This window comes from Vibrio sp. 397 (assembly GCF_033339395.1).
Lineage (GTDB): Bacteria > Pseudomonadota > Gammaproteobacteria > Enterobacterales > Vibrionaceae > Vibrio > Vibrio alginolyticus.
Genome location: NZ_JAWOUN010000001.1, coordinates 115,200 through 172,870 on the forward strand (window position 1 = coordinate 115,200; position 57,671 = coordinate 172,870).

Annotated in this window: 56 protein-coding genes (2 of these 56 cut by a window edge); 25 read left to right on the top strand and 31 right to left on the bottom strand. The window is 44.1% G+C overall.

Translation table 11 applies throughout. The annotated features are described in order from the left end of the window. Both R7P36_RS00575 and R7P36_RS00580 read right to left on the bottom strand, forming a co-directional pair. Window positions 1–597: the 5' portion of an FIST signal transduction protein gene (locus R7P36_RS00575; RefSeq protein WP_017634895.1), read on the bottom strand. It extends 585 nt beyond the left edge of the window; the window shows 597 of its 1,182 coding nt (coding positions 1–597); it begins with the start codon at window positions 595–597; the stop codon falls past the left edge of the window. A gap of 113 nt (window positions 598–710) precedes the next feature. Beyond that, entirely contained in the window at window positions 711–1,067 is a 357-nt protein-coding gene (locus R7P36_RS00580) for a hypothetical protein (RefSeq protein WP_005377473.1), read from the bottom strand. A gap of 257 nt (window positions 1,068–1,324) precedes the next feature. Here R7P36_RS00580 and ccoN point away from each other — a divergent pair, with 257 nt between their 5' ends. The 10 genes from ccoN to uspE all read left to right on the top strand — a co-directional run bounded on the left by ccoN (window position 1,325) and on the right by uspE (window position 10,326). After that, window positions 1,325–2,752, top strand: coding sequence for a cytochrome-c oxidase, cbb3-type subunit I (gene ccoN, locus R7P36_RS00585; RefSeq protein WP_005396488.1), 1,428 nt, complete (start codon window positions 1,325–1,327; stop codon window positions 2,750–2,752). Between the two features lie 12 nt (window positions 2,753–2,764). Next, complete coding sequence (ccoO, locus tag R7P36_RS00590; protein ID WP_005377475.1) at window positions 2,765–3,385, top strand: cytochrome-c oxidase, cbb3-type subunit II; 621 nt, start codon at window positions 2,765–2,767, stop codon at window positions 3,383–3,385. Window positions 3,386–3,394: 9 nt separating this feature from the next. Next, complete coding sequence (locus tag R7P36_RS00595) at window positions 3,395–3,568, top strand: cbb3-type cytochrome oxidase subunit 3 (protein WP_005377485.1); 174 nt, start codon at window positions 3,395–3,397, stop codon at window positions 3,566–3,568. Then, window positions 3,568–4,542 (top strand): cytochrome-c oxidase, cbb3-type subunit III, encoded by a 975-nt coding sequence (ccoP, locus tag R7P36_RS00600; protein ID WP_005377487.1) that lies wholly within the window; start codon window positions 3,568–3,570, stop codon window positions 4,540–4,542. The genes R7P36_RS00595 and ccoP overlap by 1 nt, the downstream gene beginning before the upstream one ends. Window positions 4,543–4,647: 105 nt before the next feature. Further along, window positions 4,648–5,124, top strand: a complete 477-nt coding sequence (locus R7P36_RS00605) for a FixH family protein (protein ID WP_005377489.1) — start codon at window positions 4,648–4,650, stop codon at window positions 5,122–5,124. A gap of 4 nt (window positions 5,125–5,128) precedes the next feature. Further along, entirely contained in the window at window positions 5,129–7,492 is a 2,364-nt protein-coding gene (locus R7P36_RS00610) for a heavy metal translocating P-type ATPase (protein ID WP_054702345.1), read from the top strand. A gap of 15 nt (window positions 7,493–7,507) precedes the next feature. Beyond that, complete coding sequence (gene ccoS, locus R7P36_RS00615; protein WP_005377493.1) at window positions 7,508–7,672, top strand: cbb3-type cytochrome oxidase assembly protein CcoS; 165 nt, start codon at window positions 7,508–7,510, stop codon at window positions 7,670–7,672. An 8-nt stretch (window positions 7,673–7,680) separates the two neighbouring features. Next, window positions 7,681–8,361: a sulfite exporter TauE/SafE family protein gene (locus R7P36_RS00620; RefSeq protein ID WP_017634899.1), complete on the top strand. Its 681-nt coding sequence runs from the start codon at window positions 7,681–7,683 to the stop codon at window positions 8,359–8,361. Window positions 8,362–8,451: 90 nt separating this feature from the next. Continuing rightward, the gene (locus tag R7P36_RS00625; protein WP_005377497.1) at window positions 8,452–9,198 is read left to right on the top strand and encodes an FNR family transcription factor; all 747 of its coding nucleotides are present in this window, start codon (window positions 8,452–8,454) and stop codon (window positions 9,196–9,198) included. A gap of 180 nt (window positions 9,199–9,378) precedes the next feature. After that, entirely contained in the window at window positions 9,379–10,326 is a 948-nt protein-coding gene (uspE, locus tag R7P36_RS00630) for a universal stress protein UspE (RefSeq protein WP_005377500.1), read from the top strand. A 128-nt stretch (window positions 10,327–10,454) separates the two neighbouring features. On the opposite strand, the gene ttcA is transcribed toward uspE, so the two are convergent. The 4 genes from ttcA to R7P36_RS00650 form a co-directional block, all read right to left on the bottom strand. Continuing rightward, complete coding sequence (ttcA, locus tag R7P36_RS00635) at window positions 10,455–11,348, bottom strand: tRNA 2-thiocytidine(32) synthetase TtcA (RefSeq protein ID WP_005377502.1); 894 nt, start codon at window positions 11,346–11,348, stop codon at window positions 10,455–10,457. 198 nt (window positions 11,349–11,546) lie between these two features. Then, on the bottom strand, window positions 11,547–12,209 hold the full coding sequence (locus R7P36_RS00640; protein ID WP_005389171.1) for a DUF2987 domain-containing protein: 663 nt from the start codon (window positions 12,207–12,209) through the stop codon (window positions 11,547–11,549). Between the two features lie 13 nt (window positions 12,210–12,222). Further along, a complete protein-coding gene (locus tag R7P36_RS00645) occupies window positions 12,223–13,059 on the bottom strand; it encodes a glucosaminidase domain-containing protein (RefSeq protein WP_213896472.1) in 837 nt (278 codons plus the stop codon). Then, window positions 13,052–13,849: a hypothetical protein gene (locus tag R7P36_RS00650; RefSeq protein ID WP_005389175.1), complete on the bottom strand. Its 798-nt coding sequence runs from the start codon at window positions 13,847–13,849 to the stop codon at window positions 13,052–13,054. Before R7P36_RS00650 ends, R7P36_RS00645 begins: the two co-directional genes overlap by 8 nt. A gap of 400 nt (window positions 13,850–14,249) precedes the next feature. Here R7P36_RS00650 and potA point away from each other — a divergent pair, with 400 nt between their 5' ends. From potA to R7P36_RS00675, 5 genes are all read left to right on the top strand, one after another. After that, window positions 14,250–15,365, top strand: a complete 1,116-nt coding sequence (gene potA, locus R7P36_RS00655) for a spermidine/putrescine ABC transporter ATP-binding protein PotA (protein ID WP_017634901.1) — start codon at window positions 14,250–14,252, stop codon at window positions 15,363–15,365. Next, window positions 15,346–16,206 (top strand): spermidine/putrescine ABC transporter permease PotB, encoded by an 861-nt coding sequence (gene potB / locus R7P36_RS00660; protein ID WP_005377512.1) that lies wholly within the window; start codon window positions 15,346–15,348, stop codon window positions 16,204–16,206. Before potA ends, potB begins: the two co-directional genes overlap by 20 nt. Then, window positions 16,206–16,976 (top strand): spermidine/putrescine ABC transporter permease PotC, encoded by a 771-nt coding sequence (gene potC, locus R7P36_RS00665; protein WP_005389180.1) that lies wholly within the window; start codon window positions 16,206–16,208, stop codon window positions 16,974–16,976. Before potB ends, potC begins: the two co-directional genes overlap by 1 nt. 102 nt (window positions 16,977–17,078) lie before the next feature. Next, window positions 17,079–18,110, top strand: coding sequence for an extracellular solute-binding protein (locus R7P36_RS00670; RefSeq protein WP_017634902.1), 1,032 nt, complete (start codon window positions 17,079–17,081; stop codon window positions 18,108–18,110). Between the two features lie 249 nt (window positions 18,111–18,359). Beyond that, complete coding sequence (locus R7P36_RS00675; RefSeq protein ID WP_025766646.1) at window positions 18,360–19,397, top strand: extracellular solute-binding protein; 1,038 nt, start codon at window positions 18,360–18,362, stop codon at window positions 19,395–19,397. Window positions 19,398–19,485: 88 nt separating this feature from the next. On the opposite strand, the gene cobB is transcribed toward R7P36_RS00675, so the two are convergent. Then, on the bottom strand, window positions 19,486–20,217 hold the full coding sequence (gene cobB / locus R7P36_RS00680; protein ID WP_005377522.1) for a Sir2 family NAD+-dependent deacetylase: 732 nt from the start codon (window positions 20,215–20,217) through the stop codon (window positions 19,486–19,488). 118 nt (window positions 20,218–20,335) lie between these two features. Here cobB and R7P36_RS00685 point away from each other — a divergent pair, with 118 nt between their 5' ends. Further along, entirely contained in the window at window positions 20,336–20,509 is a 174-nt protein-coding gene (locus R7P36_RS00685; RefSeq protein WP_005377524.1) for a hypothetical protein, read from the top strand. 32 nt (window positions 20,510–20,541) lie between these two features. Here R7P36_RS00685 and R7P36_RS00690 read toward each other — a convergent pair whose 3' ends face one another. From R7P36_RS00690 to R7P36_RS00745, 12 genes are all read right to left on the bottom strand, one after another. Further along, window positions 20,542–21,762 (bottom strand): ammonium transporter, encoded by a 1,221-nt coding sequence (locus R7P36_RS00690; protein ID WP_213899364.1) that lies wholly within the window; start codon window positions 21,760–21,762, stop codon window positions 20,542–20,544. A 322-nt stretch (window positions 21,763–22,084) separates the two neighbouring features. Beyond that, a complete protein-coding gene (locus R7P36_RS00695) occupies window positions 22,085–22,966 on the bottom strand; it encodes an immunity 49 family protein (RefSeq protein ID WP_053307099.1) in 882 nt (293 codons plus the stop codon). A 16-nt stretch (window positions 22,967–22,982) separates the two neighbouring features. After that, window positions 22,983–27,362, bottom strand: a complete 4,380-nt coding sequence (locus tag R7P36_RS00700; RefSeq protein WP_318121986.1) for an RHS repeat-associated core domain-containing protein — start codon at window positions 27,360–27,362, stop codon at window positions 22,983–22,985. Window positions 27,363–27,785: 423 nt separating this feature from the next. Next, window positions 27,786–28,202 carry a hypothetical protein gene (locus R7P36_RS00705; protein WP_213899362.1) on the bottom strand — a complete coding sequence of 139 codons (417 nt, stop codon included), beginning with the start codon at window positions 28,200–28,202 and terminating at the stop codon, window positions 27,786–27,788. Then, window positions 28,186–29,238: a formate dehydrogenase subunit gamma gene (locus R7P36_RS00710; protein WP_213899361.1), complete on the bottom strand. Its 1,053-nt coding sequence runs from the start codon at window positions 29,236–29,238 to the stop codon at window positions 28,186–28,188. The genes R7P36_RS00705 and R7P36_RS00710 overlap by 17 nt, the downstream gene beginning before the upstream one ends. 14 nt (window positions 29,239–29,252) lie before the next feature. After that, window positions 29,253–29,861 carry a formate dehydrogenase FDH3 subunit beta gene (fdh3B, locus tag R7P36_RS00715; protein ID WP_005377536.1) on the bottom strand — a complete coding sequence of 203 codons (609 nt, stop codon included), beginning with the start codon at window positions 29,859–29,861 and terminating at the stop codon, window positions 29,253–29,255. A gap of 11 nt (window positions 29,862–29,872) precedes the next feature. After that, a complete protein-coding gene (locus tag R7P36_RS00720; RefSeq protein ID WP_213899360.1) occupies window positions 29,873–32,728 on the bottom strand; it encodes a formate dehydrogenase subunit alpha in 2,856 nt (951 codons plus the stop codon). 10 nt (window positions 32,729–32,738) lie between these two features. Then, window positions 32,739–32,939 (bottom strand): twin-arginine translocation signal domain-containing protein, encoded by a 201-nt coding sequence (locus R7P36_RS00725; RefSeq protein WP_005377542.1) that lies wholly within the window; start codon window positions 32,937–32,939, stop codon window positions 32,739–32,741. A gap of 73 nt (window positions 32,940–33,012) precedes the next feature. Next, window positions 33,013–33,639 carry a molecular chaperone gene (locus tag R7P36_RS00730; RefSeq protein WP_017820684.1) on the bottom strand — a complete coding sequence of 209 codons (627 nt, stop codon included), beginning with the start codon at window positions 33,637–33,639 and terminating at the stop codon, window positions 33,013–33,015. Window positions 33,640–33,648: 9 nt separating this feature from the next. Continuing rightward, the gene (locus R7P36_RS00735) at window positions 33,649–35,310 is read right to left on the bottom strand and encodes a 4Fe-4S dicluster domain-containing protein (protein ID WP_005377546.1); all 1,662 of its coding nucleotides are present in this window, start codon (window positions 35,308–35,310) and stop codon (window positions 33,649–33,651) included. A gap of 311 nt (window positions 35,311–35,621) precedes the next feature. Continuing rightward, window positions 35,622–36,248, bottom strand: coding sequence for a DUF3306 domain-containing protein (locus tag R7P36_RS00740; protein ID WP_171342964.1), 627 nt, complete (start codon window positions 36,246–36,248; stop codon window positions 35,622–35,624). Then, window positions 36,238–36,702: a DUF3305 domain-containing protein gene (locus R7P36_RS00745; RefSeq protein ID WP_005389514.1), complete on the bottom strand. Its 465-nt coding sequence runs from the start codon at window positions 36,700–36,702 to the stop codon at window positions 36,238–36,240. Before R7P36_RS00745 ends, R7P36_RS00740 begins: the two co-directional genes overlap by 11 nt. 323 nt (window positions 36,703–37,025) lie before the next feature. Here R7P36_RS00745 and R7P36_RS00750 point away from each other — a divergent pair, with 323 nt between their 5' ends. After that, window positions 37,026–37,850 (top strand): formate dehydrogenase accessory sulfurtransferase FdhD, encoded by an 825-nt coding sequence (locus R7P36_RS00750; RefSeq protein WP_017820681.1) that lies wholly within the window; start codon window positions 37,026–37,028, stop codon window positions 37,848–37,850. A gap of 240 nt (window positions 37,851–38,090) precedes the next feature. Here R7P36_RS00750 and R7P36_RS00755 read toward each other — a convergent pair whose 3' ends face one another. The 3 genes from R7P36_RS00755 to R7P36_RS00765 form a co-directional block, all read right to left on the bottom strand. Then, a complete protein-coding gene (locus R7P36_RS00755) occupies window positions 38,091–39,683 on the bottom strand; it encodes an ABC-F family ATPase (protein ID WP_064368415.1) in 1,593 nt (530 codons plus the stop codon). 216 nt (window positions 39,684–39,899) lie between these two features. Then, entirely contained in the window at window positions 39,900–41,939 is a 2,040-nt protein-coding gene (locus tag R7P36_RS00760) for a cache domain-containing protein (RefSeq protein ID WP_137281988.1), read from the bottom strand. Next, window positions 41,929–43,380 carry a sigma-54-dependent transcriptional regulator gene (locus R7P36_RS00765; RefSeq protein WP_064353911.1) on the bottom strand — a complete coding sequence of 484 codons (1,452 nt, stop codon included), beginning with the start codon at window positions 43,378–43,380 and terminating at the stop codon, window positions 41,929–41,931. The genes R7P36_RS00760 and R7P36_RS00765 overlap by 11 nt, the downstream gene beginning before the upstream one ends. A 334-nt stretch (window positions 43,381–43,714) precedes the next feature. Here R7P36_RS00765 and R7P36_RS00770 point away from each other — a divergent pair, with 334 nt between their 5' ends. The 6 genes from R7P36_RS00770 (at window position 43,715) to R7P36_RS00795 (ending at window position 48,689) form a co-directional block, all read left to right on the top strand. Continuing rightward, the gene (locus tag R7P36_RS00770) at window positions 43,715–44,533 is read left to right on the top strand and encodes a substrate-binding domain-containing protein (protein ID WP_005389522.1); all 819 of its coding nucleotides are present in this window, start codon (window positions 43,715–43,717) and stop codon (window positions 44,531–44,533) included. Between the two features lie 6 nt (window positions 44,534–44,539). After that, window positions 44,540–45,238, top strand: coding sequence for an ABC transporter permease (locus tag R7P36_RS00775; RefSeq protein ID WP_005389524.1), 699 nt, complete (start codon window positions 44,540–44,542; stop codon window positions 45,236–45,238). A 50-nt stretch (window positions 45,239–45,288) separates the two neighbouring features. After that, entirely contained in the window at window positions 45,289–46,008 is a 720-nt protein-coding gene (locus tag R7P36_RS00780; RefSeq protein WP_017820675.1) for an energy-coupling factor ABC transporter ATP-binding protein, read from the top strand. Continuing rightward, window positions 45,986–46,573 (top strand): molybdenum cofactor guanylyltransferase MobA, encoded by a 588-nt coding sequence (gene mobA, locus R7P36_RS00785; RefSeq protein ID WP_005389527.1) that lies wholly within the window; start codon window positions 45,986–45,988, stop codon window positions 46,571–46,573. The genes R7P36_RS00780 and mobA overlap by 23 nt, the downstream gene beginning before the upstream one ends. Then, complete coding sequence (locus R7P36_RS00790; protein ID WP_053303075.1) at window positions 46,570–48,348, top strand: bifunctional molybdopterin-guanine dinucleotide biosynthesis adaptor protein MobB/molybdopterin molybdotransferase MoeA; 1,779 nt, start codon at window positions 46,570–46,572, stop codon at window positions 48,346–48,348. The genes mobA and R7P36_RS00790 overlap by 4 nt, the downstream gene beginning before the upstream one ends. A 74-nt stretch (window positions 48,349–48,422) precedes the next feature. After that, window positions 48,423–48,689, top strand: coding sequence for a DUF2960 domain-containing protein (locus R7P36_RS00795; protein WP_005377584.1), 267 nt, complete (start codon window positions 48,423–48,425; stop codon window positions 48,687–48,689). A gap of 185 nt (window positions 48,690–48,874) precedes the next feature. On the opposite strand, the gene nagK is transcribed toward R7P36_RS00795, so the two are convergent. Beyond that, entirely contained in the window at window positions 48,875–49,783 is a 909-nt protein-coding gene (gene nagK / locus R7P36_RS00800; RefSeq protein WP_005377586.1) for an N-acetylglucosamine kinase, read from the bottom strand. Between the two features lie 175 nt (window positions 49,784–49,958). Next, window positions 49,959–50,708 (bottom strand): tRNA-uridine aminocarboxypropyltransferase, encoded by a 750-nt coding sequence (locus tag R7P36_RS00805; RefSeq protein WP_054730066.1) that lies wholly within the window; start codon window positions 50,706–50,708, stop codon window positions 49,959–49,961. A 140-nt stretch (window positions 50,709–50,848) separates the two neighbouring features. Here R7P36_RS00805 and R7P36_RS00810 point away from each other — a divergent pair, with 140 nt between their 5' ends. Continuing rightward, window positions 50,849–51,664 carry a sterol desaturase family protein gene (locus R7P36_RS00810; RefSeq protein WP_031781345.1) on the top strand — a complete coding sequence of 272 codons (816 nt, stop codon included), beginning with the start codon at window positions 50,849–50,851 and terminating at the stop codon, window positions 51,662–51,664. A gap of 103 nt (window positions 51,665–51,767) precedes the next feature. Here R7P36_RS00810 and R7P36_RS00815 read toward each other — a convergent pair whose 3' ends face one another. From R7P36_RS00815 to R7P36_RS00830, 4 genes are all read right to left on the bottom strand, one after another. Continuing rightward, complete coding sequence (locus R7P36_RS00815; protein WP_005389537.1) at window positions 51,768–51,986, bottom strand: hypothetical protein; 219 nt, start codon at window positions 51,984–51,986, stop codon at window positions 51,768–51,770. Between the two features lie 48 nt (window positions 51,987–52,034). Continuing rightward, window positions 52,035–52,415, bottom strand: a complete 381-nt coding sequence (locus tag R7P36_RS00820; RefSeq protein ID WP_005377611.1) for a hypothetical protein — start codon at window positions 52,413–52,415, stop codon at window positions 52,035–52,037. Window positions 52,416–52,613: 198 nt separating this feature from the next. Then, window positions 52,614–53,027, bottom strand: coding sequence for an NUDIX hydrolase (locus tag R7P36_RS00825; protein WP_053307087.1), 414 nt, complete (start codon window positions 53,025–53,027; stop codon window positions 52,614–52,616). Window positions 53,028–53,297: 270 nt separating this feature from the next. After that, window positions 53,298–55,316 (bottom strand): methyl-accepting chemotaxis protein, encoded by a 2,019-nt coding sequence (locus R7P36_RS00830; RefSeq protein ID WP_005377618.1) that lies wholly within the window; start codon window positions 55,314–55,316, stop codon window positions 53,298–53,300. Window positions 55,317–55,450: 134 nt separating this feature from the next. Here R7P36_RS00830 and R7P36_RS00835 point away from each other — a divergent pair, with 134 nt between their 5' ends. Next, window positions 55,451–55,945, top strand: coding sequence for an NlpC/P60 family protein (locus R7P36_RS00835; RefSeq protein ID WP_005377619.1), 495 nt, complete (start codon window positions 55,451–55,453; stop codon window positions 55,943–55,945). 44 nt (window positions 55,946–55,989) lie between these two features. Here R7P36_RS00835 and R7P36_RS00840 read toward each other — a convergent pair whose 3' ends face one another. The 3 genes from R7P36_RS00840 to R7P36_RS00850 all read right to left on the bottom strand — a co-directional run. Then, window positions 55,990–56,334 carry a DUF3802 family protein gene (locus tag R7P36_RS00840; protein ID WP_005377620.1) on the bottom strand — a complete coding sequence of 115 codons (345 nt, stop codon included), beginning with the start codon at window positions 56,332–56,334 and terminating at the stop codon, window positions 55,990–55,992. Window positions 56,335–56,524: 190 nt separating this feature from the next. Then, window positions 56,525–57,487 carry a GGDEF domain-containing protein gene (locus R7P36_RS00845; protein ID WP_005377621.1) on the bottom strand — a complete coding sequence of 321 codons (963 nt, stop codon included), beginning with the start codon at window positions 57,485–57,487 and terminating at the stop codon, window positions 56,525–56,527. Further along, window positions 57,487–57,671 carry the final stretch of a response regulator gene (locus R7P36_RS00850; RefSeq protein WP_318121987.1) on the bottom strand. It continues 790 nt past the right edge of the window, so 185 of the gene's 975 nt are visible here — the last part of the coding sequence; its start codon lies off the right edge, out of view; it ends in the stop codon at window positions 57,487–57,489. The genes R7P36_RS00845 and R7P36_RS00850 overlap by 1 nt, the downstream gene beginning before the upstream one ends.

Below are 57,671 nucleotides of genomic sequence, written 5' to 3' on the forward strand. Positions count from 1 at the left end.
TGTATGTCCAGCGCTAAAAGCGATATCAACAGGTTGAGAGGAGTAAAAGAGAGTTAAGCTTAAACCTGAAGTTTGAGAGCCTTGGGCGGTTATCACAGACCATTTCCCAGCGATGTTATTATCAGCGGCCGAACCACCAATAATTGGAATTAGAGTTCCAAATCTTTCATCTATAGACGCAATGATTGATTCCTCTTGCCCTGGTGTAGCATGAAGTAGAATTAAGTTTGGTACCTCTCCTACACGGTTTGCGTTCTCAAGGGCCATATCCAAAGCCTTGGTGACGCTGTCACCTGAGTTGTGATTAGAAATACCAGTACCATAAGCATGAGGACCTGTATCATAAACAGCAAGTGCCGCAATTACTGGTCCTGTATGAAAGCCCTGATCTGTCATTACGGCTTGACATGAACTGGCGCCATGAAAAGGCACACCAGGAAAATGCGCAAGAAACGCTTCTCGAATCAACTCGAAATTGTATTCTTCCGTGTAGTAACACATCACGTAAGACAAGTTCTGTTGTGTCAATTCGGACCTGAGCGTTTTTATCGCTGAGTCTTCATCTTTAATATGAGTAAAAACTGATTGGCAATGCATACGATTTTATAATTGGATATCACTCTGCTGTTATACCATTCCAACCAATTTTCTCTAGGTAAGAAGGTGTTAATTTCATTAATAAGTTACGATTATCTCGTGATAGATCGTATTTATAATTGAACTACAACAATGTTTTCACCTTTTTTAAAGGTGATTTTTTTCGATTCAGGCATGATGTCCCATTCTACTGACTTATGCTTTTCGTTGAGATTGATAAAATTACCAGATTGATTTAGATCAATTTTTAGAGTGCTACTTTCTGTCGTTTCGAGCGAAATTCCCATTGAGTCACGATTAATCGTGATTATTTCTCCTTCAATTGTTACATCGCATCGTTCTTTTTGTGAACAGTCAACGCTATTAACACTCTCGTGTGTAAAGGTACGCCAGAAAAATGCGCCTATTAAAACACTGAGCATGATTAAGATTTGTGCAAGTCGCGCCTTTGTTAACTTTTGTGCAGGCATAATTACTAATATCCTTGTTACAAACTTCAAACTTTTTAAATAAAAAATGATTTCCAGAGGTCCAGTAAGGTTACTACCCTGTCATTGAATTGTTAATTCAAGTATAGTGTCACGCTGAAAATGCCACTTTTTATTAAAGTCAGCAATGGAAATAAGGTGATGATAACACTTGAATTCTAGAGTTTACTTGGGTGGTGTTACGACGCAAGTCGTGTTGGAAGTAAAAGTGTAGTTAATTAGAAATTGGAAGCATGCAAATGAGCCAAGTAAAGCAGCTTGAACAAAACTACAACTATACAGTCGTTCGCCAATTTACCCTTGTGACCATTTTATGGGGCATAGTTGGTATGGCTGTTGGTGTTTTGATTGCCGCTCAATTAGTTTGGCCACAGCTAAACTTTGATACGCCGTGGTTGACGTACAGTCGCTTACGTCCACTGCATACTAATGCGGTAATTTTTGCGTTTGGTACCAGTGCTCTGTTCGCAACGTCTTATTATGTTGTACAGCGCACATGTCAAACACGTCTTTTTGGTGGCCCACTCGTTGCCTTCACCTTTTGGGGTTGGCAAGCAATCATCCTGGCAGCAGCCATTACTTTGCCTCTCGGTTTAACATCGGGTAAAGAGTATGCTGAGCTAGAATGGCCTATTGATATCGCAATTGCGCTAGTATGGGTATCATATGCGGTGGTGTTCTTCGGCACACTAGTGAAGCGAAACACGTCACATATTTATGTGGCAAACTGGTTCTTCGGTGCCTTTATTATCACAGTAGCAGTACTTCACATCGTGAACAGCATGGCTATTCCTGTGTCACTTGGTAAATCTTACTCGATTTACTCGGGCGCAGTGGATGCGATGGTTCAGTGGTGGTATGGACACAATGCGGTAGGTTTCCTACTGACCGCTGGTTTCCTAGGTATGATGTACTACTTCGTTCCTAAACAAGCTGAACGTCCTGTTTATTCTTACCGTCTATCTATCGTTCACTTCTGGGCACTTATTTCTCTATATATTTGGGCAGGCCCTCACCACCTTCATTATACAGCGCTACCAGACTGGACTCAGTCTCTAGGTATGGTTATGTCGCTGGTTCTATTTGCTCCTTCTTGGGGTGGTATGATCAACGGTATTATGACGTTATCTGGTGCATGGCATAAGCTTCGTTATGACCCTATCCTACGTTTCCTAATCGTTTCACTGTCGTTCTACGGTATGTCTACCTTTGAAGGCCCGATGATGTCGATTAAGACGGTTAACGCACTTTCTCACTACACAGACTGGACCATTGGTCACGTTCACTCTGGTGCGTTAGGTTGGGTTGCGATGGTTTCTATCGGCTCTGTATATCACTTGGTACCTCGCCTATTTGGCCAAGAGCGTATGTACTCTGTTGGTCTAGTTAATGTGCATTTCTGGCTAGCAACAATCGGTACCGTTCTTTACATCGTTGCGATGTGGATCTCTGGTGTAATGCAAGGTCTTATGTGGCGCGCGGTTAACTCTGACGGTACGCTAACTTACAGCTTTGTTGAGTCTGTAGAAGCGTCTTATCCGTTCTACTTTGTACGTTTCCTAGGCGGATTTATCTTCCTATCTGGTATGTTCCTAATGGCATACAACACGTACAAAACGGTAAGTGCACCTAAAGAAAGCCTAAAAGCTATCCCACATCCGGCATAAGGAGATTTAAGAATGAGTAATAATTCTAATAATCGCCATGAAATCTTAGAACGTAATGTCGGTTTGTTGGCTATTTTTATCGTGTTTGCTATCAGTTGGGGTGCTCTTGTAGAGATCACTCCTCTGATTTTCCAAAAGCAAACGACTGAACCTGTAGAAAATCTGCGCGCTTACACTCCTTTGGAGATGGAAGGCCGTGATATCTACATCCGTGAAGGTTGTAACGTCTGTCACAGCCAGATGGTTCGTCCTTTCCGCTCAGAGACTGAACGTTACGGTCACTACTCTGTTGCTGGTGAGAGTGTTTGGGAACACCCATTCCTTTGGGGCTCTAAGCGTACAGGCCCGGATTTAGCTCGTGTTGGTGGTCGTTATTCTGACGAATGGCACCGTGTTCACCTGTTAGATCCTCGTGAGCTTGTACCTGAGTCAAACATGCCAGGTTTCCCGTGGCTAGCTGAAAACGTTTTAGACGGTAAGCTAACTCAGAAGAAACTTGAGCTATTTCGTGATCAGTTCGGCGTTCCATACACTGATGAAGAGATCGCGAATTCGGCTAAAGAAGTAGAAGGTAAAACAGAGATGGATGCAATCATCGCTTACCTTCAGTCTCTTGGTCATGCAATGAAGTAAGGGGATCATATGGATTTCGGTACAATTCATAGTATTTATACCGTTGTACTCTTCGCTAGTTTTATTGGCATCGTATGGTGGGCATTTAGTAAAAAGCGTAAAGCACGCTTTGAAGAAGATGCCAACTTGGTGTTTGCTGACGAAGAACAAAAGACCCCTAATAACCAAGGAGTGAAGAAGTAATGACTACATTCTGGAGTCTCTGGATTATCGTGATTACTGTCGGTACGCTAGTAGGCTGTGCGATTCTCCTGACTTGGTGCGCTAAAGATAAAATGGGCGTCGAGGAAGGGGAAGACATGGGCCACGAGTACGATGGTATTCGCGAGCTAAACAACCCTCTACCAAAGTGGTGGACTTACCTGTTTGTAAGCACATTTGTGTTCGCAGCAGTTTACCTTGCCCTATTCCCAGGTCTAGGTAGCTTCAAGGGCTTTTTAAACTGGCAGAGTTCGGCTCAAACCGTTCGCTCACTAGAAGAGTCAAAAGAAGCCATCGCTGCAGCACAAGAGAACAAGCAACTAAACCAATATGCAAAAGAACTGGATGATGCCGACGCTTACTTCGGCGAAGCATTCCGTAAACTTGCGCACAATGACAGTGGTCTACGCCCAATTCCTGAAATTGCGCAAGATCCTGAAGCATTAAAAGTTGGTCAGCGTTTGTTTTTGCAAAACTGTTCTCAATGCCATGGCTCTGATGCACGTGGTCAGAAAGGCTTCCCTAACCTGACTGATGATGCATGGCTATATGGTGGCGAGCCAGCAGCGATCGTTACAACCATCATGCACGGCCGTATTGGTCAAATGCCAGCATGGAAAGATGCCCTTGGTGAGCAAGGTGTTCAAGAAGTTGTAAGTTACACACTTAGTCTATCTGGTCGTAAAGTAAATGCTCGTGAAGCCGCGGCAGGTAAAGCACGCTTCGTAGTGTGTGCAGCTTGTCATGGTACCGATGGTAAGGGTAACCCTGCAGTCGGTGCGCCTGACCTTACAGACCAAGACTGGTTGTTTGGTGACTCTCGTGCAGCTGTAACAGAAACCGTAATGAACGGACGCTCAGGCGTAATGCCTGCGTGGAAAGACATTTTGGGTGAAGATAAAGTTCAGCTCGTTGCCTCATATGTCTGGAGTTTAAGTAACTCAGAGAGTAAGTAACTGAGATATTACGTAACATAGCAATAACAGCCCCTTTCATAGGGGCTGTCTTTCCTTTAAATTTAACGCCTTACATTTTTTCATTTAGCTGTTGAGAACTTTTTTATGGTAAAGCCTTGGTATAAACAATTTTGGCCGTGGTTCCTAATCATCCTTCCTCTTACTGTCGTAGTTTGGACTGTGATTACTGTGGTCGTTTTCTCGAACAACTCTGTTTCTTTAGTCGCCGAGGATTACTATAAAAAAGGCAAAGGCATTAATATCGACATTAGTAAAATGAATGTCGCTCGTGACCTAGGTCTTAACGCTGAGATTTCCTCTGAAAATAACAATGTTGTGATTGTTTTCGCTAAAGGGAAGCTACCTCATTACCCTGCTCTAACGGCCACTTTCACTCATCGTACTCTTCCTGATCGTGACTTCACAAAGCTTGTAACAGCGGATGCATCTGGTAATTACCGACTAAAAGCTGAGGAATCTATTCAAGGACCATGGTTTGTTGAACTACAACCACACGACAAGCAATGGATGATCCAAGGTAAAGTTGAGTTTCCTGCCTCTTCAACACCGTTAATGAAGTAAGCATATGTGTAAATCCTGTTATCACTGCGGTGAAGATGTACCAGCCAACACGGATTTCAAAGTAGAAATATTGGGTGAAATTCGCGACATGTGTTGTCCGGGCTGCGAAACTGTGGCGCAGACTATTGTCGATAGTGGTCTTGTATCATATTACCAATACCGCACTGCGCCTGCAGAAAAGGCAGACCTAGTACCAGAGCAACTCCAAGCTTTAATTCATTATGACAATGCGGATGTACAATCTGAATTCGTACGAAATCGCGAAAATGTTTCTGAAGTAACCCTTTCTTTGGAAGGCGTTTCATGTGCCGCTTGTGCGTGGTTAATCGAAAAGCAAGTTTCTAATACGGCCGGGTTGGTATCTATCCGTGTTAATACAACCACCAATCGAGCGTTACTAGCCTGGGATAAAACTCAGGTACGGTTAAGCGAGCTCCTTTCCGTTATTCATAAACTTGGTTACAAAGCTGCACCTTTTGAAGCAGATAAGCAAGAAGCCTCTTACCATCGAATGATGAAGCAATATCTATATCGGCTAGGTATTGCAGGTTTAGCAACCATGCAGGTCATGATGCTCGCCGTTGCACTGTATCTCGAAGTCTTTGGTGATTTAGAGCCAGAGTTTAAAAGTTACTTTCGTTGGGTAAGTTTGATTTTTGCTACTCCTGTTTTGCTTTATTCCGCTCTTCCATTTTACTTAAACGCATGGCGCAGTATCAAAGGCCGAACCCTTGGTATGGATGTCCCGGTTTCTATCGCGTTGATCTTTGCCTATGTTGCAAGTTTAGTTGCAACAGTAACTGAACAAGGCGAAGTCTTCTTTGAATCTATCTCGATGTTTACCTTCTTTTTGTTAGTAGGTCGATTCTTAGAGATGCGCGCTCGTCGCAAAGCTGCTGCAGCGAGTGGTAACCTTCTTAAGTTGATTCCTGCAATTGCTACAACGCTGGACGGTGATCAGATACCCGTGAAGACTCTAAAAGTTGGCGATCGTATTCGCGTTCTACCTGGTGAACATATCCCCGCTGACGGTAAAGTTATTTCAGGCCGTATTCATATTGATGAATCCATGCTAACGGGCGAGTCAGTGCACGTTGTGAAACGAGAAGGCGATGTCGTCTATGCGGGAACGCTAAACGGAGACGAATCATTTGAACTCGAGGTAGTAAGCTCAAAGGCCGATTCAATGATTTCTAACATCGTGCGTTTACAAGATGAAGCTCAACACTCCAAACCTAAAATTGCGGAAATTGCAGACATTGTCGCCCGTTACTTTGTTGGTGTGATTCTTATTATCTCTGCTGGTACTTGGTTTTACTGGCATCAAACAAAACCAGATGATGCGTTTTGGATCATGCTGTCTGTGTTAGTTGCTACATGCCCATGTGCGCTATCTCTGGCCACTCCGACCGCTCTCACTTGTGCTACCTCTAGAATGGGTAATTTTGGCATTTTGCTTCGTAAAGGCCATGTGTTTGAGACACTATGTAAGATCAACCACTTAGTTGTAGATAAAACAGGCACTCTAACGAAAGGTGATATTGAGATCTGTGAAACAAAGGTACTTAGTGATCTCCCACAGAAAGATTGTCTATCACTAGCTGCAGCTTTAGAGGCTCATGCAAACCACCCTATCGCTCGTTCTTTTGCAACTTACACCAATGATGACTTTATCGTGTCTGACGTGCAAAACGTGATTGGTTTAGGGATTGAGGGTATGTGGAATGGCAAAATCGTTAAGATAGGTAGTGCTGCTTTTGTTCAAGGCAAAGAAAGTGGTGAAAGCCAGGCGGTCTATCTGTCGGTTGATGGCAAGCATGTCGCTAGCTTTTACTACCGCGACCCTATCCGAAAAGAAAGCAAAGCCTTTATTCAACGTTTTGCTGACGCTGGAATTAAGACAACCCTGCTAACTGGTGATTCTCTCTCAAACGCCCAACCAGTGGCGAATGAAATTGGTATCGATCACATCGTCGCGTCAGCAAAGCCAGAAGATAAGCTTGCATACCTTAATAGCTTGGACGAAAACAGTATCACTATGATGGTTGGTGATGGAATCAATGACGCGCCGACTCTCGCCGGAGCTCACCTTTCTGTCGCAATGGGCGGTGGTACAGATGTCGCTAAAGCTTCTGCAGATATGACGTTACTTGGGGATAATCTCGAAAAGCTACTAGAAGCACGTTTGCTTGCACTGCGTACAAGAAAGATTATTCGAGAAAACTTGGCTTGGTCTTTGGGTTACAACCTGTTAATTTTGCCTTTGGCGGTCGCAGGTTTAGTGGCTCCCTACATTGCAGTAGTTGGCATGTCTGCAAGCTCAATTATCGTTGTATCTAACTCTTTGCGCCTGCTCAAAGAGAAATAAGTAGAGAAAGCAAACATGGAAAGTCTTTATATATTGATTCCCATCGCTATCGTTCTCGTTTGTGTTGCTGTCGCCGTTTTTCTTTGGGCGGTAAGAAGCGATCAGTTTGAAGATCTTGAACGGCAAGGGCACAACATTCTTCTCGACGAAGAAGACCAATCTAATAGTGATAAAAAGTAGCGACCTTTATGACTCCTGATTTTATCGGTGCGTTGATGATCGGCTTAGTAGGAGCCGGTCATTGTATGGGTATGTGTGGTGGTATCGCGTCTCTACTTACCATGGGCTCTTCTGCTAAAAATAAGACTACCCCTCTTATCCCCCTCTTCTACAACCTCGGACGATTGATCAGTTATACCTTAATAGGTGCATTAGTGGGTGGTGCTATATCAGGTTTATCTGAGCTTAGTGGGTTAACGCACTCTCTTGCTTGGTTAAGGCTGATTGCTGCGTTATTCATGATCCTGGTCGCGCTGTATATTGCTAAATGGTGGCAAGGCTTACTTTTAATAGAAAAGCTAGGGCAGTATATCTGGCGCTTTATCTCGCCGGCAGGGAAGAATCTGTTGCCACTAAAGCATCCTCTTCACGCGTTGCCATTTGGCTTTATTTGGGGTTGGTTACCATGTGGCTTAGTTTATTCAGCGCTTACTTGGTCGGCGGTTTCTGGTAGTGCGATGAACGGCGGCCTAATTATGCTTGCGTTTGGGCTTGGAACGCTACCTGCAATGCTTATTATTGGATATGGTGCCAATCATTTTCAGAAATTACAAAAATCATTAATATTTAGAAATATTTCAGCATTAATCCTTATTGGGTATGGTACGTATACCGCTGTAGGAGCCTTAGCGTTACTCGGTTTCATATAACGTTAAACTCTATTGAGGTGACATTTTTGCTACCCTTTAGGATTAAGCGATGCTAAAATATTGATGTATATCAAATAGTGAAAGGTTGTTATGATTTCTGAAAAACCTGCAACAAAGCGTATCCAATCAGGCGGTTGCGCCATTCATTGCCAAGATTGTAGCATTAGTCAACTGTGTATCCCGTTCACTCTAAATGAGGCAGAACTTGATCAGCTTGACCAAATCATCGAACGTAAGAAGCCTATTCAAAAAGGACAAGAGCTTTTTAAGGCCGGTGATGAGCTAAAATCGCTATACGCTATCCGCTCTGGTACCATCAAGAGCTATACGATCACAGAGCAAGGTGATGAGCAAATCACAGCGTTTCACTTAGCTGGAGACTTAGTCGGTTTCGATGCTATCACTGGTGACTCCCACCCTAGCTTTGCTCAAGCACTCGAAACGTCGATGGTATGTGAAATCCCATACGAAATTTTAGACGATCTATCGGGTAAGATGCCTAAGCTTCGCCAGCAAATCATGCGTTTGATGAGTAACGAAATTAAAGGTGATCAGGAAATGATTTTGCTTCTTTCTAAAAAGAATGCAGAAGAGCGACTAGCTGCTTTCCTTTACAACCTATCAACGCGTTTTTCTCAGCGTGGCTTCAGCCCTAGAGAGTTTCGTTTAACTATGACTCGTGGTGATATTGGCAACTACCTTGGTCTTACAGTCGAAACGATCAGTCGTTTGTTAGGTCGTTTCCAGAAATCAGAGATCCTAAGCGTAAAAGGTAAATATATCACTATCTTAGACCACGATGCATTGATGGAACTTGCTGGTGTAACTAAAGAATAATACACCCTAATTATTGATGTAGCTCGAAAATGAGCTACATCATATTTCTCATAAATTCCTTTCGAAAGTCCTCAAAAAGTTCTCCAAACTAAGCTACAGTAAAAATGTACGGTGAGTACTCCAAAATACTGATTTAATTTACATTCAGTATCTGGTTTTGCAATAGAAGTGGGCTTAGTTATGAGTATATACAGTAAGATCCTTGTTGTAGCTGACATCAATAATGATGAGCAGCCCGCACTTGCAAGAGCTGTTCAATTAGCTCAGAAAAGTGTATCTAGAAGCCGAATCACTTTCTTTTTATCCATTTACGATTTCTCGTATGACATGACGTCAATGCTGTCAGTGGATGAAAGAGATGCTATGCGTCGAGGTGTCATTCATCAGCGTGAGCAGTGGATGCGTAAAATTGCTCAACCATACCTAAACGATGGCTTCGACTTTGATGTTTGTGTTGTCTGGCACAACCGCCCTTATGAGGCGATTATTGCTGAAGTCTACGCAGGCAATCATGACCTAGTCATCAAAGGCACACGTAAGCATGATGTTTTAGAGTCTGTCATTTTCACACCGACAGATTGGCACTTGTTGCGAAAATGCCCTATTCCAGTGCTTCTTATTAAGAATGCTGCTTGGCCGGAACAAGCAAGTATCCTTGCCTCAGTACATGTGGGCTCAGAAAACCCGACTCATATTGATCTCAACGATACGATGGTCGAGCGATTAAAAGAAATCACCACTCGGCTTGAGGCCAAGCCATATCTTGTTAACGCCTACCCCGTTACACCGGCGAACATTACGATTGAACTTCCTGAATTTGACCCAACGACTTATACCGATGCGGTGCGAGGTCATCATTTAACGGCTATGAAAGCACTACGCCAAAAACATGGTCTTGATGAAGAACAAACGATAGTTGAGCAAGGTTTACCTGAAGATGTCATTCCGGCAGCTGCAGAGCGCTTAAATGCTGCAATGGTTATTTTAGGTACTACAGGGCGAACTGGGCTTTCTGCTGTCTTTATTGGTAATACAGCGGAGCACGTAATTGATAAAATAAATTGCGATGTGTTGGCTCTAAAACCAAAAGGTTACATTAGTCCTCTCGATCCAAATACAGCAACCTAATCTCTCCTTAGTATTGCTATGTATTGAGCGCGCTAATAAATCCCCCGAATACAGGGGGATTTTTGTTTGGGAACAGTTAAAGCGTTGGGTACAAAAAAGGAGGTCTAATTGACCTCATTTTTTACGAGTTAGATGTTCGTAACATCGATGAACATCGATTCATCAATATTCGTCGAAGAAACGACAGCCTCATTAAATTCATACTCTTCGCGGTTACCTTCACGATCTAGCGGTAAGTTAACAAAGTCGAACAATTCGCGGTCTGCTAGTTGGCTTGGGCTTACGTTTTGAATTGATTTAAAAATTGCTTCCACACGCCCTGGCGTCTTCTTATCCCATTCAATCAACATTGCTTTTATAGATTGACGCTGAAGGTTCTCTTGAGAGCCACAAAGGTTACACGGAATTATTGGGAAATCCTTGTGCTCAGCGTATTTGATCAAATCTTTTTCACGACAGTAAGTCAATGGACGAATGACCACGTTACGACCATCATCAGAGCGTAGCTTTGGTGGCATCGCTTTAAGGCGAGAGCCGTGGAACATGTTCAAGAACATTGTTTCGACGATGTCATCCATGTGATGACCTAGCGCAAGCTTAGTTGCACCAATCTTCTCTGCAAATGAATACAGCGTACCACGTCGCAGGCGTGAACATAGACCACAAGTGGTTTTGCCTTCTGGTACCTTCTCTTTTACGACGGAATACGTGTCCTTATCGACAATATAGTAAGGGATATTCAGTGTTTCGAAATACTCTGGCAGAATGTGCTCAGGGAAGCCCGGTTGTTTTTGGTCTAGGTTTACTGCAACCACTTCAAATTTGATTGGCGCAGCTTTTTGAAGATTCAACAGGATATCAAGCATCGCGAATGAATCTTTACCACCGCTAATACATGCCATTACAACATCGCCTTCTTCGATCATGTTGTAATCAGTAATGGCATTTCCAACATGTCTTCTTAGGCGTTTCTGAAGCTTGTTGAATTCTAGGGTTTCTTTTCTTGTATCTATTTGGTTCATTGCGGGCTCTCACATCGCCGATAAATCGACTAGGACTTCCTAACATGGGTTTCTTTGGGGCGTGGATTATACGAGCTTTTTACGCAGGATTAAATGCTTGTCTTATTGAGTCTTTAAGAAAAGAGTGTGAAAGATACTTTAGTTACGGTCAAAATTAAAAAAGAGCTGCGATTGCAGCCCTTTCTAAACGTTCAGTGTTCATTTCTTTGCGTTAGGTAGATAAGGTAACACTCGCATCGTCGGTTCTGGTAGTGTCATTGTGCCACCTTGCCCTATTTCACTTAGTGCGACTTGTATCTTGCCATTGACAATTGGCTTTTCGGTTCCGTTTGAGAAAATCACTTTATCATTCAGTTGATTTGCAAACTCCATCGTCACACCTTGAACCTCCGGTGTAAACCAACCCGCAAACATACCGCCTAAATCTTCCAGCATCGTCTGCATTTGAGGTAGAAGAGGCTTAAGTTGGTCGTAAGAAACGTTACCCTGTAATGGTTCTTTGGTCATCACGACAAGTGAGTAATCGCAACGTGTATCTTTTGGGGTATCGACAAAAACCAACGGATTCGCTGACTTTAAGTTTTTATCAACAGGTAAAGGCAACTCTTGTGAAGCAGGGATAACAAACTCTTCATAGTGCTCTTCTTTTTCCATCCAAGCTTTTTCTATCGTACAAATTTGTTTAGTTTTTGCGTCCACAAAAAAGACACCAACTTTCACATCGTCATGCCCTTCTTTATTGTTGTTTTTTAGTTGAGTGTATAACTTTGAGTACGTGAACATGTACTCTTGAGCTTGGGTTATCGGCGATACAAGAATTAGCGCCGCACTTCCCAATAGACTTAGGCTTAACTTTTTCATTTTATCCGTTATTTTATTGCGTCCAGTAGGCGTTGTTATGACGAATCATAGCGCGAAGATCGTGTACATAGGCGATGCCACGTTCAGAATAGGCTAGCAACCCATGCGTTAACTCTGACGCGGTTGCGACCGTTAACAAGCCCTTGTTCTTTTCAGCCAGAGATGTTCTGATTTCACGCAGGTCTGCATACGCTGGGTTTCGATTAACATTCATAAAGTAGCCATGAACAGACTGTTGTACAGAATCGAATTTTTCAACTTCATGAACTTTGTTAGCGCCACGTTGCGCTGGAACAATTCCACAGCCCTTTTTATAACACCATTGGCCGAACAAGTTGTTTGCTTGAGTAGCAAAACGAGAAGTGCCCCACGCAGATTCATTTGCCGCTTGAGTTAGAACCAACGCTTCTGGTAAGACGTTCACTCTCACAAGCATCTCGTCTAGCCATGCTTGATCAATCTTATCGTTACTCAAGGGCAACGAATACAGAGATGATAACCGCTGAGCATACTCTTGTTGTTCTTGCGTCACTTGTCCCACCTTTAAAGAGGTAAGAAAGGCCCGCTCATGACGAATTCGTTGATTCTCAAGAGCAATTTTAGGCCTTAAAAAATCAAAAAAAGCAGCTTTTTTCTCTTTCGTATCTTTTATTGAATTGAAGTCTGGGATATCACCGATGTATGGCAAGTGTGATAAATCGACATGCTTAATCTTGCCAGAGAGTACGTCAGGATTTTCCACATATTTAAACTGTTTCTCGTAGTGTAAATATGGGCCTATAGAAATGAAAGTGGCGGCTATACAGGTTGCCGCCACTCGTAAACTTATTGATTTCAAATAATTAGGCATCAAACACCTGTGAGTTACCATCGTGATCATTATCGTTTTTTTGTGTTGTAACGATCTTAAGCTTAATTCCAAACATTTCGCGGTAGAGTATGCCTTTCAAATGGAAGAAGAATGGCAGCACAAAAATCAAGCCAATACCGTAGAACATTGCTGCAATAATAAACATTAACATCACGCCTAAGTAAAGCCCCGCGACCACAAAAATCTTCTTGTTGATTGCGCGAAGTGATAACAGCAACGCTTGCATTGGTGGCACCCTTTTCTCACAAATCAACAAAATAGAGTGACTAAATGCCAAGGAAAGATACAGCGACAGTAAAGGAAAAATCATACCAACCACACCTTGTAGCATTAAGCTCATGAGCGTTGCTAGAATAACAGGAATGGTGAACTGCAACCCCTTTCCAACATGGCGCAACTTAGTCTTCAGGCCAGCGACATGGCTCATAGCCATCAAGCTGATCCCCGCATAAATTGGTGCGCTAATCACCTCATAACTGAAATTCGCGACATAAATAGAAGACACAATATCGTTTGTGAACGACTCTGGGTTCTCAAATGCATCAAGAATAACGCTTAAATCGCCCAACTGCAGTTTTAATGCAATATAGAAAATACCTAACTGGACAAAAAGCAATACAATAATGGCAGGAGAAAATGATAAAAAGTGCTGGATGGTTGCTCGCCAAGCTTCGTTAAAAACCGCGCCAGCTTTAAGCTCGTAGTTGCCAGACAAAGCTCGCTCTACACTCCCCCCAAGATTGAAATCTTTCTCAAAATCGTCGTTCATAGTTTATCCAAGACTAACTTGTAAAATTTTGACTGGAATTCCAGTCAATTAATGTAATCGTCATTATAAAGAAATCTTTCCACATCTAACATCACAACTCACCTACAATCCTTGCAATCTCAACTGTATGGTTGATAATTAACCACTTTCAAGGTCATGAAATTGAAACAATTGTTGAACAAAGTTTAGTGCTATCAAACTGTGTCTAGATGCCAATTAATCTCATAAAAACAGTATGGTAAGGAATGATGGCTTTTTCCTGCAAAATTATTTCTGTTTCAAGATAAGAAAATGCTTTAATTTCACACTTTTGGTGATTATGATGCGCGCCTCAAAAGTGAATGGTTAGTGTCACATCAGCTGGGATAATCCCGGCTTGAACGTGGGGGAAATACAGACGTTGAACGCAAAACCGCAAGCAGGAAAGCCAGTTATTCGTTTATCTGGTATTAGTAAAAGTTTCGATGGTAAGGAAATCATCGGTAATTTAAATCTGGATGTTAATCATGGTGAATTTCTGACGATTCTCGGGCCTTCTGGTTGTGGTAAGACAACAGTTTTACGCATGATTGCAGGTTTTGAAACGGCAGATAACGGTCAAATTATTTTGGATGACCAGGATGTAACACAGGTTCCTGCAGAGCAAAGGCACGTCAACACGGTATTTCAAAGTTACGCATTGTTTCCACACATGACCGTATATGAGAATGTCGCTTTTGGTCTTCGTATGCAGAAAACACCTACTGCGGACATTGAACCACGAGTAATGGAAGCGCTACGCATGGTGCGCCTAGAAAAAATGGCACAGCGTAAGCCTCATCAGCTTTCTGGTGGTCAGCAACAACGTATCGCCATTGCGCGTGCGGTTGTTAACAAACCAAAAGTACTGCTGCTAGATGAATCTCTATCTGCACTTGATTACAAACTGCGTAAGCAAATGCAAATCGAGCTTAAACAGCTTCAGCGTCAACTTGGTATTACCTTTATCTTCGTTACGCACGATCAGGAAGAAGCCCTATCGATGTCTGACCGCATTATTGTTATGCGCGACGGTGTTATCGAGCAGGATGGTTCTCCACGTGAGATTTACGAAGAGCCGAAGAACCTATTTGTTGCTCGCTTTATCGGTGAGATCAACGTATTCAACGCAACCATGCTAGAGCGTATCGACGAGAAACGTATCCGTGCAGAAATCGAAGGTGTCGAGTCTGTTGTTTACTACGATCAGGAAGCGCAAGCAGGTGAAAAACTGCAAGTACTACTTCGCCCAGAAGACCTACGTATCGAAGAGATCAAAGAGTCTGAAGAAAAAGGCATCGTAGGTCACGTAACAGAGCGTACCTATAAAGGTATGACGCTTGATTCAGTTATCCAATTGGATTCGGGCATGCGTGTAATGGTTAGCGAATTCTTTAACGAAGATGATCCTGATGTGGACCACTCACTTGGCCAGAAAGTCGCTATCACTTGGGTTGAGAGCTGGGAGGTAGTCCTCAATGATAAGCAAGAAGATTAATCTTCAAAACGCGATCATTACCTTAATCGTCGGTTGGTTAACACTTTTCGTGTTGGTACCAAATGTGATGATTATCGGTACGAGTTTCTTAACGCGTGATGAAGCAAACTTAATCGAAATGACATTTACTTTCGACAACTACTTACGTCTACTCGACCCCTTGTATGCGAAAGTGCTGATGCACTCGTTCTACATGGCGATTGTGGCGACGTTGTTGTGTTTAGTAATTGGTTACCCATTTGCTTACATCATAGCGAAAATGCCAGAGAAATGGCGCCCATTCATGTTGTTCTTAGTTATCGTACCTTTTTGGACAAACTCTCTTATCCGTACTTACGGCCTGAAGATTGTTCTGGGTACACAAGGTATTTTGAACAAATCATTAATGGCGATGGAAATCATCGATAAGCCATTACGTATTATGTACACCGAAACAGCAGTAATGATTGGTCTTGTGTACATCCTGCTTCCATTTATGATTCTGCCGCTTTACTCGGCAATCGAGAAGTTGGACAACACTTATATCGAGGCGGCGAAAGATCTTGGTGCTAACAAGTTCCAAACCATTACGAAAGTGATTCTACCTCTTACAATGCCTGGCATTATCGGTGGTTGTTTGTTGGTTCTGCTACCAGCACTAGGTATGTTCTACATCTCTGACCTTCTTGGTGGTGCGAAGAACCTACTGATTGGTAACGTTATTAAGAGCCAAGTATTGAACGCTCGTGACTGGCCATTTGGTGCTGCGACCAGTATCGCCCTCACCTTCGCAATGGCTGTGATGCTTTACGCTTACTACAGAGCAGGCAAACTATTGAATAAGAAAGTGGAGCTAGACTAATGGGACGCACAGTTAGATTTAGCTTTATGGCGCTGGTGTATGCATTTTTGTATCTGCCAATCATCGTCTTAATTGTTAACTCATTTAATGCCAACAAATTTGGTATGAAATGGGGTGGTTTCACCACGAAATGGTACGAAACCTTAGTAAATAACGACAGCCTAATGCAAGCTGCATGGCATTCATTGAACGTAGCGGTATTCTCAGCGACAGCAGCAACCATCATTGGTAGCTTAACGGCCGTTGCCCTATTCCGTTACTCGTTCAAAGGTAAAGGTGCGGTAAACGGCATGCTGTTTGTCGTGATGATGTCTCCCGATATTGTAATGGCGATTTCATTACTTGCTCTGTTCCTAGTATTAGGCGCACAGCTTGGCTTCTTTACACTATTGATTGCTCACATCACCTTTTGTCTACCATTCGTTGTGGTAACTGTATACAGCCGCTTAAATGGCTTTGATGTGAAAATGTTGGAAGCAGCAAAAGACCTTGGTGCAAGCGAGTGGGTTATCTTGAAACAGATCATCCTTCCTCTCGCTAAACCAGCGGTTGCCGCAGGTTGGCTATTGAGCTTTACCTTGTCTTTGGACGATGTGATCATCAGCTCGTTTGTAACGGGTCCAACATACGAAATCTTGCCATTGAAGATTTACTCAATGGTTAAGGTGGGCATTTCACCGGAAGTTAACGCCCTAGCAACGGTGATGTTGATTGTTTCTTTGGTCTTGGTAGTAATTTCTCAGTTGCTAGCAAGAGAAAAAGTGAAGTAGAATCCGCACCTGTTAACATCACGAAACAGAATGGTTACATGCCATTCTGTTTTTCTATCTATCGTCCAAAATTGGACAACGTTTGGTTTGGAGCTAACGTCAATGAAAAAATGGGCTACTCTATTAGCTGGTAGTGCATGTGCGCTTTCTCTGTTCTCTGGTACAGCGACAGCGGATGATAAAGAACTAGTATTTATGAACTGGGGTCCTTACATCAACAGTAATATCCTAGAGCAATTTACTAAAGAAACTGGCATCAAAGTGATCTACTCGACTTACGAGTCGAACGAAACTTTGTATGCAAAGCTAAAAACTCATAACCAAGGTTATGACCTAGTAGTACCTTCAACGTACTTCGTGGCGAAGATGCGTGACGAAGGCATGCTACAAAAGATCGATAAGACTAAGCTGAAAAACTTCGGCAACCTAGATAAAAACTACCTAGACAAGCCTTACGATCCAAGTAACGACTACTCTATCCCACACGTTGTTGCGATTACAGGCCTAGCGGTTAACGCAGATATGTACGATCCAAACGACTTCCAAAGCTGGGCTGACCTATGGAAGCCTGAGCTTGAAGGTCAAGTAATGTTGATGGACGACACTCGTGAAGTGTTCCATATCGCTCTGCGTAAACTTGGCTACTCAGGTAACTCAAAAGACCCTAAGCAAATCGATGAAGCGTACGCTGAGCTACAAAAGTTGATGCCTAACGTTTTAGTTTTCAACTCTGACAACCCTGGCGCACCTTACATGTCTGGTGAAGTGGGCGTTGGTATGCTTTGGAACGGTAGCGCCGCAGCGGCACAAAGTGAAGGCCTGAACCTTAAACTCGTTTTTCCTAAAGAAGGCGGTATCGGCTGGGTTGATAACTTCGCTATCTCTTCCGGTGCGAAGAACGTAGAAGCCGCTCACAAGATGATTGACTTCCTACTGCGCCCAGAAATCGCAGAGCAAATCTCTCGTGATACTGGCTACCTAACGGCGGTGGAAGAATCGAATGCTAAGTTTAAAGACGTTGCCCCACTGTTCCCTTCTCAAGAAGACCTTGACCGTGTTGAATGGCAAGATGCGGTTGGTGATCTAACCGTTAAGTACGAAGATTATTTCCTCAAGCTGAAAGCGGGACAATAATCTAGCTTGTGTAACAAGTCATCAACCATAGGAAAATAGGCAGCAATACGCTGCCTATTTTTGTCTTAGGCTGATATAATCGCGCGTTGCTAGGTTTATTTGTCTTGGTATCATAGATTTATCGTCTCATAACAAGGAGACAACGATATTCAAGCTAAATGAACATATTTGTGCTTACTGCGATTTGGCTCAACTCGATAACTCCAGCTAGTATTGACTTGTCCAATCGCGAAACAAAACGGAAAACAAATGAAAAGTAAATTCTACGCAAGCGCTCTATGTGCAGCGACGCTCATCGCTACCCCTGCAATGGCTGCTGATCAAGAACTGTATTTCTACAACTGGTCGGAATACATTCCAAACGAAGTTCTTGAAGACTTTACAAAAGAAACCGGAATCAAAGTTATTTACTCTACATACGAATCTAACGAGAGTATGTACGCAAAACTAAAAACTCAAGGTTCTGGTTACGACTTGGTAGTACCGTCTACCTATTTCGTCTCTAAAATGCGTAAAGAAGGCATGCTACAACAGATCGACAAAGAGAAATTATCTCATTTTGCCGATCTTGATACTAACTTCCTAAACAAACCGTTCGATCCGAACAACAACTACTCTATCCCATACATTTGGGGTGCGACCGGTATTGGTATCAATGCTGACATGCTAGACAAATCATCGGTTACTAAGTGGGATGATTTTTGGGATAGTAAGTGGGAAGGTCAACTAATGCTGATGGATGATTCTCGCGAAGTATTCCACATTGCATTGACTAAGCTTGGTTACTCACCAAACACGACTAACCCAGAAGAAATCAAAGCCGCTTACGAAGAACTGAAAAAGCTAATGCCAAACGTATTAGTATTTAACTCAGACTTTCCTGCAAACCCCTACCTTGCGGGTGAAGTTTCACTAGGCATGCTTTGGAACGGTTCTGCATACATGGCTCGTCAAGAAGGTGCGAACATCGACATCATCTGGCCAGAAAAAGGCACTATCTTCTGGATGGACAGCCTAGCAATTCCAGCTGGTGCGAAGAACGTTGACGCAGCTCATAAGATGATCGATTTCCTACTACGTCCTGAGAACGCAGCTAAGATTGCACTAGAGATTGGTTATCCTACGCCAGTTAAAACGGCACACGATCTGCTACCGAAAGAATTTGCTAATGATCCAAGCATCTTCCCACCACAAGAAGTGATGGACAGCGGTACTTGGCAAGATGAAGTTGGCGAAGCGAGCGTAATGTACGATGAGTACTTCCAAAAGCTAAAAGTGAACAACTAATTCGTTAGTTTTAAAGATATGAAAAAGCGGCTCATGAGCCGCTTTTTTGTTCTTAATGACAAGACAAACACTCTTCCTGTTGAAGTTATTACGCTCTTTCTTTTCCTTCTAGAGCCAGTATCTCGTCAACTAATTTTGGAACCTCAACGCTTGCTTTTCCGTAGCGTTTTTCCTCAAATTCACTTTCTACCGCACTAGGTTCTAGGTTAATTTCAATGGTATGTGCGCCGTGCATTTTTGCATCATGAACAAAACCTGCTGCGGGATACACAACGCCAGAAGTCCCAATAGAAATAAACAAATCTGCTTCTTCTAATGACGCGTAGATATCACCCATTCGCAGTGGCATTTCACCAAACCAAACAATATGTGGTCGCATTTGTGAAGGGATCTGACAACAGTGACAAAGTTCGCCTGTCTTAATGTCCTCATTGTGCTCTACTACTTGGTTAGATTCACTACAGCGCGCCTTGAGCAACTCACCATGCATGTGAATCACATTCTGACTGCCGCCTCTTTCGTGAAGGTTGTCTATATTTTGAGTGATGACCGTCACTTTACCTTCTAACTCAGCCTCTAAACGACCTAATGCTTCATGCGCTGCATTAGGCTTTATCGCATTATCTTGAAGTTTCTTGCGGCGTTGGTTGTAAAAGTCTTGAACAAGGTCCGGATCGCGAGCAAACCCTTCAGGCGTTGCTACATCTTCGATACGGTGATTCTCCCATAGGCCATCTTGCGCACGAAATGTTTGAATACCAGATTCGGCCGAGATACCTGCACCAGTAAGTACTACAATATTTCTATAAGGGAAATTCATAACTCATCCTTGCTGTTTTTTCATTAGCTTAACACTGAAAGAATAGCAACAGTAGTAATATGGATTAGACCATAGTCGTAATGGTCACTATTAGAATTACAATTTAAGAGGAACAGCAATGAGACAAGTATCTCTAACGTTTACATTGCTTCTGACTTTGGCAGGCTGTCAACTTACCAATGTTGAAGGCGAAGTCGATGATGTAAAGGTAAGAGTCAGCACCAATGATGATGACCATCGAGGTAATGGTAATTTCTGTCCTCCGGGCCAAGCCAAGAAAGACAATTGCTAAAAGAGCGGCTTTATGCCGCTCCCATATTGGCCTCAATCCTCGTTGGTCGAAGATATTTTATGAATGGCTAGGTCAGCGCCATTGAATTCGTCTTCTTCTGAAAGCCTCAGTCCCATACTGGTATTAATCGCACCGTAGACTACAAGTGCACCAAGCGCTGCGATGGAAAGGCCCAAAAGCGTTCCTAGAAGCTGAACGATAATGCTCACGCCACCTAGCCCACCCAATGCGCTTTGACCAAAAACCCCAGCGGCAATACCACCCCAAGCGCCACATACACCGTGTAAAGGCCAGACACCCAGCACATCATCAATCTTGGTTTTGTTTTGTAGGTGGGTAAAAAGATAAACAAATAGCACGCCAGCAATCGCACCTGTCACTAAAGCACCGATAGGATGCATTAAGTCTGAGCCCGCACATACAGCAACCAAGCCAGCCAGTGGGCCGTTATGAATAAAGCCAGGGTCATTCTTACCAGCCAACAATGACGCGACAATGCCTCCGACCATTGCCATCAATGAGTTCATAGCCACCAAGCCACTTATGCCTGACACAGTTTGAGCTGACATGACGTTGAAGCCAAACCACCCCACACATAAGATCCAAGCTCCCAAGGCCAAAAATGGAATATTCGAAGGTGCAAAGTTGGTGTGCTTTCCTGCTCGAACTCTGCCTTTTCTCATGCCCAAAAACACGACGGCAACAAGCGCTATCCAGCCGCCAACACCATGCACAACGACTGAACCTGCAAAATCGTGGAAGCCATAACCAAAGGTATTTTCAAACCAAGCTTGAACACCAAAGTTTCCGTTCCAGATCATTCCCTCAAATAACGGGTATACGATGCCGACAGTGAAAAATGTTGCGATTAGAATCGGATAAAAACGAGCTCGTTCTGCAATACCACCAGAAACAATAGCAGGAATCGCTGCAGCGAAAGTCAGCAAGAAAAAGAACTTCACCAACTCGTAACCATTGCCTTGAGATAACGTCTCTGCATCGGCAAAGAAGGTGCCGCCATAAGCGACCCAGTATCCAATGAAAAAATACGCAATGGCGGAAATACCGAAATCGGCCAAGATTTTAACTAAAGCATTAACTTGGTTCTTTTGGCGCACGGTTCCTACTTCAAGAAAAGCAAAACCAGCATGCATCAAAAAAACCATGATTGCGCCAAGTAGTAAGAAAAGTGTGTCGGAACTTTGCGTGAGAGTTTGTACAGCGCCGTGTACCTGATTGGCAGTTACACTCATTATGATTGTCTCCGTTGATCTGTAGCGCACTTATCCTGTGCATCAAAGTTAGGCTCATCACCAATTTGGTGAACTTAATTTATAGAGCGTCTAACAGAGCAATTCTCATTCCACAATTTACATTTCTAACACTTACACTTTAATTTATTGTTTTGTATGAACTTTAATAAAACTACGCATTCTTGAAATGGTGCTTAACACGCTAATAAGTGCACCAATATGGTTTTAGTGCACCAACATAATGCGCACCATATAGCTCAACAAAACGTAAAAGCCACCTCATGAGAGGTGGCTTATATACTGAATTGCTAACTAAAGGGGTTTATCGAGTGATCTTCCCTGCTTTTACATCTTCTAACCAACGTCCTTCGACAAGATAGGGAGGAAGCCAACCAGTTTCAACAGATAGACGGTTGCCTTTGTCGTACCACATGCAAGCCATGCCAAGCAGAGGGAAGTTGATAAAAGTTCTGATGCCTATCCTATCTGGTCCTAATTCTCTAAGATGATATTTCTCTTGGAACTGTAGGTTTTTAACGAGCGCTTCCTCAAAATCATAACCAATATTAGTAGTGAGCGCTGCGAAGGTTTCTAGGATCCCCATCGCAATTTCCAACGCCCAGTTATCTCCTTGAGCTACCGCCGCGTCCATTGCTGAAACCAGCTTATCAGGATAATCTGATGTGCGATTGTGGAACGACTGAATGACGTCTACTAGCATATAAGACAGCTCACCCGCTTTGGTAGAGCTCTGTCTCATCAAAGAAATAGGAAAGTTTGCCAATACGTCCATGCTAGGTTTATCACGAACGATGACAGAGGTAAAATACGCATCTAGCCACATTGAGGGGCAAATGAAACCTGTTTTTAAAATACCTTCGCCTTTCCAAGTTATTTCAGGATGATCAGGTACCTTAACCGTCAAAGAGCTTTCAGGTTTTTGAGCCAGTCGATGATAGCTAGCTTGCATTATCGAGGCTTCAAATAGACGCAGCGTTCCTATTCGGTCATTTAGTTCAGACACTGGAAATAAAGTATATAACCTAACTTGCTCCCAAACCCCGTCTGTTAGATATATCAAGTTTTCTCGCTTTATTGTGATACGATGTTTTCTTTTCTCTAAGTTTTTTTCTATTTGTTTTGTATAGTAATTAAGTTCCTCAGTATTCAACTCGTAGGCTGCTTTTCTATTTATCTTTTTCATACTAACTTTACTTCCCTTAACCTAATTCTTCGAGGCTAATATCAAACTCTTTTACATTCACTTTAGATACGCCATCTGAAGCATCAATTTCTGCTTGGGTATGTAAATACCTGACTGGAATATCATCTTGCACTGCTGATGTAATTTCGTCTGCAGCAGCTCTTTCTGTTGTACCAGCTTTTTGTTCAGACATTAATTTAACGATTTCCGCCGCATATTTGCTTGTCCCTTGTTGATATGCTTCATTGCCAATTTTACGGCTACCGAGCGAACTGCTGCCACCTTTAGCCTCAACAATTATAATTTCGCCTGGTGGTGGCTCTTCCACCTTGTAAACCATATCAAAGTCGCCCGGCTTCGAAATTGAGGTTCCAATATCTTTGGGATGAAGCAGCTTAGCATTAGGACGTTTACTCCGGACAAAGTCATCCGCGGCCAACTCACCTATTTTTGCAGACTGTTGGTTAATATTACCAATTTGAGCGTTATATCCCTCTTCGCCAGATCGAGCGTCCATTGCCTCTTGACGCTCTTTCAAGCATTCATCAATTTTTGCTTTGTTTCTTTCTGTTAGCTCATAATCACTCATATTGAGTTCTGAGTTTTCTTTATACTCTGCTTTATTCAGCACAAGATCTTCAGTGAAGATCGTGCAACCTTCCTCTCCACCAACTTTCTCTGAGTCAAAAACATGCGCATTTACAAACTCCTCAATCCCAACAACATACTGCACTTCGTGTCTGGTGCCATCTGAATGATTGATATGACGATAAAAAGTAATCTCGTTCTTCTCACAATCAATATGGTCTAAATCGTATTCATATCGAATATTGTTTTTACCATTGGGTTTTCGGATTTTGACTTGCGAGCGAACGCCATCTTCTCCGACGGATGACTCTTTTGCAGCTTCTAAAATCTGATCGCAAACCTCTTGGGGGACATCGCTTTGCGCCTGATACGCTGCCAACATTTGACCCAAGCGTTTTAGCCCTTCTTCACAAAGGAAACCTGTTGGATCAATCCACTGGATAGGATTGACTGCATATTGGTAATGGTTAATGCCACCAGCAATAGATATCGGATCTTGTTGGATAAAGCGTCCTAGCTTAGGATCGTAATACCGAGCGAGGTTGTAGTGTAAGTCGGTTTCTTGATCGAAGTACTGCCCTTGAAAACGCAGTGGATTTACTACTTTTTCAATATGTACATGAGCAAAGCCATGAGCATCGTAGCTGGCACTCCATACAACATTCCCCTCGCAATCGATCAGTCGCTCTGGTTTACCAACTTGATCGCACTGGTACCAATAAATAACGTCATTTTCTAGCAGTGCCACTGGCGTGTAGGTTTCTGGTTGATATAGGTACCAGCGGAAAGCACATGAAGAGCGTTCACCAATTAAACGTTCCCCTTCCCACAAGAACTCCGTAACGCCTTGTTGTGTAATTTTCTTCGTCCTGCGCCCTAATGCATCATATTCATATTGACTGATGCCATCGTCGGTGTGAACTTCAATGAGCTGATTTAACGCATCAAATACGCGAGTCTGAACATGTCCTTGCCCCTCACGTTTTGTCTGGTTTCCTTGCGCGTCATATTTGAACCGGACACCATCGTGTACTTCAATACGATCAGCGAATACCTCTGAAGATGGCAAAGTAGGATTGCCAAAACTATCGTATTCAAATTTAGTCACTTCTCCGGAAGCATTGACTCGTTTCAGTTGCCCTAAGGTATCGTACTGATAGTGCGTTGCTCCTGCCGTATTATCAATGATTGATGAAATACGGTTTTGCGCATTGTAAACGTACTTTTTCTCTCTATCAGGCCAATGTTGTTCGACCAAACGACCAACACCATCATAAATGATGCGCTCATTAAAATGTGCCGTTTCAATTTGGGAAACTCGTCCCATTTCATCGTAATGAAATTTGATTTGAGGTAAATCTAGGTTTCCAAATCGAATCGCTGAAAAACGCCCATATCGATCATAAGAGAAGCTCAGCTCCGTATTATCTGGCAGTACCTGAGATACGCGTTGGCCAACTCTGTTAAACTCCTGCGCTATCTCAAACTGACCTTGAATTCGCTTTGTTAAATGCCCGAATGAAGAGTATTGGTATTGCAATGTGTGATGGCGATTGGATGCGAAAGTAAGTCGCCCACCAAGCGTATAATTGAAGTGGTTCTCTACAATACTGCGACCATTTCCTGCTTTGACGTGCTTGAGATAACCCGCAGCGTCATAGCGGTACAGCACGGTCCTATCGGCGACTTGCTTACGATGGATGCGCCCCATATCGTCATAATCAAATTGGCTGTGTAGATTATCAAACCCAACAGTTCCTGATAGCTGGCCTTCATCGTCATACAGGAATTCGAACTCTAAGCCGTCACTCCGAACTAATTTAGTCAGGTTACGTTGTTGATCGTACTCGTAAGAAATATGGCTGCCATCGGGAAAGATGACTGCTTCTTGTTGCGCGAGTGCTCCCCATTGATACGAGGTAATGCCTGCTGGCGTTCGAATCTGAGCAACACGACTGTGCTCATCGTAAGAATATTCTTCGCTATAACCGACTTTGTCTTCGTCGTTAAAATAACGAACTGACGTACGCCTGCCAAATTGATCATAAGCGAGTTGAGCAATACACCCATCGGGATAAGCAACGCCATTCACTAAATCTTCTTCATTGTAGCTATAACGAAGTAATGTACCGTCTATTTCATTCGCGATAAGTCTTTGTTGTTCATCCCACCACCACTGACTTTTCTTACCATCTTCAGACTCTTTTTTGACGACTTGACCGTGTTTATCGTAATCATATTCCGTGACACAGCCGAACTGATCGGTATCCCAAACTCTTTGACCGAGGCTATTGTAGTAAGCCTTCTCGATATCCCCGTCAGGTGAAACCGTTTTAACTAACTTACCTAAGCCGTCATAACCATATTGAATTTCTTTGCCAGAGGAATGAAACTTAGAAACTAATTGACCATGCTGATTATATTGATGATTGACCGTTGACTGATCAGGATAGATAGCTTGTGCTTTTCGTCCTAATTCATCATATTGCCATCGCCAAGTTCTACCTGTGGGGCTTATTTTCTCGAGTAAGTTACCCTGCTCGTCATGCAAGAAAGACCATTGATGATCTAACGAGTCAGAATAAGAAGAATGATTTCCCTGATAATGGAAGCGATAGTCATAAATTCCTGCGTCCCCAACGTTCCTGATGCATTTCGCGTTAGCACCTTCGCCATCCCATTCAAAATAATGAGTAAAGCCAGTTGGTCGTACACGCTTAACAATTAAATGGCCGCGGTATTGATACTGTTCCTTTAAGCCTAAATGATTAGTTGCACTGACCAAATCATCGTGCTCATCATAGGTATAAGTTGTCAGAACTTTTTGGGACTTTGCATTAAGCAGTTCTACAAGGCGTCCTTGCTTATCATATTGACATTCAAGAACCGGACGCTTGTTATATGCGATCTCGATCAATCGATGGTTTCGAGAATACTGCAATTGAAACGTTGAAAACGTGCCATTTCTAACTTGTTTAACAAGCCAGCGATCATCTTTTTGCTCAAACCTATATTGATGCCCACTAGCGAGCGTCACGATCCGAGTTGCTGAATTTAGGAAATAACAGCTCGCACCAGCGTATATCTGGTAACTTGTTGCTCCAATATCTACTGGCTCAAATTCTGTGATATCGGCCTTATCGTCAACAAACTCCCAAGCGATAACATTGTCTTTCTCGTCCGTCTTTTCGCGTAATTCAAACTGAAATGCATGTCGCCAACCAAAGCCCATTCCATGATTTACATCCGACTGCGAAGAGCGATAAGTACGCTGCCAAGTAGTGCCTTGTTGTAGCTCGATATCATAGAGTTCGAGAATTTCTTCACCCGTCACAAGCGATACAGGATCACCGGCTTTCTCATGTTTTTCGCTGCTTTGTTGCTGAGGCTTGGCGGATGCGGCACTTCTGCCACTCTTTTTATTCGACTTCCCCTTTCCCTTCGATGGTTTTGCATTGACGGTATTTTGAGTCGGTGGAGGCGTAACCGCTGACGAGAGTGCGTAGTTTTCGCCGGTAGGTACAATTCGAGCGACATGCAAGTCACCGTTCACCAAAGCATTGGCAAACGTTGAATTATAGTGTTGGGAAGTAAGCTCACCGTCAGGTATGTTTGGCTTGAATTGACCAATCGCATAGAACAAGTCCTCGACAGAGCGAAGGTCAAGCTCACCAAAGCTCTCAAGAAACTCTATTGCCTCTTGTTTGGTCACGAATGTTTTAGGTTCGCCGCTAGTAAGTAACTGACCAGAGAAGTGATAACTTTCGCCAAAGCGATTCGTGATAGGAATGACGAATTGAGGGATCATAGCCGTAACGTGTTTGTCCTTTTCTTACCTTGCCGCATCATTTAATGCTCGTTTCGCTCTTTTTATTTGTGAGAGCAAGATGCCTTAATCAAACATCCTCCGATAGAGATTCCTCTGTATGCGTAGACTGAATGTATTGATGGCAATTTTCACGTATGCAACTCTTTGAATTTCTGAGCGCAGCGTACTTTAACGGGACGATGAATCCTGAGTAAATGAACAATAGCGTGAGTGAGACTAATGTCTCATCGTGACGCGATTTTTTTACATGTTTCTTACTTAACTATGATTTTCTGCCCAGTTACGTAAATTCACTCAATAAGTTGCATCAAGTATCACCACTGCGACTCAACGCTTCATATTTGAGACAAAACAGCAACAAAAAAACCGCCTATTACGGCGGTTTTGCTTAAAGAATACTGATTAAAGGTTTGGACCTGTCGATGGTCTGTGTGGTTGGTTATTGAGCAGTTGCTGCATCCCTTGAAACATTCGCATAAACCACACCAAGATGGCTAATGCAGCAAACACCATCCCTACCCAAGGAATAAAGTAAGCGATGGTTTCAAGCAAAGTACTATGCAACCAATAATCACTCACGCCAACGAGTACACCATTAGAAGTCGCGACGGTGACGATCAACACAACAAAAAACGTCAGGTAGAGAAAGAAGGTGCGAATTAAACCGTAGTAATGAGAAATCACTACGTCGCTGTCTTCTCCCTTATCTAATCGGTAACCCGCATAGATAATTGCGATAACGCCTGAGATCAGAAACGTAAACGGGGTCAGACAGCTCAGGATATACGCAATCCAAATCCCGTTATGATGTTTGTTCATTCGCTTTCGCTCCTTTTACTTCCGTTTGTGCCGTATCTGTTTCACCCATCGCTTCTTTGGACTTCACTTCTTCATACCAAAGATCGTGATGCTCTTTCGCCCATGTTTCATCGACTTCACCTGTCACCATGCCTTCTAGCGCACCTTCCATACCGAATAGACCAATATAGATGTGGAAGATAAAGCCACAGATTAGAATCAGCGCCGAAATCGCATGAACTAAGTTAGAAAGCTCCATGTCACGGCGAGTTTGGCCAAAGATAGGAAAGTCCAGAACTAAGCCACTCACTGCCGCGATAGCACCAAAGAAGATTAACAACCAATAGATTGCCTTCTCACCACCGTTTGAGAAACCAGCTGACGGATGTGTGCCTTTGTGTTTACCAACCATGCCGCCCATTTTCATAAACCAACGAACATCTGTCATGTTTGGAATCGACTTGCGCCACCATTTAAAGAGCACGAGCATCAGTAAAATGAAGAACAATGGTCCCATGTAATTGTGGTACTGCTTCGCCAACATGACGATAAAGCCCCAGAACTCAGTAGGAACGTACGGTTTTAAGAAGTGCTTACCGTAAACCAGCATCAAACCACTGAATGCCAGCGTTAAGAATGTAAACGCCATACACCAGTGAAGCGCGCGGTCTAAACGAGACCAACGCTTCATTTTTTTACCAGTACGCGGCTTGCTAAGCATCAAAGGACCAACGAATACGTAAGCCATGATTACCATTGCAATACTGCCGAAAATCGCGACAGCACCCGCTGGAGACATCCATTTCTCTTTTAGAATGTACCAAGTCTCACCAGGTTTACTGATCAATACGCCATGTTCTGGCGATTGAGACGTGGTGTAGCCTTCTTGCCCCTCTCTGACTTCGCGCCAATAGTCTGCCCCGGCGAGTTGCGTGATCTCCTGTTGAATAACTTTAGAAGATTGTTCCTCTGCTGAAGCAGGCATTGCGAAAGTCAGCAGCAATGCCGTCATCATTGACAGCATTGCTAGAGATGCACGTTTAAGCGTGTTTAACATGTGCCTCTCCTTACTTAGCTTTTAGTCGCATCGTAAGAAAGATCGTTTCCGTCTGTCCAACCTGCGTTTTTCGCGCCGCGTTCTACCACACGTTGACGGAAAATGTCAGAGACTTTCTCTGCGTCACCCGCAAGCAGCGCTTTAGTTGAACAAAGCGATGCACACATCGGTAACTTGCCTTCTGCGATACGGTTCGCACCGTATTTTTGACGTTCTTCCTCAGAGCCAGGCTCTGTTTCTGGGCCGCCCGCGCAGAAAGTACATTTATCCATTTTGCCACGTTCACCAAACGCTTCTTGTTTAGGAAATTGAGGTGCGCCAAACGGACAAGCAAACAAACAGTAACCACAACCGATACACAGATCTTTATTGTGAAGAACGATGCCGTCTTCGGTATGTTCGAAACAATCAGCTGGACAAACTGCCATACAAGGTGCATCGGTACAGTGCATACAAGCAACAGAGATAGAGTTTTCACCAGCTTCACCGTCGTTTAGTGTTACCACACGACGACGTTGAATGCCCCATTCAAGCGCATCGTCGTTTTCGTTCTTACATGCAGTAACACAGCCGTTACACTCGATACAGCGTTTCGTGTCACATAGAAATTTCATTCGTGCCATGGTCAGACTCCTTACGCTTTACGAATGTTACATAGGGTTACTTTGGTTTCCTGCATCAAGGTAACCGGGTCGTAACCGTAAGTGGTTGCCGTGTTAGCCGATTCGCCAACAACGTAAGGCTGTGTACCTTCTGGGTATTTAGGACGCAGGTCTTCACCTTCGAACTTACCACCAAAGTGGAACGGAATGAACGCCAAACCAGGTTTCACACGACGTGTTACCATCGCTTTCACCTTGATTCGTCCTTTCTCTGCACCTTCAACCCAAACATCATCACCATCTCTAAAGCCAAGATCGTTCGCGTCTTTCGGGTTTACTTCAACAAACATTTCTTGTTGAAGCTCGGCAAGCCAAGGGTTTGAACGCGTCTCTTCACCACCACCTTCGTATTCGACCAGACGGCCAGAAGTCAGAACGATTGGGTACTCGCCCGATTTGTCTTGCTCTTGAATTGATTTATACAACGTAGGAACACGGAAGATTGCATCTTTGTCATCCCAAGTTGGGTAATCCGTTACAAGGTCACGACGTGGTGTGTACAGTGGTTCACGATGCAGTGGCACACGGTCTGGGAACGTCCAAACAATCGCACGCGCTTTCGCGTTACCAAATGGAATACAACCGTGCTTGATCGCGACACGCTGAATACCGCCAGACAGATCTGTTTTCCAGTTTTTACCCTCTGCTGCCACTTTCTCTTCAGCAGTTAGGTCGTCCCACCAACCAAGTTGTTTCAATAACTTGTCAGTGAACTCTGGGTAACCGTCTTTGATCTCACAGCCTTTCGAATAACTGTCTTCTGCAAGAAGGCTTTTGCCTTCGAATTCCACACCAAAGCGCGTACGGAAGTTACCGCCACCTTCTGCAACCGTCTTAGACGTATCGTACAGAATGTGTGTACCTGGGTGTTTCATTTCCGGTGTACCCCAACATGGCCAAGGTAGACCGTAGGTTTCACCGTTGACAGGGCCACCTTCCGCTTCCAATGTGGTTTTGTGGAACGTATGCCAGTTTTGTTGGTGCGCTTTCAAACGCTCTGGGCTTTGGCCTGTGTAACCAATCGTCCACATGCCTTTGTTGAATTCACGCGTCAGGTCTTCAATCACCGGCTGGTTGTTTTCAACACGGATGTTTTTGAACAGAAGATCGGAATAGCCCAGTTTCTTCGAAAGCAGGTACATGATTTCGTGGTCTGGTTTTGATTCAAACAAAGGTTCAATCACCTGATCACGCCATTGTAGAGAGCGGTTAGATGCGGTAACGCTGCCGTGTGTTTCAAACTGTGTTGTTGCAGGAAGCAGGTAAACGCCGTCGGTACGGTCGTTCATTACCGCAGCAACCGTTGGGTAAGGGTCCACAATCACCATCATGTCCAACTTCTGCATCGCTTTTTTCATCTCAACACCACGTGTTTGAGAGTTCACTGCGTGTCCCCAGTAGAACATTGCACGGATGTTTTCGCGTTGACGAATGTTGTCTTTGTTTTCCAGTACACCATCAACCCAACGAGATACAGGAATACCTGCACTGTGCATTGGTTTCTGACCGCTGTAAGCGTTGTCATCGAAACGACCTTTGATCCATTCGTAATCGATTTCCCACACTTTTGACCAATGACGCCAAGCGCCTTCAGAAAGGCCGTAGTAGCCAGGTAGCGTGTCAGAAAGTACGCCAAGGTCGGTTGCGCCTTGTACGTTATCGTGACCACGGAAGATGTTTGCACCGCCGCCTGATTTACCAATGTTACCAAGCGCTAGCTCAAGCACACAGTAAGCACGTGTGTTGTTGTTACCAGTAGTATGCTGAGTACCACCCATACACCAAACAATACAGCCTGGGCGATTTTCAGAAAGCAGTTTTGCTGTTTGGTAAACGTCTTCTTCGCTTACGCCTGTTACGCGCTCAACTTCTGCTGGCGTCCACTTCGCCACTTCAGCACGGATCTCATCCATACCGAATACACGTTGACGGATGAACTCTTTATCTTCCCATTGGTTTTCGAAGATGTGCCACAACACACCCCAAATGAATGCTACGTCAGAACCAGGACGAAGTGATACATAGTGATCCGATTTTGCTGCCGTACGTGTACGACGAGGATCCGCTACGACGATCTTACAGTTGTTCTTCTCTTTTGCGATCAGAATGTGCTGCATCGCTACTGGGTGTGCTTCAGCTGGGTTTGAACCAATGAATAGCATCGACTTACAGTTGTGCATGTCATTGAAAGAGTTGGTCATCGCACCGTAACCCCAAGTATTCGCTACACCAGCCACGGTTGTTGAGTGACAAATACGCGCTTGGTGGTCAACGTTGTTCGTACCCCAAAGTGATGCCATTTTGCGGAACAAGTACGCTTGTTCGTTGCTGTGCTTTGCGCTTCCCAAGAAGTAAACCGAATCAGGGCCGGACTCTTTACGGATGTACATCACCTTGTTACCGATTTCTTCGATCGCTTGATCCCAAGAAAGCTTTTTCCACTTACCGTTTTCAAGCTTCATTGGGTATTTAAGACGGCGCTCACCGTGACCATGTTCACGCAGTGCTGCGCCTTTTGCACAGTGACCACCGGCGTTAAATGGGTGGTCGAATGCAGGCTCTTGACCCGTCCAAACACCATTTTGAACTTCTGCGTAAATACCACAACCCACTGAACAGTGAGAACAGATAGTACGTTTTACTTCTGTTTTCGCTTCTGGATCGACTGATTTTGCTTGCGCTTTTTTCATCATTCCCGGTGCGAATAGACTAGCACCAACCACTGCGCCACCAGCGGCAAGCGAAGTGTTTTTCATGAATGCACGACGAGATACGCCAAGCTGATTCGTTTCTTTGCTCACACTGTCGGAGCGTTTGACAAGTTTCATCCGTTATCTCCTAAAGTGTGTCGTAGTAATCGCGAATGTGTTGAGTTTCACGATACCCTTTCTTCTTCACGTCGTTTTCAGAAGGCTCAACCGTTTCTGAAGCAACGGCCACTTTCGTGGTTCCCGCAACAACAGCACCGGCAACGGCAGCGGTTGTGAAGCCTTTTAGGAGATCCCTACGGCTTGTGTTTATTTCTTTATTATCTTTCATCATTGCTTCCTTACCTTACGGTAGATCTTTGGAGACTCATGCCTCTCTATCGATATGACCAAGTACTGCTCGATTACTCGTAATCAGTGACGTTTTTCACATCAATTTTTAATTTGTTCTTACTGCTTTTGGTGTTCACGCTAAAGCGCACTTGCTCTAACGTTAAAAACGCATCGCAAAGCTGTGCAGCTGGCTTGTAGAAATTCACGCTTTCTGCGCTCTCTAGTTGGCGCGTAAAAGATTGGAACCAAGGGGCGATGTGTTTGTTAAACACCGCTTGTTGAAGTTCTTCCTCTTCACCTGTCAGCATTGCCATCACTTCGCACAGTGCAGAAATATGGTCTTCAGGCTCTTTCACGTTCTCTTCTCGTTCGATGCCTAAAAGATCCAAATCGCGACGAATTTCCGCTAACGGTTTTTCCATCATCGAGCCAGTGCGATGCCAAGATCCGAATGGCACAACTTCACCACGTCCAATGCCAATAAACAGATCTTGATATTCTTCTTCTAACGCTTCTCGCTGCGCTTCGTTCGCGGCTTGTTGCAGTGCGAGCCAAGCTTTTTGCATCGCGCTCTCAGACGGTTCAATTTCTAGCGACTTCAGGAACGCCAGCATTTCATCACTAGGCGCACTACGAAAAAGTGCAGATAGTACGAGATAAATGTCTGTTCTCAGTGTTTGTTCTTGTTGTGTGTCCACTGCGAGCTCCTAGTATTTCAGTTGTTTCATTGGGTCTTCTGCCATCGACTCAAACATGTCGATCACACGGCAGTCTTCACACATCGCGATACGATTGATCGCCGCTTCATCAGAGAAATGAGAGTGACCGCGTAACTTGTTTTGTAGCATGTCGATCATCGATTGCGGAGCAAAAGGCTTGTGACAACGAATGCACTCGGCTGCCTTTTCTTCATGAATCACAACCGCTTTCTGGCGTTCTTCTTTCACCCAGTTCATACGAGGAGTAAGCGTCAGCACTTTCTCTGGACACGCTTTCTCGCACAGCCCACATTGAATGCAGTCTTGCTCGACGAATTTAAGTGACGGAGATCGACCGTCCGTATGCAATGCACGTGTTGGACACACCGCCACACAGCTCATACACAACGTACAACCTTTACTTTCACAAGAGACTGTGCCGTAAGGTGCGTTCGCTGGAAGTTCAACAATGTTCTCAACTGGAATACGTGATGCGGACAACGCATCCAACGCCGTAAATAGACGCTGACGTTTGTTACCTTGCAAATCACCTAATGCCAAATCAAAAGACTCAGTACAAAGTGTCGGAGCACCTTCACGTAGTGACTCTAGATACAGAATGTCGATGGTTTCTTTGGCGATACCAAGCTGACCGAGCAGCTCTTGAGCAATACCTACTTCGCTATTAAGCACACGAATAATGGTTTGAGGCATAAAACGTGAAGCCGCAAACAGCACCTGAGTAGCACCATTCACAAGCGCGGCGAACCAAGTATCAATACCAACCGAAGGCAGTTCTTCCACCACAATTGGAATCACATTATCTGGCAGTGCTTTTAGTGCCATCACGTTGTAGCTCTCGTGGCGAGAACTACAAATCAATACGATAGGATCTAAACCACCCGCTTGCTCATAGTTGGCGAGCGTACGTTCAATAAACTTTTGCGTATCTTCAGGGTTTGGCAGTGCGTAATGAATCGCTTCTGTCGGACACGCTGTAGCACAAGTACCCACGCCTTGACATAGGTATGGGTTGATCTCGATGCGATGGCCCGTTCTGTCGCTGCCTTCACTCGATAGTGCCCCTGCCGGACAAGCATCCACACACCGTTCGCAACCTTTTACGCCACGAGAGCTGTGTGCACATAAATCGGTATCTAAACGGAAGAATTTCGGTTTATCGAACGTCCCCATTAAGGTTGGAATCTCTTCCAACGCTTCAGCCAGTTTCGGATAGCCACGACCTACTGGGTAGTAGCCCGGTACTGGGACTTCTTCCGACATGCAGCTGTTAAGGCAAAGATCGAGTACGATATCGAAACAATCGCTATTGGTCGCGACCTTGGCAAGGTTGTTGGTCAAACCATGATTTTCAATCAGAACTTCAAACGTACCTAAGAACCCTGAAACCTGAACCGAATTGGCGTAATAAAGCTCGGGATTTGTGCCCTTTTCGCCATCGGTAGAAAGCAGCGTTAGGCTGTTCATTTGCGACAATTGCGCTGCCGCACTTTCGATGATTGCTGTTGGGCCCACAATCAAAGTATTACCGCCGCTTTCATAGCTTACGGTTGGTGGAATAAGATTGGTCAACTCTACGGTATTTTCGAAAGCGTACAGCCTCGCTTTACCGTTATTGGAAGTTGCTTGTTCTAATAATTGTTTCAGCATTGCTCAATTCCATTTATGAACATGGATAGTCTTTTCCATCTCTTAGTGTAGTTAGCGCCGGAGATTCTGCTGATTAACTTATCAATGAGAATTCTTATTCCGCCATCTATAGGCGATGAATACTACGCAGTGCGTCCGTACTAACTTCAACCAGATTGGTATTGAGCAACAAATAGCAAGTGTCATGCCAATAAAATATCAACTTAAAATCAATAGGTTATCAATTTTACTGACAAATAGTAGGGATAAAAAAACCGGTTGAGACATTTTGTCTCAGCCGGCTCATTGAGTGTTTAGTCAAAATGTACCTATTATTTATGTGGTATATTTTGTCTCACCTCGTTAGGCTGTGATTCTTCAGCAAAAGTATCACTTTCGCCAGATACTGTATTTATATACAGTTTATTTTCATCTTGAGTAATTTGGCCACTTTTGTCGGTGTTTGACTCTGCGTCTTCAACTACCTCAGATGCGATATCGTTAGCGTTAAGCTCAGACCCTTGCGCAGTTTCAGCGTCTGGTTCGTCTTCCACTTTATCTTTAACCCAATCACGCAGCGTCTCAGCGACGTCTTGAGAAAGTGACTTTAAGTTACTGTAATCATCATCGTAATCGTCTAGGCCGTCACGCACGTTAAATTCTTCGGACAAGAACATTTTGCGCAGCGCAGCTTTCTTAACGCTTTCTGAAGCTTCAGAAACCAGCAGTTGCGCCACAGACATTTCTTCGGTTTTTTCAGTCTCTACACTCGCGGTAATGTCTGGAGCCTGACTATCCTCATTGACGTTCAAAGTATCTAAGCTTTCGTCAGCGTTTGAAAGCGCTGTGACACTATCTTCGGATTGTTCCGTCTCTGCTATCGGCGTGATCTCTTCAGCATGTTGGGAAGATTCTTCTAGTTTACGTTTCGACCAACGGCTTAAAAAACTAGTTGCCATTTGCTCTGCCTGCTCCTTTGCGTTTCTTGCGTCTTACTTCTAACAACTCACCGTGACGACCAATAAAGGCTTCCATCCAAGCCTGAACGGCTAACGGCATATCGTTAGATAGTACAAGGTTATCACCATCCATATATTGCGCCGCAACAGATTGTGAGGCCGTCAGTAGCTGTATCGCTGGTTTTTCACCAGACTCGACGTTATCCATCACTAAAAAGAGTTTAGGTTGCTGAGAGCTTAAGTTAAAACGGTAGTCTGTACGCTCGTCTTTATGTAATTGCAACAGACAAACATCTGGAGTCTCTTCCGTCGGATTCAGCGCAAATCCTGTCAACTGCCATTGGGTTGTCACCCAAATCCCTGTACTGATCTCATGCTCAACAAGCTCTACGCCGATTGGCCATGTATCCTCAGTCTTTTCGTAATTTTTTTCGAAATCTTTCTTATCCGACATAACTCACCCAGTCTTTCTATTTTTGGTCTGAAAACACACAGGACATTTTGCCCCCGTTTTCGACCATTTTTATTGTCTTCGAAGCAATAAACGCGCCAAGCTGATATAACTTAGTCTATATACTCCCTCAGGCTATAAGTACCAAACTAGACGAAACTCAAATGTATTGATGTGTCATTACTGCGAACTCGCAGTTTTAATGCATTGTTGACATAAAACCTCGCAATTTCTGTGGGAACCGCTATTTTGGAATGAGATTTGCTAGCCACTTAAAGAGCTAAAATGCGTAGCAACCTAACGCTCTTAATCACTAGGACACGACTGTGCTGAAACCAAACATTATTAAAACCAGTGAAAATCCCCTGCAAACCATTGAAGTCGATGTGTACGACGAGTACGGCGAAAAACTGACAAAGCAAATCGCTTGCGAGCGTCCTCTTACGGTCATGCTGAACTGGAAAGAAGTGGTCACGCTCATGACGCTGGGTTCGCGTCCAGAAGCACTAGTACTGGGTTATTTAAAAAACCAAAGCTTCCTGTCCGATCCAGCCGCGATTGAATCCGTTATTATTGACTGGGAAACGCATTCCGCAGCGGTGATTACTAAAGAAAACACTGAGCACTTAGAAGGCGCCCTGAAAAAGAAAACCGTCACCTCAGGTTGTGGCCAAGGCACTATGTATGGCAACGTGATGAAGCAGCTTGAAAATTATCAAGTGCCTCAAGTTCCTCTTAAGCAGTCAGAAATTTATTCTGCGCTGGAAGCGTTAACCCATTACAACGACACCTACAAAAAAGCGGGCGCAGTACACGGCTGTGCGGTTTGCAAAGGTAATGAGGTGTTATCATTTGTGGAAGATGTCGGCCGTCACAACGCAGTGGATACACTTGCAGGTGAGATGTGGCTCAAAGAAGAAACAGGTGAAGATAAAATTTTCTACACAACAGGTCGCCTTACATCAGAGATGGTGATTAAAGTGGCTCAAATGGGCATTCCTGTTCTGCTTTCTCGCTCTGGCGTTACTCAAATGGGGTTAGATCTAGCGAAGCAATTTGGTATTACAACCATTGCGCGTGCGAAAGGTTTGCGCTTCCAAGTGTTTACAGGAGCCGACAAGGTTGAATTTGATGTAAAAGGCAACCAATAACACCTTTTCAGTGTAAACTAAAACCAATAATGCGGATTCACAGAGGATGTGGACTATGAATAATGACCAATTGTGGAATTTTCTGCTTACGCCCAGCGGTATCATGCTTTCTATGATTATTACCTTTGGCGTAGTCGGGCTCTATGCGTATATAACAGGTCAGTTTAAGGATTAAGGCCAAATATCAAAAAAGCCTCGCTAAATAGCGAGGCTTTTGCTTTTTAAACGCTTTGCGAGTAATTACGCGTCAACACCACGAGATTTTAGGAACTCAGAGTAAGTGCCTTTAAAGTCTGTGATTTTACCATCGCGGATTTCGATAATACGCGTTGCTAGTGAGTCTACGAATACACGGTCGTGAGAGACGAAGAACAACGTGCCTTTGTATTGCTCAAGCGCCGTGTTCAAAGATTCGATCGATTCCATGTCCATGTGGTTGGTTGGTTCGTCCATTAGCAGCATGTTTGGCTTGTGCATCATTAGCTTACCAAGCAGCATACGACCTTGCTCACCACCAGACAGTACTTTTACTGACTTCTTAATGTCATCTTGACCAAACAGCATACGACCAAGGAAACCACGAACGACTTGCTCGTCATCACCTTCTTGACGCCATTGACCCATCCAATCCGTTAGGTTCATGTCTTCTGCAAAGTCATGCGCGTGGTCTTGCGCGTAGTAACCGATGTTTGCATTTTCAGACCATTTGTACTCACCCGCACGCGGTTCAAGCACACCAGCAAGCGTGTTTAGAAGTGTTGTTTTACCCACACCGTTCTCACCGATGATCGCAACGCGCTCACCCACTTCAAAAATTGCATTGAAGTCTGAGAACAAGTCCTCTTCGAATCCTTGGCTTAGGTTTTCAACAATCAGAGCGTTACGGAACAGCTCTTTCGACTGTTCGAAACGAATGAATGGGTTTTGACGGCTAGACGCTTTAACTTCATCCAGTTTGATCTTGTCGATTTGCTTAGCACGAGATGTCGCTTGTTTTGCTTTCGATGCGTTTGCAGAGAAACGAGCAACGAACGTTTGTAGCTCAGCGATTTGTGCTTTCTTCTTCGCGTTGTCGTTTAGTAGACGTTCGCGAGCTTGAGAAGCCGCCGTCATGTACTCATCGTAGTTACCTGGGTAAACACGTAGCTCACCGTAATCCAAATCAGCCATGTGCGTACATACTGAGTTTAGGAAGTGACGGTCGTGCGAGATGATGATCATTGTGCAGTTACGTGCGTTTAGCGTGTCTTCCAACCAACGGATAGTGTCCATATCCAAGTTGTTGGTTGGTTCGTCAAGAAGCATCACATCTGGGTCTGCGAATAGAACCTGAGCTAGAAGCACACGAAGTTTCCAACCCGGTGCAACTTCACTCATTAGACCGAAGTGTTGTTCCATTGGAATACCTACAGCAAGAAGAAGCTCACCCGCTTTGGCTTCTGCCATGTAGCCGTCCATTTCAGCAAACTGAACTTCTAAGTCAGCCACTTTCATGCCGTCTTCTTCGCTCATTTCAGCAAGTGAGTAAATGCGGTCACGCTCTTTCTTCACTTCCCATAGCTCTTTATGACCCATGATGACGGTATCGATTACCGTAAATTCTTCGTAAGCGAACTGGTCCTGGTTCAGTTTTGCAACGCGCTCGTTTGGATCGTAGCTTACGTTACCACTGGTTTGCTCAAGCTCGCCGCTGAGGATCTTCATAAAGGTTGATTTACCACAACCGTTAGCTCCAATTAAGCCATAGCGATTGCCTTCGCCGAACTTAACTGAAATGTTTTCGAATAGCGGCTTAGCGCCGAATTGTTGAGTAATATTCGCTGTGGAGATCAAAACCTTTACCTTAGCAATTGGGGTGTATTTAGAAAAACCGGGCAACGGTACTTGTTCATGCTACATACTGCAAGTGTTGTTTTTATTAATTCACTCCAAGTGAAATCATTGTAAGGTTTCTAAGAAGCAAAAGCGTAAACATAAATGCGTCATTAAATACAAAAAAGAGCCACTATCGTCAGTGGCTCTTTTTCCATTAATACTTCAAAAAAGTGACTAAGCGATGTTCGTCACCTCTAGGATCAGTTCGGCTTTTTTAGGTAAATAAATACTGAATTTACTGCCTTTTCCCCATTCAGACTCTGCTTTTAACTCACCACCCGTTTGGCTGAGAATACTTTGGGAGACCGATAGCCCTAACCCTGTGCCTTCTCGTTTCGTTGTGTAAAATGGCGAGAAGATTCGACTCAAGTTTTCTGGTTTAATACCGCAGCCCTCATCGATAACATGAATCGCGGCTCCTTTCACTTCGCCCTCTTCAATCCAGTCTTCACTGACTACTGTTAAAGTTCCTTTACCGCTCATTGCGTGAATGGCGTTCATTTGCAAATTAACTAAGATTTGTAGCAAGTGGTGACGGTTTATCTCAACGGACGTATGCGCTTGTAGGTCAGTCACAAACTCAACGTCGCGTTTCTTGGTGCCAGTTTTAACCAAGGTGATGCTTTCATCAATGATAGGATTGACATGTTGCCAAGTGATTTCATCTTGAACACCGCCTTGGCGACTGTATTGCAATAAACTGCGTGTGATATTGCGGATACGATCAATTTGCGCGTGAATCGCATCAATTTCTTCTTGTACTCGACTTGCATCGTCACCCAATTCAAAATGGATCAATTCTACGTTGCCAAGAATCACGGCGGTTGGGTTATTAATTTCGTGAGCAATCCCCGCGGTGAGTTCTCCCAGTGCTGCCAGTTTTTCATGAACAACGAGTTTGTCGCGAGTTTGGTTGAGCAATTGAATATGCAGCTCAAGATCTTGGGTTTTTTCTCTCAGGCTTGCCGTACGCTCTTGAACTTTGCATTCAAGTTGAGCTGCGGAGTTTTTCAGTTCAATTTTGCGCTCTTCTAGCGCGTCTAACATATCATCAAACTGTCTGGCTAACTGCGCAAGTTCATGATCGGCATCTAATCCTAACGGGCCAATCCGTTTTTCTTTACCTTGTTGGACCTGCTTCACCACTTTATGAATGCGTTCGATCGGTCGAAACAGATCATAAGAACCGCGATATACCATCACGCCGGAAACCAGCAATAACATAACCGTAATCAAGCTGATTTCGGCAATGTTCGTCATGTAGGCTTTAACGAATGGCCACATGAGGTAACCGGTATAAAGCATACCAATAACATTGTCGTATTGGTCTTTGATTGGTTGATACGCCGTAATATACCAAGCGTCATACACATAAGCGCGATCAACCCACTGTTCACCCTTAGAAAGTACTTGGTTATACACTTCTGCGCTCACGCGAGTGCCTATAGCGCGCCCTAGTCTATGATCGCTGTCTAGAGGAACGTTGGTACTCACACGCAAATCATCGAGAAATACCGTCAACGTACCCACAGGGCGAAGGCGGTCATTATCACTTAAGTAAATGAGATCGCGGATTTGATCCACCAGCACTGTGCTGTTGTTAAGGAGCAAACCACCATCAAGAAAGCCGATCAAATCGTTCGCTTGGCTGTATACCGGAATCACGGTTCGACTGACTAACCCACGCACTTCCCTGTCACCATCAGCAAGAATAGGCACTTCTGCTCGTTTGGCGAGTTCAGGATCGAGGCGTTCGAGTTCTTCTTTATTGAGTACATCAAAAAACGATTCGCGCTTGGTGAGATCCATAAAGCGGAATTTGTTTTCCATGGAATTAACGCGTTGGAAAGAGAGAAAATCTAAAGCATATCTTTTCTTCTGCTCTGTGACCCACTTTTGCAGGTCACCTTGTGGCATTCCTTTATTAATGCGAATACGGAAATCGTACGAATCGGCAAACGCCCGCACGTAATTGGCTTGCTTTTGCTGTAACAACGTTACACTGTTATTTGCAACACCAAGACGTTCCGAGACATCAAGCAGCGCATTTTGCCACGTGTAATGAATAGACCAATAAATGGTAATGCCGATCAGAGCTAACAATGTGAGGAAAATCGGCGCAGAGGTTAAGAATAACAAGCGATAACGCACCATGGTTTTAAAACGGTGCGTCCATTTTGACAATCCTTTGTGCTGTGGGCCGTTAGTCGGCATATTCCTCACCCTCAGAATCCCATTCTTTGTATTTACGTTCTAAGGTCTTGCGAGCTACGCCCAAGTCGCGAGCAGCGGCTGATTTGTTGCCTTCGTGCAAGTTAACGACTTGTTTAATATGTGCTTTCTCGACTTCTTTTAACGTCCAGCTGTTTGGATAGCCTTCGCCAGTAAATTCTTTGCCTTCTCTAAAGGTTGGTAACTCAGCAGAGTGAGAAACAGTAATCGATACATTAGGCAGTGAATGCCCGCCATTCAGCTCTCGCCAATAGTGTGCAGGTGGTTTGCCAAGCAAGATACAACGCTCAATCAAGTTTTTGAGCTCACGAATGTTTCCCGGCCAATCGTACTCACTCATGGCTTCCATATCCTCGTGAGCCCATTTGGGCGCAGGCATACCGAGCTCGCGCGTCAGCATGTTGCTGAAAAATGGCACCAACTCAAATAAGTCGGTTTTGCGCTCTCGCAGCGGACACACTTCAATTTTCAGAACGTTTAAACGGTAATAGAGGTCACTGCGGAAATTACCTTGATTGACCTCTTCTTGCAGATTACGGTTGGTGGCGGCAACAATACGGACATCAATACTGATCTCTCTTTCTGAACCGACAGGGCGAATCGTACGCTGCTCTAACACACGTAATAATGATGCCTGCATTGCAAGTGGCATCTCCCCGATTTCGTCAAGAAATAAGGTGCCACCGTTCGCAACACGGAACAAACCTTCACGCGATTTTTTTGCACCGGTAAACGCGCCCGATGTATGACCAAATAACTCACTTTCTAAAAGCTCTGGTGCAATCGCACCGCAGTTGATTGGCACAAACGGGCCCGTTCGCCCACTCGCCTGGTGGATACCTCGTGCAACTAGCTCTTTACCCGTACCCGACTCACCTTCCACCAAAACAGAAGCACGTGATGGTGCAAATTGGTTAATAAGTTGCTTAAGCAGACGCGTTTTTTCTGAGCCGCCGATGATCTCTGAGGTATTGTGACGTTGGTAATCGCGTGTCATGGCGTACTGCATGCGTTCGTTCAAACGGCGATCCATACAGCGACTGACCGCTTTTAACATCTGCTCAAGGTTGAATGGTTTGAGGATAAAGTCGGAAGCACCGAGCTGTAGCGCTCGAATGGCAATTTCTAAATCCGCATAACCCGTCATAAAAATCACATCGGCACGTTTGTCATCATCTTCAAACGCTTCTTCCCACTCAATTCCAGAACGCCCTGGCAGATTAATATCCAGTAAGATCAGATCATAATGTCGAGAATTACGCAGTTGTTCTGCTTCTTCGATGCTACCAGCTGTATCGACATGTGAAAAAAGCTTACCCAATGCCTTTTTCAAGATGGCTTGCATGCCTAATTCATCATCGACGACCAGTACGGAAAAGGCGCTATATTGTTGGTTTGTACTAAGATGGGATTGAGTAGACATATTTACCCCAGATGGATTTCGATGGGACAGAGTGTACCAAGTTTAAACAGAGATACCCTACAAAAAGTGCGACATTTTGTACCAACGCAAACTTTTATGCAAATAACCCCATGATTTAGTGCATAAACCAAGCACTTTAAGCTTGTAAAAGGTTGGCATCTTGTTTGCTATAAGGTGGATACGGAGCGCATTTAAGTGATCTCAGGATGTTGATGTTTGCTTATTCCAACACCCTGAGACAACTTGCGTATTACGCTAATCGCTCTCGTCCAAAAAGGCTTCTCCCTAAAACCTGGAGAGATTCCAAAGAATCATTGGAAAGGAACACATAAAAATGAAAAAAATTGCGCTAACTCTGGCTGCAACGTCAATCACGCTTGTAAGTTACTCTGCGTTTTCTGCTCAAGACGGAGAACACGTTCGCCTTGCAACCACAACCAGTACTTACCATTCAGGTTTACTTGATTACCTACTTCCACAATTTGAAAAAGACACGGGCTACAAAGTCGATGTTATTGCTGCAGGTACGGGTAAAGCCTTAAAAATGGGCGAAAACGGTGACGTAGATTTGGTGATGACACATGCACCAAAAGCTGAAGGCGCATTTGTTGAGAAAGGCTACGGCGTTTTACCTCGCAAGCTAATGTACAACGACTTTGTGATTGTAGGCCCGAAAGCTGACCCAGCAACAATCAAAAATGACGAAGGCGTGTTAGATGTATTCAAAGAGATCGCAAACAAAAACGCAACGTTCATCTCTCGCGGCGATGATTCTGGTACGCACAAAAAAGAAATGGGCTTCTGGGCTCAAACTAAAATCGAACCGAACTTTGGTGGCTACCGTAGCGTAGGTCAAGGTATGGGCCCAACTCTAAACATGGCGTCTGAAATGCAAGGCTACACCATGACGGATCGCGGCACATGGCTGGCTTACCAAAACAAATTGGATCTAGAAATTCTGTTCCAAGGCGATGAAAAACTGTTTAACCCGTACCAAGTTATTCTTGTTAACCCTGAGCGTTACCCAACGATTAACTACCAAGGTGCGAAGGCATTCAGTGATTGGTTGGTAAACCCTCGCGGACAGGAACTTATCAATGGTTTCCGCCTAAACGGTAAACAACTGTTTGTTGCGAATGCTGAGAGCAAATAACGCAATATGAATCTTGCTGATACAACACTGGAAGCGCTTCGCTTACTGGTGAATTTTGATGCAGACCTATGGGAGATCGTTGCGGTCTCCTTTAGTGTTTCTATCACGGCAATATCCCTAGTGGTATTGCCGGCTATTTTGATGTCCTTTGTACTGGCGTATACCGACTTTCGCGGTAAATGGTTTTTGTTGTCGATCGTAAATACGCTGCAAGCGGTCCCTACCGTGGTGATTGGCCTGTTGCTGTACATGTTGCTGTCGCGTGCTGGCCCTTGGGGAGACTGGCAAATGCTGTTCACTCAGAAGGCAATGATCTTCGGCCAAATGGTGATCTGCTTCCCTGTTTTGGTATCGATGATGCATGGTGCATTACAATCTAGCGACCGTCGTGCAGTGGAAACTGCCATCACGCTGGGCGTCTCCATTCCGCGCTTGGCAGCTACGATGATTTGGGAAACCCGCTTTCCTCTACTTGCGGCTATCATTGCAGGGTTTTCACGTATCGTGACCGAGGTGGGCTGCTCAATGATGGTTGGTGGGAACATTATGGGCGTGACGCGAAATATTCCCACGGCTATCGCAATGGAAAGCAGTAAAGGTGCTTTTGCGCAAGGAGTTGCATTAGGAATTGTATTACTATCTTTAGCGTTGGCTCTAAACTTCTTCTTATCAAGCATGAGAGGCAAAGGCTACCTCAGAACATAGAACATGAAGCAAACAAACGACTCACCATTAACCCCATGTCGAGGCGAATTATGACTATAAAAATCACCGCCGAACAGTTATCCATGCGCTTTAAAGAGCGTGTGCTTTTCCACATCCCTGAGTTAGCCATCGGCCCAAATGATGCCATTTATCTCAAGGGTGACAATGGTGTGGGCAAAACTACCCTACTCAAAATCCTTGCTGGCTTGCTCAAACCCTCTACTGGCGATGTTGTTGCGCCAAAAGATACGTGGCTGAAAAGACTGACGTGTCGCAATGGTCGTGTCGATGTGATTTATCTCCATCAATCCCCTTACCTTTTTGACGGCACTGTATATGAAAACGTAGTCTATGGAGTGAAATATCAACAAGACACGCAAAAAGATAAGCGAGCTCAAGTTATTCACGCGCTGCGCATGGTAGGTTTAGAAACCTTAGCGGACGAACATATTTCCGTGTTGTCCGGCGGTGAAAAACAGCGCGTTGCCATGGCAAGAGCTTGGATCTTAAAACCGTCGATTTTGTTGATGGATGAGCCAAGTGCGTCTTTAGACCAAGAATCCATTGAACGATTGGTGGTGATGGCGAAAGATCTTTTGGATCGTGGTTCCAGTATCGTGGTGACAAGCCATCAGGCCAACGCACTGACCGACTTATGTAAAAAACAGTGGTGGATTAAAGATAAGACTTTGATAGAGTCTCCTCTGTTGTATGTCATACCAAAAGAAACATCCCAAGAGAATGCATATGCTTCAACCAACACAAACTAGTTGGGTCATTTTGGCTGGTGGCCAAGCCAGCCGTATGGGTGGAAAAGATAAAGGTCTGATTGAGTTAAATCAGAAGCCACTCATCGAGCACGTTATTGAACGTTTATCTCCACAAACTCCACGCATTTTAATTAATGCCAACCGAAACCAAGATGCGTACAGCAAATTTGGTTTCGTATTTAGTGATCAATTCAAAGATTTCCCTGGGCCTATGGGCGGTATTCACGCGGGTTTGATGCATTCTGAAACCGACTGGGTCGGATTTGTACCTTGCGATAGTCCACAAATTAACACCGACCTTGTCGAGCGTTTCTGCCAGGCCGTCAAAGAAGACAGCGATATTTTGGTCGCGCATGATGGTGACCATCAGCAACCTGTTTTTACGCTCTACCACAAGCGCGTACTGCCAAAACTCACCGCGTTTTTAGAACGTGGCGACCGCAAAATCATTCTGCTCTACAAAGAGTGCAACACCAGTTACGTTGACTTTAGCGACTCACCAAACTGTTTCGTCAACTTGAACACTCCGGAAGAACTGGCGCAATTTGGACAATTAGAATCATGAAACACACGCTAAACATTCCTATTCTTGGTTTTGCAGCTTATTCAGGCACAGGCAAAACCACGCTACTTGAAGCCCTATTGCCAAAGCTGACCGAAGCAGGTTTACGCATTGGCATGCTAAAACATGCGCACCACAACTTCGATGTCGATAAGCCGGGTAAAGACAGCTACCGTTTACGCAAAGCTGGTGCATCTCAAATGCTGATTGCTTCTCGCAACCGTTTTGCGTTAATGACAGAAACGCCAGAAGCCGAAGCGGAGTTTGAATTCCTATTAACACGTTTTGATGAAGACATGCTTGATGTGGTTTTGGTCGAAGGCTGCAAAAACATCGCGTTTCCTAAAATCGAATTGCACCGTGAAGAAGTCGGCAAGCCTTGGCTTTATCCAAACGATGAAAACATCATCGCTATCGCTTCAGACGGCGGCGAGTTGGACTCTGAACTGCCACAAATGAACATCAATGATCTTGAAGCGATTGCTCAGTTCGTTATTCAGTATGTTCAAGAAGCGAAAGCACCAAAAAACAAAGAGAAAGAAGCCGCATGTTGCGACACACTTTCTCCTGCTTTCCTTTCTGTGGTTCAAGGCCAAGAGAAAATCCTTTCTTTGGTGAACACGGTTTCGGAAATAGAAGCATGCAAGATTGAAAACGCCTATGGCCGCGTTCTTGCGGAACATATCGTTTCACCAGTAAATGTGCCGCAATACACCAACTCCGCGATGGACGGTTATGCCATCCGCAGTGATGATGTTGACCGTGATAGCTACCAAGTGGTTGTTGAAGTGATGGCGGGCCATGCTTACGATCAACCTCTGGACGTTGGTCAAGCGGTGAAGATCATGACTGGCGCACCAACACCACGTAACGGCGACACAGTGGTCATGCGTGAGCAAGCCTCTCAAGAAGGTGACAAGGTCACCTTTAACGGTGCGAATATCAAAGCAGGCCAAAACGTTCGTCAAGCAGGTGAAGATCTCGCTATCGGCAGTGACGTCTTTACCGCAGGCACTCGCCTAGCCTCTCCAGAAATGGGCATGATCGCTTCGCTTGGTTTTGGTGAAGCGAATGTGTTCCGCAAAGTGAAAGTTGCCGTGTTCTCCACCGGTGACGAAGTACAAGCGCCGGGAACAGAGCAAAAAGCGAATTCTATCTACGATTCCAACCGTTTTACCATCATGGGCATGCTTGAAAAGCTCGGCTGCGAGATCTTGGACTTCGGTATTCTGGAAGACAACGAAAAGTTAATGATTGAAGCGTTGGAAAACGCATCGGCGCAAGCGGACGTGGTTATGACTTCTGGTGGCGTATCTGTTGGTGATGCGGATTACATCAAACTTGCCTTGGATAAACTTGGTCAAATAGATTTTTGGCGAATCAACATGCGTCCGGGACGTCCATTAGCGTTTGGTCAAATCAACAACAAGCCGTTCTTTGGTCTGCCGGGCAACCCTGTTGCCGTGATGGTTTCATTCATCAACTTTGTCGAGCCTGCACTGCGTAAGATGCAAGGCGAACAAGGCTGGAAGCCTCTGAAAGTGAATGCCATCGCGACTGAAAACCTTCGCTCTCGACAAGGTCGTACCGAGTTTAGCCGTGGCGTCTATGAACTGGATGCAACTGGCCGTTTAACCGTTCGTACAACAGGCAAGCAAGGATCTGGTATTTTGCGTTCAATGAGTGAGGCGAACTGTTTGATCGAAATCTCCCCAGCTATTGATACAGTTAAAGCGGGAGAAAGCGTGACAATTATCCCACTTCAAGGCAGAATCTAGCTCAAACTAGAAATTCAAAGGTCAGCGAGTCTGGCCTTTTTGTTTAATACCGAAACCTTTTCAGAGAGACAGCTATGGCTCGCACCATTCTTTACACTTACAAAGACCAAGACAAAGAACTGACGTTCTCATACCAGCAACACCGCAACATTCAAGAAGCAGTTGCAGAAGCCGAAGGTATCGATATCACTGAGTTCCTAAAGATGGAGCAACAAATCGAAGCAGTGTCTGACACTAAAGCAGTGCGAAACTACCGCGACAACTACTTCAGAAAATTAGGCTTTAGCAAAATCACCCTAGCTCAAAAAGAAAACCTGGGTGTAGGCAAAAAGAACAAATAAGCTTAGCTGCAAACAGAAAACTCACGATTCGTCGTGAGTTTTTTATGCATGCTACTTTTGTTCATGATCTATACCCGAGCATACCGAAATTACTTAGGTATATAAGTAAAAGCCCCGTTTAACCTTGAAAGTCTAAACGGGGCTTTAAATTTCTTCTTACTTTATATCGAGTAAGGTTTAAGTCATTACTTGATGTTTAAGAACGCAGCGCCGCGTACACCACCTGAATCACCGTGTTTTGCTTTGATGATCTTAGGACACTTAGCCACAGACAATAAGTGTTTAGGGATGCGTTTTGGCATCTCTTCGTAAATCAATTCGAAGTTAGATAAGCCGCCACCAAGTACAACGGTGTGTGGGTCTGTTGCAGTAAACAGGTTTGCAAAGCAGATCGCTAGCAGCTCCATAAAGCGCTCGACGTGCTCTACTGCTTTCTCCTCACCCTCTGCGTGCGCTTTAATAATGTCGATCGCTTTCTTCTCTTCGCCGTAGTAATGCGCGTAAAGAAGCTCGAAACCACGACCAGATAGGTAACTATCTAAACAGCCTTTGTTGCCACAGCCACAACCCAGTAATGGTGCGTTTTCGCCTAGGTGGAACCATGCGTCGATAGGAAGACGTGTGTGACCCACCTCACCCGCTACGTGGTTGCGGCCAGAGAATACTTTGCCTTCGTAGATAAAGCCGCCACCAAAACCAGTACCAAGGATCAAACCTAGTACAGATGGTTCATCTTGAAGATCTTCGTCCCAGGCTTCAGAAAGCGCGAAACAGTTTGCATCGTTTTCAATTTTTACGCTGCGACCGATTTTAGCTTCTAGATCAGCACGAAGTGGTTTGCCTTTTGCCGCAGGAACGTTAACTGTTAGTACCGTTGCATCATCGGCGTCTTCCATACCTGGTAGGCCAAGACCAATCGTACCTTCACAGCCAAACTCTGTATCGTATTTATTCACCAATTCCGCAATGGTATCAACCAGCAGCTCGTAGTTGTCTGTTGGTGTAGGTACACGTTCCGTCGCTACACGCTCAAGCTTCTCGTTAAATGCACCAAATTCAATTTTAGTGCCACCGACATCAAAGCCGTAATACATGTATTTCTCTCCTAAAAAATGCTTCAAACGACTCTCAAAAATGGCTAGAGTCAAAAGTATAAACTGATGGCATTATCCATATCTGTACGCCTGCAAACCGTGACCGAATGCAGATTTATCCCCTCACCGAAGCCAGTTGAACAACATACCATCAACAAAAGCTCATTCCTTAGAGTCAGCTCTCGGTTTTCATCCACTCTTTGAAACGTTTCAAGTGTGGCTGGTTAGGGTCGCTTTTGACTCGAGTCTTGCTCAGCATGTAAGTTTCTCTGAAGGCTTCAAACCACAATTGAAGGCATTCCGCAGCTTTCGGCTCACCAGCTTGTTTTAAAACTAATGTCGCGACTTCGGCGGTTGAAAGATGCTGATCATTCTCGGAGCGGCGCATGATGTATTCAGACAGAGATTCCGGCTCAATGGAAAGCACAGGCAAAGATTTAAGAAAATCAGAACGACGGAATATCTTTCGTGCCTCACGCCAGCTACCATCAATAAAGATCAGCAACAATTTTTTGTTCTCGACATCTTCTTTTACCAATCGCCCTGGCTCTAGATCTTCAATTAAACGAGAGGGATCATCCACATAGTCTGCAGGAAATACAATCACCGGTTGATAACTGTCATCCTGTAGTAGCGCTAGCATCTCTTCAGACGGTTCTGTTCGGTTCCATTGATACACGTAAGTCTCTTGAATCGTATCAGCGATTAGACGACCGGTATTACTTGGCTTAAACACTTCGTTTTCAGAAACAATCAACATACATGCAATATTGGCCTTGATGTTTGGCTGAAGGTCGCACAAACAGTGTTGCTCAGAAACCTGGCAATATTGGCAACGAACCACTTTACATCCACGCGCGTTGAAAGGCTTGGTTGAGATAGATTGTCGGTACTGATATAAACGGTGGAAAGCGTGAATTCTCATGGTAAGTAATGCCAAGTAAAAAGTAGAGCGCGATTCTACTGATATTATGGCTTCGCCTCAAGATAAGCCCATCAGCAGTGTGTTGAAATAATTTCACTCTTATCTCGGTCATAGATAAAGAAATAAATAAGGGAATGACAGTGACAGAAACGACATTTCAAGAACCCTCATGGCTCAGATTAGGCTTTTTCCTTGGCGTATTATTGCTTTGTGCCATTTGGGAAAACAAATTGCCTAGAAAAACACTGACCGCTTCGCGCAGGTTTCGCTGGGTCAATAACTTGTCATTGGTCGCTTTTAACAGCCTAGTTATTGCTTTAATCATGCCTATCGCCGCCTTTCAAGCTGCGGTCATAGCTCAGGAGCAACAATGGGGGCTGCTCAATATTCTGTCCCTCCCCGCTTGGTTAAATATTTTTCTAACCGTCATTTTGCTTGATTTCGTCATTTACGCTCAGCATGTTGTCTTTCATCATGTAAAGCCGCTGTGGAAGATTCACCGAATGCATCACGCCGATCTCGACATAGACGTCACTACAGGCGCACGCTTTCATCCCTTCGAAATAATCATTTCAATGGGAGTAAAAATTGCAGCCGTGTTTATCTTAGGTGTTTCACCTATCGGAATTGTGGTATTTGAAATTGTGCTTAATGCGAGCGCGATGTTTAATCACAGTAATGCAAAACTGGCTTTATCCATAGACCAAAAACTGCGAAACGTCATCGTTACACCAGACATGCATCGCGTGCACCATTCAGTGATAGTAAAAGAGACCCACTCAAACTTTGGTTTTTTCCTTTCAGTTTGGGACCGCTTTTTTGGGACATACCGAGCTCAGCCTAAGTTGGGTCATGATGATGTTGTTATTGGTGTGCCGGAAATTAGAGACGAAGAAGAGCAAAGATTAGATAAGCTTTTAACGCAGCCCTTTCGCTACAATAAAGAGAAGAAGTAATGGTTGAAAAAATATTGTTGGATGAAGTATGTCAACAAAACGAATAGACCAAGCCTAAACCCCTGTTAAACACTACTTCATCCTCATGATGTGTAAGAACAGATTAGTTTTCTGCTAGCTGACGCTTTTTGTTTAACTGAGTAATACCAACAAATAAACCAACAACACCAAGCACTGCACATGCCAAAGCATTGGTGTTCATTACTTGCTGTGCCTCTATTGAGCTGTATAGAAAAGCAAGGCTGAAGAAAGTGGTGGCAAAGCTCAAACCTGTCAGTACGCTGAAACCAGCAAAACTGGCCAAGTCTTTAAAATCGTTCATAACGAGTCCCTGTTTACAATCCTTAATCGAGTGTTGTGAAAATAATAATTAACGAAATATTTGGCGCGATTGACTATGTTTTCGCGCATTCCATAACCAGATAGATACCCCAAATGAGAACCCTAAAAACAGTGTCTTCATTTGTAGGGCGACGTTGTTATCTAATATTTCTAATGTATAGTGAGCGTGGGAACTAAAGATAACATTGGTTATAAGAATCAATAACATAACGACTAGGCCAGAGCGGCGATGCTTGACCAATAGATACGCTGCTAATAAGTCCAATAGTCCCAAAGCGCTCCAATACATATTCAACCAGCGTGGCGCAAAATCGTAAGGTAAAAAGCCACCAACAATGTTGTCATAAAGATGAACCACTCCGCCAACTGTCATAAAAAGGCATAAGAGAAACACGACGAATTTATCCATTACCGTTTCCTTATCTGAATGAATGAGCAAAGCATATAGAAGTCACTTAAACATTTGTAATCCCATCGCCATTTTTGAGATCGACAGTGCCATTATCAACACGATGAGAACAGTAACGGCTGCTCTACCTTCTTTATTTAGCATAGTGTTTGCTTTGTCATTGTCCCAAATCCGCCAATGCAACGACAGAATCCTCCTTTAAATCACGCCTTGGTTTATCAACTCTCGTACCTTTTCCAGCCCGCGCTGAAACACAGTATGTGCATTCGCGGGAAGGCCGCTCTCGACATCGTGCCAGAAGAACGCGAAATCATGTCCACCATCGTCTTGCGTATGAAACAGCCATGAATTAGCGAGGTCAGCACACTCACACAAAACAAAATGCCATACTTGATTTTGAAAGCCACTGTCCCATGAGCATAAATATCGTGCGGAACGAACATGTGTGATACCAGACTCCTCAGCGAGCTCCCGCTTGGCCGCTATGATGTAACTTTCATCAAACACTTCAACAGTGCCCTTGACGAGCTGAACACCCGCCAACGGATGTTTAAAAAGTAGGATCTCTTGATTTTGATTACGTAGAACGACGGGGCAAACTTTATCGATCACAAAACCACTCCTTCTTATGGCTTTAGCTTTCTCTGGATATAAAAAAATCGCATGAAGCTGCATGATTCATTCCTTTGAATTCTGGCGACATTCTAGTCAACGAGTCCCTCGAACAAAGCATTAACATCACGTTGTGATAACTAAACCCTTTAGAAATGAACGAGATGAGATGTAACTCACTTTTGCGATGCAAATAGGAGCCATTAAATGAGTAGCCGTAACAAAAAAGCAGAACCTCGGTTCTGCTTTTAGTCGGTGGAAACATCTCATTTACTTGGTCTGATGAAGCTCATACTTGTGCAGCATTGCTTGCTGGTGCCCAGCAATTTCCGCCACTTGCTCAGAACTCTCAACCATAGACTCAAGCTGCAGCTTTGTGCGTTCGCCAAGATCAGAAATATGTGTGATGGATTGAGATACATCTGCCGTCGCTCGTTCTTGTTCTTCTGTAGCAACTGAGATTTGCTCAACACGTTCTTGAATGTGCTTAACCGCGAGGTTGATATCAGAGAATGTCGATTTCACTTCATTGCTGGACTGTAGCGCGTGGGTCATTTCTTCTCTTGAATCATTAACTGCTTGGCGCGAGCGCTCTGCGGCAGTAATAAGCTCGCTCATCATTTCTCGGATGTTCGTAGTTTGTTGAGAGGTATCACTTGCAAGTTTGCGAACTTCATCAGCGACAACCGCAAATCCACGCCCTTGCTCACCAGCACGGGCAGCCTCTATTGCCGCGTTGAGAGCAAGTAAGTTGGTGTTGTCCGCGATCCCACTGATCATATCCACCATTTCACGAATCTGTTTAACACGCTGGTCTAGCTCTAACATTGACTGTTCATTTACATCCAAAGAGCTTTCTAATGACTCCAAACGTTCGCGGTTTTGTTCCACGACTTGAACCCCTTTTTCAGTGTGTTGGGTTGCAAGGAGCGAGTCCTGTGAAGATGCATTTGTCACCATTGCTATTTCACGAATAGAGGCTTCAAGCTGCGTTATGGTCGTGATCATACTCGACAACGCTTCATTTTGTGTTGCCAACCCATCACTTGTTTGTTCGGCTGCACTGTGACTTACTTCTGCCGTCTGATAAAGCGTTTCACAATTGCGCGTCACCGTTTGAATGGAGTCATGTGTGGAATCGATTACTTGATTCAACTTTCGTGCTACTTCTTTCAGCTCATAGGGGCCAACTTCTTCTGCCTTGTCACGAAAATCATGTTCGGTAAGTGCTGAAAGACGCGTTAGTACATTCCTTAACCCTCGGTTTGTCCATGACTTGAGACTAAACCAAGTAACAAGAATAATAAAAGAAATCACACACGCCGCAAACACGAGCACAACGCTCACCGATTCAATGGTCTCGTTGACCACCCGCTCCTTTTCATCGATCAACTGACCAGCGGTTTGGGAGATTTGATCAAGTAACCGCATGGTTTCATCCGCAAGCATCGAAGCCTGTTTAAACTCTGAACGTTGCAATTCCCCTTGTTCTAGTTTGGCGAGGATCAAACGCAGCACGCCCTTTTCACTAAAGCCTTGTTTCACCATCTCATATGGTGCGGTTAAGCTTGCATATTCACTTACTTCAGGATGGAAAGATTGGAAGTCTTCATAGGCGAGTTTAATACCTGCTATGCGATTTCGCATTTCTCGGTATTCTTTTTCGGCTTTGTTTAATTCTGAGTGCATCATCATGACTAAGAACGTACTTTCCATTGAGCTTGCAGAAGCAATGAAACGGTTAGCGGCATCGCTCGACTCAGGATTATCAGCACTAAGGAACGAACTGATTCGATTCATTTCCGGGCCGATAGAGCTAAGCCCATAGCGAAAACCACCAACAGCGGCATCAATATCCATTTGAATTTGTATCACCGAAGATTGCTTCAACAAAATGGACTGCGTGATGTTATGTAAACGCGCTAGTTTGGTGTCTAACTCCTCCGAGAGTTGCTGAGCTACACCAGACGCTTTCACAACCAAAGTTGTGCTTTGAGTTGCAAGAGAGTCGATTTGCTCTTTTATGAGAGGCAACTCTTTCGGCTCAGTAATCTGCATACCATGGTTGAGTAGCTTAACCATCTCCAATACATTCCTGGTTAACTTTGCGTTTGCCATCGCGATTGGTAATGCTTTTTGCGACAAGTCTTCAAATTGTTCCCCTACCTGTTCCATTCCTTTGAAACTTGAGACAGAAAGGGCTATAACAAGAGCAATGATAGTTAAAAATGTTGCACTGACAGCCTGAATCAGTGAAAGTGATGTGCGTGAGCGTTTTCGCTTTGCCATAATCAATTTTTATTCTTTCTTAAGGTTGAATCGGTTCTGCAGTGATTCCGTCACATTTGTGAGACAAAACCGTGATTTGCAGCCCATACTATGGATTGGTTATGACACTAATATTTCAGTTGTGAGTCATAGAGATGACAGGTGGTGATTTGCGTCGAGTATATTTTCCTTTGATAATCAGTGTGCTACTAAGCGCCTGCTCTTCTGGGCCTGAGCCTAGTGAGCAAGCTCAAGTGACAGCACCTACAAATCAGCTATTGTCGGACAACCCCGACTTGTTCGAGTTTTACACAGAGTGGCACGGCACGCCTTATCGCTTAGGCGGGACACAGAAATCTGGAATTGATTGCTCAGCATTTGTACAAAAAGCGTTTATTGAGGCTTATCAGCTCTCGTTACCAAGGACAACGAGGCAGCAATCAACGCAAGGTGTGGAGTTAAGTTGGACGGATGCCAAGCAAGGGGATCTAGTGTTTTTTAAAACAAGACGTACAACTTATCATGTCGGAATTTACTTGGGTAACAAGCAGTTCATGCATGCATCGACGTCTAGAGGTGTGATTATTTCAAGAATCGACAACCCATACTGGGCATCTAAGTTTTGGCAAATAAGAAGAGTTACAATGTAACTCTTCTTACTCTTAACCGGACATTGCTGTAAGTTAAAACAATATCAGTCGTAAGTCGCAACAGCATTATCGAACAGATTTTTGACCAGAGCGATGTATTCATCAAGGAACGTGATCTGTTCATTGGTCGCTTTTTTATGCCATACCCCAGCCAATATCTCACCAAGATCTTCAACAACTGCATCAGCCTCTTTCAACAATTTGAAACGTACGCTCGAGTGAAGTTCTGGATTTTGCTCAAAAATCGCCATGATGTTTGAAGCCACCATATCGGTGACAACATCTTCGATGCTTTCGGATCCAGTGTCGCCAATTTCGGTCGTAAAAATATCTAGATTTAGAGACAAGTGCTCGATAAGAGCGAGATATCCATCGGTTTCTAAAACCACTGTTTTTCTCCGTTTATTGCAAGCCTTCGAAGCTGAAAGCAGAATAGTTTCAATAGTAAGACATGCCGAGAAAATTTCATTAACTTATTTCATATTAACAAACATTCACGAACCAACTGGATGATTTTCAAACAATTGAGCTTTGCTTCACTGAATTCGGATACAGGGTTTCTTCAAACCTTTTTATATTTCAGCCATTTTCATGCAAACAGGTTTGGTTACGACCATTTTCTTTTGCACGATACAGCGCAGCATCGGCACTCTTTAACCATTGAGTGTGAGTTTCAAAATAAGGCTTATACTCGCAAACACCAATACTTATCGTGTAATTAATCAAAAAATCTTCCACTTTCACGATCTCTTGCTCAATTCTTTTGCGCAAACGCTCTGCGAAATAGCAAGCTTGCTCCTGGTTTGTGTGAGGAAGTAGTACGGTAAACTCTTCACCACCAAAACGACCGCAGATGTCACTGCTTCTTGCTGTTTTTCTCAACAAGGCAGAGGTTCGACGAATGACTTCGTCCCCTGTCGGGTGACCATAAGTATCATTCACCTTCTTAAAGTGGTCGATATCGAATATTACTAATGAGCATGGTCCGTCGATAACTTTTAAGTGAGCAAACTCATCTTTCAATGATTGCTCCCAATAAGCGCGATTAAATAAACCTGTTAAACCATCTTTGCGACTGATTTCCGACAAATGTTGATTTGTTTCTTTCAAATGAATGCGATTTCTCGCAGTTTCAGAAACATCATTGACTTGAATCGCTATGTGGCTGACCTCTCCTGAGAGCCCAATTAACGGCGTGATCACGATATCTTGATACATAAAATCACTGCTGTTTGAAACCGGAGAAAAATTGTTGAACTTAAAAAGATACGGTCGGTTTTCCCAGCTAGAAAAAGAACGAGTTTCCAGATCGGCGGCAGCTTTTATCTTGGTTTCTAGCCAAGTTCTTGGCAGCTCTTCAAAATGCTCAAATAAACATTCACCAAGAATTTCTTGTGATAGAATGCCACTGTATGACTGCATAAAACTGTTCCACACACACACTTTATACTCTTGATCCAAAACAATAAGCCCTGAATCCATCGTATCGAGAATTTGTGTGACCCAATGAAAGTCTGCTATGTCCAGCGTGATATCGGACATTAGATTAGCTCCATGATTTCATAGATTATTTCTACGGATGGCTTATCAATTAAAAACAGTACCTCGCACTCGAAATCGAGCGCTTCTGCCATGTAGGTGTATTCGATAGTAAAGAGCTCACCCAACTCGCCTTGCTCTTCACAATAAGGTGTTAAGGTATCCACAATGCCTGGCTGACGAAGTG

Excerpts from the sequence above, each read along its gene's own strand:
- R7P36_RS00580 (WP_005377473.1), bottom strand. The coding sequence starts at position 1,067 with ATGCCTGCACAAAAGTTAACAAAGGCGCGACTTGCACAAATCTTAATC.
- ccoN (WP_005396488.1), top strand. The coding sequence starts at position 1,325 with ATGAGCCAAGTAAAGCAGCTTGAACAAAACTACAACTATACAGTCGTT.
- ccoO (WP_005377475.1), top strand. The coding sequence starts at position 2,765 with ATGAGTAATAATTCTAATAATCGCCATGAAATCTTAGAACGTAATGTC.
- R7P36_RS00595 (WP_005377485.1), top strand. The coding sequence starts at position 3,395 with ATGGATTTCGGTACAATTCATAGTATTTATACCGTTGTACTCTTCGCT.
- ccoP (WP_005377487.1), top strand. The coding sequence starts at position 3,568 with ATGACTACATTCTGGAGTCTCTGGATTATCGTGATTACTGTCGGTACG.
- R7P36_RS00605 (WP_005377489.1), top strand. The coding sequence starts at position 4,648 with ATGGTAAAGCCTTGGTATAAACAATTTTGGCCGTGGTTCCTAATCATC.
- R7P36_RS00610 (WP_054702345.1), top strand. The coding sequence starts at position 5,129 with ATGTGTAAATCCTGTTATCACTGCGGTGAAGATGTACCAGCCAACACG.
- ccoS (WP_005377493.1), top strand. The coding sequence starts at position 7,508 with ATGGAAAGTCTTTATATATTGATTCCCATCGCTATCGTTCTCGTTTGT.
- R7P36_RS00620 (WP_017634899.1), top strand. The coding sequence starts at position 7,681 with ATGACTCCTGATTTTATCGGTGCGTTGATGATCGGCTTAGTAGGAGCC.
- R7P36_RS00625 (WP_005377497.1), top strand. The coding sequence starts at position 8,452 with ATGATTTCTGAAAAACCTGCAACAAAGCGTATCCAATCAGGCGGTTGC.
- uspE (WP_005377500.1), top strand. The coding sequence starts at position 9,379 with ATGAGTATATACAGTAAGATCCTTGTTGTAGCTGACATCAATAATGAT.
- ttcA (WP_005377502.1), bottom strand. The coding sequence starts at position 11,348 with ATGAACCAAATAGATACAAGAAAAGAAACCCTAGAATTCAACAAGCTT.
- R7P36_RS00640 (WP_005389171.1), bottom strand. The coding sequence starts at position 12,209 with ATGAAAAAGTTAAGCCTAAGTCTATTGGGAAGTGCGGCGCTAATTCTT.
- R7P36_RS00645 (WP_213896472.1), bottom strand. The coding sequence starts at position 13,059 with ATGCCTAATTATTTGAAATCAATAAGTTTACGAGTGGCGGCAACCTGT.
- R7P36_RS00650 (WP_005389175.1), bottom strand. The coding sequence starts at position 13,849 with ATGAACGACGATTTTGAGAAAGATTTCAATCTTGGGGGGAGTGTAGAG.
- potB (WP_005377512.1), top strand. The coding sequence starts at position 15,346 with ATGATAAGCAAGAAGATTAATCTTCAAAACGCGATCATTACCTTAATC.
- potC (WP_005389180.1), top strand. The coding sequence starts at position 16,206 with ATGGGACGCACAGTTAGATTTAGCTTTATGGCGCTGGTGTATGCATTT.
- R7P36_RS00670 (WP_017634902.1), top strand. The coding sequence starts at position 17,079 with ATGAAAAAATGGGCTACTCTATTAGCTGGTAGTGCATGTGCGCTTTCT.
- R7P36_RS00675 (WP_025766646.1), top strand. The coding sequence starts at position 18,360 with ATGAAAAGTAAATTCTACGCAAGCGCTCTATGTGCAGCGACGCTCATC.
- cobB (WP_005377522.1), bottom strand. The coding sequence starts at position 20,217 with ATGAATTTCCCTTATAGAAATATTGTAGTACTTACTGGTGCAGGTATC.
- R7P36_RS00685 (WP_005377524.1), top strand. The coding sequence starts at position 20,336 with ATGAGACAAGTATCTCTAACGTTTACATTGCTTCTGACTTTGGCAGGC.
- R7P36_RS00690 (WP_213899364.1), bottom strand. The coding sequence starts at position 21,762 with ATGAGTGTAACTGCCAATCAGGTACACGGCGCTGTACAAACTCTCACG.
- R7P36_RS00695 (WP_053307099.1), bottom strand. The coding sequence starts at position 22,966 with ATGAAAAAGATAAATAGAAAAGCAGCCTACGAGTTGAATACTGAGGAA.
- R7P36_RS00700 (WP_318121986.1), bottom strand. The coding sequence starts at position 27,362 with ATGATCCCTCAATTCGTCATTCCTATCACGAATCGCTTTGGCGAAAGT.
- R7P36_RS00705 (WP_213899362.1), bottom strand. The coding sequence starts at position 28,202 with ATGAACAAACATCATAACGGGATTTGGATTGCGTATATCCTGAGCTGT.
- R7P36_RS00710 (WP_213899361.1), bottom strand. The coding sequence starts at position 29,238 with ATGTTAAACACGCTTAAACGTGCATCTCTAGCAATGCTGTCAATGATG.
- fdh3B (WP_005377536.1), bottom strand. The coding sequence starts at position 29,861 with ATGGCACGAATGAAATTTCTATGTGACACGAAACGCTGTATCGAGTGT.
- R7P36_RS00720 (WP_213899360.1), bottom strand. The coding sequence starts at position 32,728 with ATGAAACTTGTCAAACGCTCCGACAGTGTGAGCAAAGAAACGAATCAG.
- R7P36_RS00725 (WP_005377542.1), bottom strand. The coding sequence starts at position 32,939 with ATGAAAGATAATAAAGAAATAAACACAAGCCGTAGGGATCTCCTAAAA.
- R7P36_RS00735 (WP_005377546.1), bottom strand. The coding sequence starts at position 35,310 with ATGCTGAAACAATTATTAGAACAAGCAACTTCCAATAACGGTAAAGCG.
- R7P36_RS00740 (WP_171342964.1), bottom strand. The coding sequence starts at position 36,248 with ATGGCAACTAGTTTTTTAAGCCGTTGGTCGAAACGTAAACTAGAAGAA.
- R7P36_RS00745 (WP_005389514.1), bottom strand. The coding sequence starts at position 36,702 with ATGTCGGATAAGAAAGATTTCGAAAAAAATTACGAAAAGACTGAGGAT.
- R7P36_RS00760 (WP_137281988.1), bottom strand. The coding sequence starts at position 41,939 with ATGCCGACTAACGGCCCACAGCACAAAGGATTGTCAAAATGGACGCAC.
- R7P36_RS00765 (WP_064353911.1), bottom strand. The coding sequence starts at position 43,380 with ATGTCTACTCAATCCCATCTTAGTACAAACCAACAATATAGCGCCTTT.
- R7P36_RS00770 (WP_005389522.1), top strand. The coding sequence starts at position 43,715 with ATGAAAAAAATTGCGCTAACTCTGGCTGCAACGTCAATCACGCTTGTA.
- R7P36_RS00775 (WP_005389524.1), top strand. The coding sequence starts at position 44,540 with ATGAATCTTGCTGATACAACACTGGAAGCGCTTCGCTTACTGGTGAAT.
- R7P36_RS00780 (WP_017820675.1), top strand. The coding sequence starts at position 45,289 with ATGACTATAAAAATCACCGCCGAACAGTTATCCATGCGCTTTAAAGAG.
- mobA (WP_005389527.1), top strand. The coding sequence starts at position 45,986 with ATGCTTCAACCAACACAAACTAGTTGGGTCATTTTGGCTGGTGGCCAA.
- R7P36_RS00790 (WP_053303075.1), top strand. The coding sequence starts at position 46,570 with ATGAAACACACGCTAAACATTCCTATTCTTGGTTTTGCAGCTTATTCA.
- R7P36_RS00795 (WP_005377584.1), top strand. The coding sequence starts at position 48,423 with ATGGCTCGCACCATTCTTTACACTTACAAAGACCAAGACAAAGAACTG.
- nagK (WP_005377586.1), bottom strand. The coding sequence starts at position 49,783 with ATGTATTACGGCTTTGATGTCGGTGGCACTAAAATTGAATTTGGTGCA.
- R7P36_RS00805 (WP_054730066.1), bottom strand. The coding sequence starts at position 50,708 with ATGAGAATTCACGCTTTCCACCGTTTATATCAGTACCGACAATCTATC.
- R7P36_RS00815 (WP_005389537.1), bottom strand. The coding sequence starts at position 51,986 with ATGAACGATTTTAAAGACTTGGCCAGTTTTGCTGGTTTCAGCGTACTG.
- R7P36_RS00820 (WP_005377611.1), bottom strand. The coding sequence starts at position 52,415 with ATGGATAAATTCGTCGTGTTTCTCTTATGCCTTTTTATGACAGTTGGC.
- R7P36_RS00830 (WP_005377618.1), bottom strand. The coding sequence starts at position 55,316 with ATGGCAAAGCGAAAACGCTCACGCACATCACTTTCACTGATTCAGGCT.
- R7P36_RS00835 (WP_005377619.1), top strand. The coding sequence starts at position 55,451 with ATGACAGGTGGTGATTTGCGTCGAGTATATTTTCCTTTGATAATCAGT.
- R7P36_RS00845 (WP_005377621.1), bottom strand. The coding sequence starts at position 57,487 with ATGTCCGATATCACGCTGGACATAGCAGACTTTCATTGGGTCACACAA.